This window comes from Streptomyces sp. NPDC088732 (assembly GCF_044751205.1).
Lineage (GTDB): Bacteria > Actinomycetota > Actinomycetes > Streptomycetales > Streptomycetaceae > Actinacidiphila.
This window is the reverse complement of record NZ_JBIVLI010000004.1, coordinates 223733-280790: the sequence shown is the minus strand read 5'-3', so window position 1 is coordinate 280790 and position 57058 is coordinate 223733. Positions and strand designations below refer to the sequence as shown.

The 57058-nt window shown below is 72.9% G+C and carries 48 protein-coding genes (2 of these 48 cut by a window edge); 21 read left to right on the top strand and 27 right to left on the bottom strand.

Translation table 11 applies throughout. From position 1 onward, the window contains the following. The 6 genes from ACIP9H_RS09175 to ACIP9H_RS09150 all read right to left on the bottom strand — a co-directional run. Window positions 1–827, bottom strand: the 5' portion of a protein-coding gene (locus ACIP9H_RS09175; RefSeq protein ID WP_401580845.1) for a polysaccharide lyase. Its footprint begins 40 nt before the window's first position; only the first 827 of its 867 coding nucleotides appear in the window; the start codon lies at window positions 825–827; the stop codon falls past the left edge of the window. Between the two features lie 79 nt (window positions 828–906). Then, entirely contained in the window at window positions 907–2922 is a 2016-nt protein-coding gene (locus ACIP9H_RS09170) for a right-handed parallel beta-helix repeat-containing protein (RefSeq protein ID WP_401958439.1), read from the bottom strand. 93 nt (window positions 2923–3015) lie between these two features. Then, window positions 3016–4818 carry a right-handed parallel beta-helix repeat-containing protein gene (locus ACIP9H_RS09165; RefSeq protein ID WP_401580848.1) on the bottom strand — a complete coding sequence of 601 codons (1803 nt, stop codon included), beginning with the start codon at window positions 4816–4818 and terminating at the stop codon, window positions 3016–3018. Continuing rightward, entirely contained in the window at window positions 4815–6062 is a 1248-nt protein-coding gene (locus ACIP9H_RS09160; protein WP_401580850.1) for a glycosyltransferase, read from the bottom strand. Before ACIP9H_RS09160 ends, ACIP9H_RS09165 begins: the two co-directional genes overlap by 4 nt. A 184-nt stretch (window positions 6063–6246) precedes the next feature. Further along, on the bottom strand, window positions 6247–7143 hold the full coding sequence (locus tag ACIP9H_RS09155) for a 2-dehydropantoate 2-reductase N-terminal domain-containing protein (protein WP_401580851.1): 897 nt from the start codon (window positions 7141–7143) through the stop codon (window positions 6247–6249). Window positions 7144–8540: 1397 nt separating this feature from the next. Continuing rightward, window positions 8541–10580, bottom strand: a complete 2040-nt coding sequence (locus ACIP9H_RS09150; protein ID WP_401580853.1) for a thioredoxin domain-containing protein — start codon at window positions 10578–10580, stop codon at window positions 8541–8543. A gap of 151 nt (window positions 10581–10731) precedes the next feature. Here ACIP9H_RS09150 and ACIP9H_RS09145 point away from each other — a divergent pair, with 151 nt between their 5' ends. The 3 genes from ACIP9H_RS09145 (at window position 10732) to ACIP9H_RS09135 (ending at window position 12572) form a co-directional block, all read left to right on the top strand. Next, window positions 10732–11007, top strand: a complete 276-nt coding sequence (locus tag ACIP9H_RS09145; protein WP_401580855.1) for a hypothetical protein — start codon at window positions 10732–10734, stop codon at window positions 11005–11007. Then, window positions 11004–11411: a PIN domain-containing protein gene (locus tag ACIP9H_RS09140; RefSeq protein ID WP_401580857.1), complete on the top strand. Its 408-nt coding sequence runs from the start codon at window positions 11004–11006 to the stop codon at window positions 11409–11411. The genes ACIP9H_RS09145 and ACIP9H_RS09140 overlap by 4 nt, the downstream gene beginning before the upstream one ends. 162 nt (window positions 11412–11573) lie before the next feature. Then, window positions 11574–12572, top strand: coding sequence for a helix-turn-helix domain-containing protein (locus ACIP9H_RS09135; RefSeq protein WP_401580859.1), 999 nt, complete (start codon window positions 11574–11576; stop codon window positions 12570–12572). Window positions 12573–12629: 57 nt separating this feature from the next. Here ACIP9H_RS09135 and ACIP9H_RS09130 read toward each other — a convergent pair whose 3' ends face one another. After that, window positions 12630–16037 carry a S8 family peptidase gene (locus tag ACIP9H_RS09130; protein ID WP_401580861.1) on the bottom strand — a complete coding sequence of 1136 codons (3408 nt, stop codon included), beginning with the start codon at window positions 16035–16037 and terminating at the stop codon, window positions 12630–12632. 276 nt (window positions 16038–16313) lie between these two features. On the opposite strand from ACIP9H_RS09130, the gene ACIP9H_RS09125 reads away from it, so the two are divergent. Next, the gene (locus tag ACIP9H_RS09125) at window positions 16314–19454 is read left to right on the top strand and encodes a tetratricopeptide repeat protein (RefSeq protein WP_401958630.1); all 3141 of its coding nucleotides are present in this window, start codon (window positions 16314–16316) and stop codon (window positions 19452–19454) included. Window positions 19455–19559: 105 nt separating this feature from the next. On the opposite strand, the gene ACIP9H_RS09120 is transcribed toward ACIP9H_RS09125, so the two are convergent. Beyond that, entirely contained in the window at window positions 19560–19802 is a 243-nt protein-coding gene (locus ACIP9H_RS09120) for a hypothetical protein (RefSeq protein ID WP_401580862.1), read from the bottom strand. Between the two features lie 4 nt (window positions 19803–19806). Next, window positions 19807–20679, bottom strand: coding sequence for a mycothiol conjugate amidase Mca (gene mca / locus ACIP9H_RS09115; protein WP_401580864.1), 873 nt, complete (start codon window positions 20677–20679; stop codon window positions 19807–19809). Between the two features lie 105 nt (window positions 20680–20784). Here mca and ACIP9H_RS09110 point away from each other — a divergent pair, with 105 nt between their 5' ends. Beyond that, window positions 20785–21195: a DUF4307 domain-containing protein gene (locus tag ACIP9H_RS09110; protein WP_401580865.1), complete on the top strand. Its 411-nt coding sequence runs from the start codon at window positions 20785–20787 to the stop codon at window positions 21193–21195. A 174-nt stretch (window positions 21196–21369) separates the two neighbouring features. Then, window positions 21370–21867, top strand: a complete 498-nt coding sequence (gene greA, locus ACIP9H_RS09105) for a transcription elongation factor GreA (RefSeq protein ID WP_401580866.1) — start codon at window positions 21370–21372, stop codon at window positions 21865–21867. Window positions 21868–21960: 93 nt separating this feature from the next. Here greA and ACIP9H_RS09100 read toward each other — a convergent pair whose 3' ends face one another. From ACIP9H_RS09100 to ilvA, 3 genes are all read right to left on the bottom strand, one after another. Next, window positions 21961–22821 (bottom strand): ABC transporter permease, encoded by an 861-nt coding sequence (locus ACIP9H_RS09100; protein ID WP_401580868.1) that lies wholly within the window; start codon window positions 22819–22821, stop codon window positions 21961–21963. After that, entirely contained in the window at window positions 22818–23780 is a 963-nt protein-coding gene (locus ACIP9H_RS09095; protein ID WP_401580870.1) for an ATP-binding cassette domain-containing protein, read from the bottom strand. The genes ACIP9H_RS09100 and ACIP9H_RS09095 overlap by 4 nt, the downstream gene beginning before the upstream one ends. Before the next feature lie 224 nt (window positions 23781–24004). Continuing rightward, window positions 24005–25165: a threonine ammonia-lyase gene (gene ilvA, locus ACIP9H_RS09090; RefSeq protein ID WP_401581159.1), complete on the bottom strand. Its 1161-nt coding sequence runs from the start codon at window positions 25163–25165 to the stop codon at window positions 24005–24007. 232 nt (window positions 25166–25397) lie between these two features. Between ilvA and ACIP9H_RS09085 the strand changes: the two genes are divergently transcribed. Genes ACIP9H_RS09085 through ACIP9H_RS09075 form a run of 3 tightly spaced genes read left to right on the top strand, consistent with a single transcriptional unit; the run spans window position 25398 to window position 26625 of the window. After that, window positions 25398–25889: a MarR family transcriptional regulator gene (locus ACIP9H_RS09085; RefSeq protein ID WP_360901843.1), complete on the top strand. Its 492-nt coding sequence runs from the start codon at window positions 25398–25400 to the stop codon at window positions 25887–25889. Between the two features lie 32 nt (window positions 25890–25921). Then, entirely contained in the window at window positions 25922–26386 is a 465-nt protein-coding gene (locus ACIP9H_RS09080; protein ID WP_401580873.1) for an RNA polymerase, read from the top strand. Beyond that, window positions 26383–26625 carry a hypothetical protein gene (locus ACIP9H_RS09075; protein WP_401580874.1) on the top strand — a complete coding sequence of 81 codons (243 nt, stop codon included), beginning with the start codon at window positions 26383–26385 and terminating at the stop codon, window positions 26623–26625. Before ACIP9H_RS09080 ends, ACIP9H_RS09075 begins: the two co-directional genes overlap by 4 nt. 36 nt (window positions 26626–26661) lie before the next feature. Here the strand turns inward: ACIP9H_RS09075 and ACIP9H_RS09070 are convergent, their stop codons facing one another. Then, on the bottom strand, window positions 26662–27813 hold the full coding sequence (locus tag ACIP9H_RS09070) for a cystathionine gamma-synthase (protein WP_401958429.1): 1152 nt from the start codon (window positions 27811–27813) through the stop codon (window positions 26662–26664). Between the two features lie 67 nt (window positions 27814–27880). On the opposite strand from ACIP9H_RS09070, the gene ACIP9H_RS09065 reads away from it, so the two are divergent. From ACIP9H_RS09065 to ACIP9H_RS09055, 3 genes are read left to right on the top strand one after another with little or no spacing between them, the layout of a single operon-like run. Continuing rightward, complete coding sequence (locus ACIP9H_RS09065; RefSeq protein ID WP_401958426.1) at window positions 27881–28921, top strand: hypothetical protein; 1041 nt, start codon at window positions 27881–27883, stop codon at window positions 28919–28921. Next, complete coding sequence (gene msrA, locus ACIP9H_RS09060) at window positions 28918–29577, top strand: peptide-methionine (S)-S-oxide reductase MsrA (RefSeq protein ID WP_401958423.1); 660 nt, start codon at window positions 28918–28920, stop codon at window positions 29575–29577. Before ACIP9H_RS09065 ends, msrA begins: the two co-directional genes overlap by 4 nt. After that, window positions 29574–29924 (top strand): hypothetical protein, encoded by a 351-nt coding sequence (locus ACIP9H_RS09055; RefSeq protein WP_401958421.1) that lies wholly within the window; start codon window positions 29574–29576, stop codon window positions 29922–29924. Before msrA ends, ACIP9H_RS09055 begins: the two co-directional genes overlap by 4 nt. A 33-nt stretch (window positions 29925–29957) precedes the next feature. Here ACIP9H_RS09055 and ACIP9H_RS09050 read toward each other — a convergent pair whose 3' ends face one another. The 3 genes from ACIP9H_RS09050 to ACIP9H_RS09040 all read right to left on the bottom strand — a co-directional run bounded on the left by ACIP9H_RS09050 (window position 29958) and on the right by ACIP9H_RS09040 (window position 31799). Further along, complete coding sequence (locus ACIP9H_RS09050; protein WP_401958419.1) at window positions 29958–30359, bottom strand: DNA-binding protein; 402 nt, start codon at window positions 30357–30359, stop codon at window positions 29958–29960. Continuing rightward, on the bottom strand, window positions 30356–30604 hold the full coding sequence (locus tag ACIP9H_RS09045; protein WP_401958416.1) for a hypothetical protein: 249 nt from the start codon (window positions 30602–30604) through the stop codon (window positions 30356–30358). The genes ACIP9H_RS09050 and ACIP9H_RS09045 overlap by 4 nt, the downstream gene beginning before the upstream one ends. A gap of 172 nt (window positions 30605–30776) precedes the next feature. Beyond that, window positions 30777–31799, bottom strand: a complete 1023-nt coding sequence (locus ACIP9H_RS09040) for a LacI family DNA-binding transcriptional regulator (protein WP_401958414.1) — start codon at window positions 31797–31799, stop codon at window positions 30777–30779. Window positions 31800–32117: 318 nt separating this feature from the next. Between ACIP9H_RS09040 and ACIP9H_RS09035 the strand changes: the two genes are divergently transcribed. Beyond that, a complete protein-coding gene (locus ACIP9H_RS09035) occupies window positions 32118–35495 on the top strand; it encodes a S8 family peptidase (RefSeq protein ID WP_401958408.1) in 3378 nt (1125 codons plus the stop codon). A 191-nt stretch (window positions 35496–35686) separates the two neighbouring features. After that, on the top strand, window positions 35687–36631 hold the full coding sequence (locus tag ACIP9H_RS09030) for a D-alanyl-D-alanine carboxypeptidase family protein (RefSeq protein WP_401580889.1): 945 nt from the start codon (window positions 35687–35689) through the stop codon (window positions 36629–36631). 56 nt (window positions 36632–36687) lie between these two features. Here the strand turns inward: ACIP9H_RS09030 and ACIP9H_RS09025 are convergent, their stop codons facing one another. Together ACIP9H_RS09025 and ACIP9H_RS09020 are read right to left on the bottom strand one after the other, a co-directional pair. Further along, window positions 36688–37374, bottom strand: coding sequence for an ABC transporter ATP-binding protein (locus ACIP9H_RS09025; RefSeq protein ID WP_401580891.1), 687 nt, complete (start codon window positions 37372–37374; stop codon window positions 36688–36690). Window positions 37375–37473: 99 nt separating this feature from the next. After that, window positions 37474–38943 carry an ABC transporter permease gene (locus tag ACIP9H_RS09020; protein ID WP_401958404.1) on the bottom strand — a complete coding sequence of 490 codons (1470 nt, stop codon included), beginning with the start codon at window positions 38941–38943 and terminating at the stop codon, window positions 37474–37476. 555 nt (window positions 38944–39498) lie between these two features. Between ACIP9H_RS09020 and ACIP9H_RS09015 the strand changes: the two genes are divergently transcribed. Together ACIP9H_RS09015 and ACIP9H_RS09010 are read left to right on the top strand one after the other, a co-directional pair. Then, entirely contained in the window at window positions 39499–40692 is a 1194-nt protein-coding gene (locus ACIP9H_RS09015; RefSeq protein ID WP_401580895.1) for a hypothetical protein, read from the top strand. Between the two features lie 463 nt (window positions 40693–41155). Then, window positions 41156–42166: an aldo/keto reductase gene (locus ACIP9H_RS09010; protein WP_401580897.1), complete on the top strand. Its 1011-nt coding sequence runs from the start codon at window positions 41156–41158 to the stop codon at window positions 42164–42166. A gap of 6 nt (window positions 42167–42172) precedes the next feature. Here ACIP9H_RS09010 and ACIP9H_RS09005 read toward each other — a convergent pair whose 3' ends face one another. Both ACIP9H_RS09005 and xylA read right to left on the bottom strand, forming a co-directional pair. Next, the gene (locus ACIP9H_RS09005; protein ID WP_401580899.1) at window positions 42173–42670 is read right to left on the bottom strand and encodes a GNAT family N-acetyltransferase; all 498 of its coding nucleotides are present in this window, start codon (window positions 42668–42670) and stop codon (window positions 42173–42175) included. Between the two features lie 71 nt (window positions 42671–42741). Beyond that, window positions 42742–43911: a xylose isomerase gene (xylA, locus tag ACIP9H_RS09000; RefSeq protein WP_401958400.1), complete on the bottom strand. Its 1170-nt coding sequence runs from the start codon at window positions 43909–43911 to the stop codon at window positions 42742–42744. A gap of 73 nt (window positions 43912–43984) precedes the next feature. Here xylA and xylB point away from each other — a divergent pair, with 73 nt between their 5' ends. The 4 genes from xylB (at window position 43985) to ACIP9H_RS08980 (ending at window position 48366) form a co-directional block, all read left to right on the top strand. Further along, window positions 43985–45409 (top strand): xylulokinase, encoded by a 1425-nt coding sequence (gene xylB / locus ACIP9H_RS08995; RefSeq protein WP_401958397.1) that lies wholly within the window; start codon window positions 43985–43987, stop codon window positions 45407–45409. Between the two features lie 137 nt (window positions 45410–45546). Then, entirely contained in the window at window positions 45547–46137 is a 591-nt protein-coding gene (locus ACIP9H_RS08990; protein ID WP_401580904.1) for a helix-turn-helix domain-containing protein, read from the top strand. A gap of 132 nt (window positions 46138–46269) precedes the next feature. Then, the gene (locus ACIP9H_RS08985) at window positions 46270–47403 is read left to right on the top strand and encodes an ROK family protein (RefSeq protein WP_401580906.1); all 1134 of its coding nucleotides are present in this window, start codon (window positions 46270–46272) and stop codon (window positions 47401–47403) included. Between the two features lie 78 nt (window positions 47404–47481). Then, window positions 47482–48366, top strand: coding sequence for a prohibitin family protein (locus tag ACIP9H_RS08980; protein WP_401958393.1), 885 nt, complete (start codon window positions 47482–47484; stop codon window positions 48364–48366). A gap of 223 nt (window positions 48367–48589) precedes the next feature. Here the strand turns inward: ACIP9H_RS08980 and ACIP9H_RS08975 are convergent, their stop codons facing one another. Then, window positions 48590–49876 carry an Ig-like domain-containing protein gene (locus tag ACIP9H_RS08975; RefSeq protein WP_401580910.1) on the bottom strand — a complete coding sequence of 429 codons (1287 nt, stop codon included), beginning with the start codon at window positions 49874–49876 and terminating at the stop codon, window positions 48590–48592. A 231-nt stretch (window positions 49877–50107) separates the two neighbouring features. After that, window positions 50108–50515 carry a hypothetical protein gene (locus ACIP9H_RS08970; protein ID WP_401580912.1) on the bottom strand — a complete coding sequence of 136 codons (408 nt, stop codon included), beginning with the start codon at window positions 50513–50515 and terminating at the stop codon, window positions 50108–50110. A gap of 186 nt (window positions 50516–50701) precedes the next feature. On the opposite strand from ACIP9H_RS08970, the gene ACIP9H_RS08965 reads away from it, so the two are divergent. Continuing rightward, the gene (locus ACIP9H_RS08965) at window positions 50702–50986 is read left to right on the top strand and encodes a hypothetical protein (protein WP_401580914.1); all 285 of its coding nucleotides are present in this window, start codon (window positions 50702–50704) and stop codon (window positions 50984–50986) included. Window positions 50987–50996: 10 nt separating this feature from the next. On the opposite strand, the gene hutH is transcribed toward ACIP9H_RS08965, so the two are convergent. The 5 genes from hutH to ACIP9H_RS08940 all read right to left on the bottom strand — a co-directional run. Next, a complete protein-coding gene (gene hutH / locus ACIP9H_RS08960; RefSeq protein WP_401958627.1) occupies window positions 50997–52562 on the bottom strand; it encodes a histidine ammonia-lyase in 1566 nt (521 codons plus the stop codon). 787 nt (window positions 52563–53349) lie between these two features. Next, a complete protein-coding gene (locus tag ACIP9H_RS08955; RefSeq protein WP_401580915.1) occupies window positions 53350–54504 on the bottom strand; it encodes a GGDEF domain-containing protein in 1155 nt (384 codons plus the stop codon). Between the two features lie 99 nt (window positions 54505–54603). Further along, entirely contained in the window at window positions 54604–55407 is an 804-nt protein-coding gene (locus tag ACIP9H_RS08950) for an enoyl-CoA hydratase/isomerase family protein (RefSeq protein WP_401580917.1), read from the bottom strand. Between the two features lie 96 nt (window positions 55408–55503). Further along, entirely contained in the window at window positions 55504–56664 is a 1161-nt protein-coding gene (locus ACIP9H_RS08945; protein ID WP_401580919.1) for an adenylate/guanylate cyclase domain-containing protein, read from the bottom strand. Between the two features lie 94 nt (window positions 56665–56758). Then, window positions 56759–57058, bottom strand: partial view of a biotin--[acetyl-CoA-carboxylase] ligase gene (locus tag ACIP9H_RS08940; RefSeq protein ID WP_360901917.1) — the 3' end only. 543 nt of this gene lie beyond the right edge of the window; only the last 300 of its 843 coding nucleotides appear in the window; its start codon lies off the right edge, out of view; it ends in the stop codon at window positions 56759–56761.

Here is a 57058-nt window from a genome sequence, read left to right as displayed (position 1 = left end):
GCGAAGGCGGCGAACTCGGCGTGCTGGGTGCGCGGCGTCGCCCAGCTCGGGTCCCCGCCGCCGAAGAAGGTCGAGAAGAACACTCCCCCGATGCCGAGCCGGCCGGTCGTCCGGAACTCCAGCCCCCGGCTGAGCAGGACCTGGGCGCCGTCGAGGAACACGGTGACCGAACCGTCCTTGCGCCCCGGGGTGTTGAGGCGCACGGCCTGCTCCACGCAGGCCCACCGGCCGAGCGGCCATCGCCAGTCGCCGCTGCCGAGCGAGGTGCCGTGCTCGACGGAGGTCGGCAGGTACGCGTACACCTCCGCGGTGCCGCCCCGGCGCCACATGTAGCGCGTGGACAGGCCGTCCGAGCCGTCCGGGATGTGCTTGCCGCTGGTGACGGACCCGCCGTACAGGCCGGGCAGCTTGCCGCCCTTGACGAAGTCGAAGTCCGCGGGGAAGCGCACGTAGTACCGCAGGCTGAGCGCGTCGACGGGCCCCGAGCGCAGCGCGAGGTACAGCTGCGCCCCGCCCTCGGGGCTGCCGAAGTCCCGGGCGACGGTCGGACTCGCCGAGCCCGCCGGGTACCGCACCTGGAGCAGCCGGCCCAGCACCGGGTGCGCCTGGGCCGGCAGCCTGACACGGGACAGCCCGAACGAACCGGCGGCGCGGGGCTCCAGCCGCGGCCCGAACACCCGGGCCGCGGAGGCCATGTCCAACGTGGTGTCCCGGCCGGCGGACGGGCCGGCGCCGCGGGCGGAGCGGTCGCTCCCGTACGCGGAGCACGACGCGAGGGCCGCCGCGGCGCAGGCGCCGCCCCCCGCGATGAACAGCCGTCTGTGCATGGTGCCGCTCCTTTCCTGGGCCCGCTCCGCCCGGTGTCCCGCGTGTGCCGTCGTTATCTGCGCTTGTGCTGATGTGACGTCAGGACGTGCTGACGATGCGGTAGTCCACCTCCGCGGTGCCGGACGGCGCGGTGTGCAGCGTCAGCGTGCCGTCGCTGCCCGCACTGCCGGTCGCCACGGTGGCGCCGCCGGCGGTGAGGGCGTACCGGGCCCCGGGGGTGAGTCCGCCGGCCCGGAAGGCCAGGTCCGTCCCGGCCGTCCCCACCGCCACGAGGGCCTGGTACGGCGCCGCGCCGTTCGGCACCCGCGCGGTGGCGGTGCCGCGGCCGGGCAGCACGGCCAGCGGCAGCGGGGTGACGTTCACCGACGAGGTGCCGACCGCTGCGGAGGTCAGGGTCGCGGTACCGCCGGCCGGGGTGAGCGCGGTGGCCATCCCCGGGAAGCCCGCGACCCGGTGGACCGTGCCCCTGCCGCTGGTGAAGGACGCCGAACTGACCTGGTCCAGCTGGACCTTGGTGGTCTGGGCGGCGTTCTTGAAGACCATGCCGCCGGGTGTGACGGCGTCGCCCTTGACGGTGTAGCCGAGCGAGCCGGGCACGGTGTTGCCGTCGAACACGGTGCCGGTGGTGTACTGCGTGAGCACGCCGGAGTCGAAGTCGCCGGTGAAGGTGTTGCCGGTGAAGACCGTGCCGTCGGCCTGGTTGAGCTTGACCGCGTTGCTGCCGGTGGTGTCGAAGACGTTCCCGGTGAAGGTCAGGTCCGTCGGCCGGCCGGTGGCATTGGTGTACGCCGGGAGGTCCGAGCCCTGGTAGGTGAAGACCGCGTACTGCACGCTGTCGGTGACGGTGTTGCCGTACGTGCTGATGTCCTTCGCGCCGACGCTGTAGCGCAGTCCGTACTCGGCCCCGCTCACGGTGTTGTTCCGGATGATGTCGTCGCTGCTGTCGAAGACGGCGATGCCCGCGCCGTTGGGCTGGTCGTGGACGTTGTTGTCCTCGATCACGGTGTCGGTGACCCCGCGGTGGATCATGATGCCGTGCACCTGGTTGTCCGAGGCGTCGGTGTCGCCCGGGGGCAGGTACGGCGGGATGCCGTTGTGGTCGACCTCGTTGCGGGCGATCAGCAGGTGGTCGCAGCGCTGGGAGCAGATGATCCCGTGGTTGCCGTTGTGATGCGAGTGGTTGTCGGTGATGGTCAGGTTGTCGGAGTCGTCGTGCGGGTCCAGTCCGTACGACTTGTTGTGGTCGTACTCGTTCCCGTCGAAGACCATGCCCTGGGCGTTGAACGTGTAGGTGCCCATGTAGTTGTGGTGGAACCGGCTGCGGATCTCCGAGCCGTGGACGTCGAGGGCCGCGCAGGCGTCGAGATGGGCGGCGTCGCAGCCGCGGCCCTTGTACGCCACCCCGTAGCTCTCGGCCGCGTAGTAGCCGAGGTAGCCGAGGTCGCTGTCGACGATGTCCATCCGGGACTCCCGGGGGACCCCGTCGGCGTCGAGGAACGACAGCGCCCGGATGAAGGAGCGGCCGCGCGCGACGGGCGGCGCGTCGTCGGGCACGCTCGGGTCGGTGTCCGGGCCGCCCGCCGCGTCGTCCCAGGAGGTGATGGCGACCGAGTCGATGTCGATCGTGCCGTACTGGGCCGTGATCGAGTTGACGTTGGTCGCCGCGCTGTCGGCCAGGCTGCGCAGCCGCAGCGTGTCCACGTCACCGCCGCCGGCGGCCGACGAGCCGTGCAGGAGGAGGGTCGCGCCGTTCTGCACGACCAGGTCCGCGCTCAGCTCCCAGGTGCGGCTGGCCGCGTCGACCAGCCGCAGCGGCGCCGACGCGCACAGCGAGGCGATGTCCGACAGGCTCGCGGTGCCGGACTGGAGGTAGATCGTGTTGGTGCTCGACGCGTACCGGATCTGCCCCGCGCAGGTCGCCGCCGACACCGGCCCGGCGGACAGCGTGAGCGCGCCGCCGACCAGCACGGTCGTGGTCAGCGTGGCGGTGAGCGCCCGCAGCCGGCGCGGGGCGGTGACGGCAGTGACGGTGGCGGTGGCGGTGGTCGAAGGTCCGCAGCAGGCGGACGTCGTGGGGCGACGGCGGTCTCTCATGGTGCGGCTCCTGTGGTGACCGCCGGGACGGAGCGGCGGCGGGTGGTGGCGGGTGGTGGGACGCGCGGGGCCGCCGTCCGGCGGCCCCGCGGATCAGGCGGTGTTGCGTACGTGCGAGGCGACCTGCGGGGCCGGCGTCCTGCGATGCCTGACCTGGTGGACGGTCTGCATCCCGGCGGCCAGGGTCAGGGCGAGCAGGGCGGCGAATCCGAGCCAGGGGAACGGCGGGAGGGTGACCTGGGTGCGGCCGCTGCGGTGCACGGCGCCGGGCCCGAACAGCGCGATGGGGGCGCGGACCCGGGAGTCGGTGAGATCCATGCGGCCGTCGCGGCCGACCTCGATCCCCTTGCGTTCGGCCAGTACGTCCAGCGCGGTGCCGCTCGCGTGCACACCGGCCGCGAGGTGCAGCCCCCGTCGGGCGCCGCTGATCGTCAGATGGTCGAGCCGGGCCGACGCGCCCAGGTCGACGGCGGTGGTCGCGCCGGACACCGAGCCGCCGGTCACCCGCAGTCCGGGTGACGCGGAGGACAGGCCCTTCCTGGTGGTGCCGCTGACCCGCACGTCGGTGAGTGCCACACCGGAGGTGGTGTCGGAGGCGGTGACCCCGACCCGTCCGCCGCGCACGGTGACGCCCCGCAGCGCCACCTGGCGGGCCTGCCCGTAGACCGTGATCCCCGTGGGGGAATCACTGACAGCTGTCTGACGGATCGTCACATCGGAGCCGGAGACGGCGATACCGCGCTCGAAGCCCTGGACCGTGCCCCCGGTGACGGTGGCGCCGCTGATGCCCGCCGCGAGGCTGATCCCGGTCGCCCCCGTGCTGAAGTGCGGCTCGTCGACGGACACGTCGCTGCCCGCGCCCGAGACGGCCAGGGCGACCGGGGCCCCGTGCACGGTGGCGGTGTCCACGGCGCACTTGGCGCAGGACACCAACCGGATGCCGCCGCCCTGGTCGCCCTGCGAGGTGACGCCGGTGAGCCGCAGGCCGCTCTGGGCCGTGGCCTTGATGCCGCTGCCGCGGTTGCCCGACGTGGCGACGCCGGTCAGGGCGCGGCCGTCGGTGCCTCCGGCGGTCAGGCCGTTGCGGCCGTTGTCCTGCGAGGTCAGGTTCTCGATGACGGTGCCGGCGTCCCTGTTCAGCACCACGCCGTCCTCGAGGGAGCCCTTGACCGTGACGTCCGACAGCTTCACGCCGGTGGATCCGGCCAGCCGCAGGCCCGTGCGGTTGCCCACGAAGGAGGAGCCCGCGGCGGAACCGGTGCTGCCCTTGCCCCAGGTGACGCCGGAGAACCCGCTGAGACCGGGGCCGGAGCCGGGAAGGCCGAACCCGGTGACCGTGCTGTGGCTGAGGTCGAGGCGTCCGCCCGCCCCCATGAGGAGGTACGGGCGGCCGGCGGCGTCCTCGGGCGCGGGCTCCTTGCCGTCCTCGCCGACCGACGCGAGGGTGGCGTCCCGCACCTCCAGCGTGGCCCTGCTGCCGCGGATCCACGTGCCCGAGGCGGCCGTCGAACCCGCGGCGAACAGCACCTTCCCGGTGTCCGGCCCGATCCGCAGGGTGGTGCCGGGCGTGAGCAGCACCGCGGTCCGCACTTCGACGGCGGAGTCCCCGCCGGTCTGCCGGGCGACCCAGTCGTGCCCGGTGTTGGCCGCGAGCCAGCTCAGGGGAACGGCGCCCGCCTGCGGATACAGCCGGCGGACCACGGTGCCCCGGCTGACCAGGGCGACGGTGCCGGGCCTGATCACCATCAGCCGCTCGGGGCGGCCGGTCCGCTCCCAGGCCGCGGCGTCCGGGTCGCCGGCGGCGACCGCGACGGCGGACGGCAGCACGGCGGTCAGCACCGCGGAGGACAGGGCCGTCACCACGGCCACGGCGAGAGTGCGCAGCGCGGTGCTCACGCGACCACCTCCGACTGGGCGGACCGGTCCTGCGCGGGGACCGAGGCCGTACGGACCACGACGCCGTTCTCCACCGAGACCTGGCGGGTGAGCCAGCGCTGCTTGCGGATCGTGGCCAGCGCGCACAGCTTGACCACGGCCATCACGAACGACACCACCACGAAGCCGGGCACCAGGAAGAACGAAGAGGGCTTGCGGACCAAGTGCGGCAGGATCTTCATGGACCGGCTGATCCACCACCAGCCGGCCAGGCACGCCACGAAGAACCAGTCCTCGCGGACGATCGCCAGCGTCATGAAGATCGGCGAGAAGAGCAGCGTGAAGCTGCTGACCCCCTTGTCGACCATGGTGAAGGCCAGGAACGGGTGCCGCCAGACCCAGCGGCGCGACAGGGCCCGCAGGTCCGAGCGCCAGGTGTTGCGGGCCCAGCGCAGCCGCTGCTTGAGGAAGATCCGCACCGTCCCGGGGAAGGTGGACCACACCCGGGCCGAGCGCTGCATGAAGGCCAGGTGGCCGCGCTCCAGGATGAGCGTGGTCAGCCGTTTGTCGTCGCCCGACATGCAGGGCACGCCCATGAACGTCTCGGCCATGAAGTCCTCGGATATCTCCAGCAGCAGCTTCCGCCGGTAGACCGCGGTGCGGCCGGACAGGCAGGAGACCGCGCGGCCCATCCGGGACTGGGCGGCGTTCTCGTCGAAGTACCGGTAGTCCAGGAACATGTCGTTCACGCGCTGGAGGAAGCCCTTGGGGTTGTAGACGTTCTGCCGGGTGCCCACGCCGCCCACCTTCGGGTCGGCGAAGGGCTTGCACGCCTCGGCCGCCACGTCGTCCGCCCAGATCGTGTCGGAGTCGACGAGCGCCACGAGTTCGGTCCGGCACGCCTCCCAGCCGCGCACCAGCGCGTCCCGTTTGCCCGGGACGTCGGTGATGACGACGGTGACGGGATACCGGGCGGCGATGTCCTGGCAGGCCTGGTCGGTGACGTCGATGACCAGGACCACCTCCTCGACGTCGTTCGCCAGCCAGGACTCGATCGCCAGGGCGAAGATCTCGGGGTCCTCTTGATAGACGGGGACGACGATGCTCATGGGCAGCCTGAAGTCGCCCGCCACGGGCCGGTAGAGGGACGCCGGGGCCCGGCGGACCAGCCAGCACGTCCAGCGCACCAGGCCCAGGATGCCGAGCGGGAGGTAGACGAGGTAGTACCGGAAGTCGAGCACGGTGGTGTCGAAGAATCCGCTCATGTGCCTGTTCTCGTGATGGGCGGTGCGACAGCTTGCTTGAGGTGGGGCGAGCGGGGCCGGGGCCCGGGAGGGGAGTGTCCTCGGTCCTGGGGGGTCGGCCGGGACCGGGACGCCCGGGCCCCGGCGGCTTCCGGGGCCGGGCCCGCCGGGGCGTGCGCCACGCCGCGGGGCGTGGCCGGCCGCCCTACGCGACGTCGGCCGTGAGGGCGTCCGCCTCCTGGTCGACCTTCTCGGCGAGGGTGTCGTTGACGGCGACGACGGCACGCAGCAGCGGCATGTCCAGGCCGATCGTGTCGGCCAGGCCGAGGAAGCCCTGCGTGTCCTTGGGCAGGCACACCCCGCCGTAGGGGGCGCCGCCGCGGATGCCGTACAGCGGGTTGTAGGAACCCTCGGCGGAGCGGGCCACGGTCTGCGCGATGGGATCGAGGTCCAGGCCGAGCGACTGGCTGACCAGCCACATCTCGTTCCAGAAGCTGATCTTCGTCGCGTTGTAGATGTTGTGCGCGCACTTGACGAACTCGGCCTCCGCCGGGTCCGAGAAGAAGCGCATCTCCCCGCCGAAGGGCAGCAGCAGTTCGGCCAGCCGCTCCCGGGTCCGCGCGCTGCGCGAGGCGATCACGGTCATCCAGGGGTAGCGGAAGTCCTCGACGGCGGAGGCCGCCCGCAGGAACTCCGGGTTGCTGGCGAGCATGAAGTCCTCGCCCAGGCGGCCGCCCGAGTACTTCTCCAGCAGCGGCTGGACGAGCCCCTCGGCGGTGCCCGGCGGCACGGTGGAGCGGACCACGACGATGTGCTTCTCCGCCGCGTCCGCCAGCGCCTCGCCCACCGAGGTGGAACCCGCCTCGAACGCGGACAGGTCGTAGCGGTGCCCGACGTTGGGCGTCGGGAGGGTGAGGAAGAGGAAAGCGCCGGGTTCGGCGCGCAGGTCCAGGGTGTCGCGTGCGTCGAGTCCTTCCGAACGCAACTGGTCTATCCGCTGCGGCAGGACATCGATGAATGTCACCTCGTGACCGGCATGGAGAAAACCCTTGCCGGTGGCGGTGCCGACAACTCCGGAACCGACGATGAAGATTCTGGCCATGGGACTGCCTCCTGATGGGACCTTGACGGGAAACGCGTGGCGCCGACATCAGCGTGGAATACATGTGAAGCGCGGGTGAACGAACAGCCGGGACGAATGGATCCGCCGTTCCCGGCCCACCGCCCCCGGTCCACCGGTCACGGCGGAAGGGGGGCACGACGGAGCGGGAGCCGCCCCGCCGCCCGGGGACACGGAGCGACGCGCGGTGAGGTGACGGCCGGTTGCTTCCGGTCGGGTCCGACGGGCCCGCGGCACGCCGGGCACCCGTACGGGCAGCCGGGAGACATCGCCGAGGCGTCGGCCGGTGCGGCGTACCAGCCCGCACCACCCCGCCTGCCAGTGGTTTTCCCCCGCCGCACGGGACGCCGGACGCGGATACGGAACGCCGGACGCGACCCGGCCGGCTCACCGCGCCGGTGTCGCCCCCCGGCCCGGCGGGGACCACTGACAGCGGCCGGTACGGCCGCGCTTGCGGAGCCGGCAGCTGTTCGCCGCCTTCGGCACCGTGCATTCCGGACCACGCGGCGCCGCACCCCAAGCGGCCCCGCACCCGTGAATCGTGAGTGCCATCGAGCACTCACCCCCCCTCCGAGTCGGAGTAAGAAAGTTATACAGGGGCCCCGGAAGCCCGCGGGTAAAAGAGTTTGTTACGGGCACATGTTGTCCAGATGACGCGCCGGACTCCCCCGTTTTCTGACACTCCGCCAGAAGTGCTTCTGCGTAAGCGACTTCAAGATCGCCGGCGCGGCCCCGTTCGGGACTCCCCGGAAAAGGCGGCGCCCCGAGGAAATCGACGGCCGGACAGGGCCGCAAAACAAAAAGAGAACTCCCGTGCATTGCGGACCCTTTACGGAATACACGCCCGGCACTCCGCGCGCCTTTACATTTCCCCGTCGCGCGCATCGGGCCGGCCGCGCGTGCGGCACCGCGCGGCCGGCGGCCGGACGCAGGGCCGCCCGACCTGCGGTCGGCCTCCGGTGCGGCGGCGGCCCGCCGTCCGCGGCGCGGGGCGGCCGGCACCGCCGCGAATGAGGGCGTCCGCGCCCGGCCACAGGGTGCCGAATACCAACGGGAAGCAGACACTCCGCCGGAACCCGGACATGGCGCCCGTTCGGTACGTAGGGCACCAGTTCGGCGGGCGAAAACCCGCACTCAATTCCCGGCGGACCCCCGGGGACGCAGGGGCCGCGCCCCACAGCGCGTCACCGACAGTGAGCACTGCGCAGTTGCCGCCCGGTTACCGGCACCGCCCCACGCGTCATGATCACCCACTCCCGCCGGCCATGTCCGGAACCGGACACTTTCCGCCGGATGCCCCGCAACCGCATCACATATCGACTGATAACCCATCAAATCACCCGACGAAAGGGGCACATGACGTCGTGACGCGGTCCCGTTCAGCGCGCGCCGAGCTGCTCCGCCAGCGCCCCGGGGTCGGCGGTCGGCGCCGCGCACACGAAGTGCCTGCAGACATAGGCGGCCGGGCGGTCACCGAGCAAGGGGCGGTCGGCCAGCAGGGCGTACTCGTCGCCCCCGGGCGACCCGACGGCGACCACCGCGCCCGGGGCGGTGCCCAGCAGCGCCACGCGGTGCAGCGCCGCCGTTCCGGCATCGCCCGCCGGACCCACCACGGCGACCTCGCGGGGACCGTCGAGGGCCGCCTCGGCGACCGCCAGACCCCAGCCGATGAACCGCGGCACCCGGCCCGCGAGGGCACCCACGACCCCGAGCGCCCGCTCGGCGGCCTCGCGGTGCCGGTCGGACCCGGTGTACGCGGCGTACGACAGCAGGGCCCCGGCCGCGGCCGTCCAGCCCGAGGGCGCGGCGTTGTCGGTCGGGTCCTGGGGCCGGCGGATCAGCGCCTCCGCGTCGTCCGCGGTGTCGTAGAGCGCCCCGGCCTCGCCGGTGAAGTGCCGCAGCACGGAGTCGAGCAGCAGCCCGGCGAAGTCCAGCCACACGCCCTCGCCGGTCACCGCGGTGAGCGCCAGGAAGCCCTCCGCGACGTCCGCGTAGTCCTCCAGCACACCGGCGTTGACACCCACCACGCCGTCCCGCGAGGTACGGGCCAGCCGGCCGTGCTCGTCCATGTGCACCCGCACCAGCAGGTCGGCGGCCGCCACGGCCGCCGCGACCAGGTCCGGCCGCCCGAAGTACGCACCGGTCTCGGCCAGCGCAGCGATCGCCAGCCCGTTCCACGCGGCGACGACCTTGTCGTCACGGCCGGGGCGCGGACGGGCCTCGCGCGCGGTGAAGAGCCGTTCGCGCACCGAGGCGATGCGCTCGGTGCTGTGGCTGTCCGCCGGCCCGGCGTCGGCGGGCAGCCGCAGCACGGACGCGCCCTCCTCGAAGGTGCCCTCCTCCGTCACCCCGAAGTGCGCGGCGGCGAGCGCCGCGTCCGCCGGGCCGAGCACGTCCGCCAGCTCCTCGGGCGTCCAGACGTAGAACGCCCCCTCGCCGTGGCCGCCGCCCGGCTTGTCGCTGTCGGCGTCGAGCGCGGAGGCGAACCCTCCCTCGTGGGTGCGCAGTTCGCGGACGAGGAAGTCGGCGGTCTCCAGGGCGACCCGGCGTGCCAGGCCGGAGCCGGTGGCGCGCCACAGGTGGGCGTAGACCCGGCACAGCAGGGCGTTGTCATAGAGCATCTTCTCGAAGTGCGGCGTCACCCACTCCCGGTCCACGGAGTAGCGCGCGAAACCGCCGCCGAGCTGGTCGTAGATGCCGCCGCGGGCCATCGCCTCGCAGGTGTCCGCGGCCATCTGGAGCGCGCCCTCGGAGCCGGTGCGCGCGTGGTGCCGCAGCAGGAACTCCAGGGCCATCGACGGCGGGAACTTGGGCGCGCCGCCGAACCCGCCGTGCGTGGCGTCGTAGTCCCGGGTCAGCCCGAGCAGCGCCGCGGCGAGTTCCTGCTCCCCCGGCGCGGTCGTCCCGGCGAAGGCCGCGGAACGCGCGCCCAGGTCCTTCACGATGCTCGCCGCGACCTCGCCGACCTCGTCGCGGCGCTCCCGCCAGGCCGCCTCGACGCCCTCCAGCACCTGCCGGAACGAGGGCATGCCGTGCCGCGGGGCCGGCGGGAAGTAGGTGCCGAAGTAGAACGGCTCGCCCTGCGGGGTCAGGAACACCGTCATCGGCCAGCCGCCCTGCCCGGTGGCGGCCTGCACGGCCTCCATGTAGACGGCGTCGACGTCGGGCCGCTCCTCGCGGTCGACCTTCACCGACACGAAGTGCTCGTTGAGGTACGCGGCGGTCTCCTCGTCCTCGAAGGACTCGCCGGCCATGACGTGGCACCAGTGGCAACTGCTGTACCCCACGCTGAGCAGCACCGGCACGCCGCGCTCCCGCGCCTGCGCGAAGGCCTCCTCGCCCCAGGGCCACCAGTGAACGGGGTTGTCGGCGTGCTGGAGCAGATACGGCGAGGTCGCGTCGGCGAGACGGTTCGGCATGCCCCCATCCTTGCCCATCACGACGGCGCGGACCCACTGCATCCTCGCCGCGCCCCGCTTCACGTGGCGGAACCCCACGGTATGCGGGGGTGTATCCGGGTGTAGGCCGCCGCCCCGGAACTGTAATAGTTCTTGTCGTACACTTGGTCCCGTGAAGACGAACCGAACCGGATCGACCGAGAACATCTCCGTGTCCTTGCCGTCGGAACTGGTCGGAGCATTGCGCGCGCGTGCCGGCCGACGTGGCGTGTCCGCCTACATCACCGAGGCGGTCCGGCACCAGCTCGCCATGGACGGTCTGGCCGAGATCGTCGCCGACCACGAGGCCGAGCACGGCGCGCTCACCGATCAGGAGATCGAGGCGGCGCACCGTGAACTCTTCGGCGAAGAACAGCAGTCCCGCGAAACCGGACCGAACGCCGCGTGAAGGAGCCCGCAGCGCGATCGCTGGTCCTCGACTCCCAGGCGCTGTCCCTTCTGCTCGGCAATGACCGGCGGACGGTCACCCGCATCGAGGCATCCCGCCGGGCGGGTGTGCCGGTCCTCGTCTCCGTTCTCACCGTGGTCGAGGCCGTCCACGCCAAAACGGATGTCGCGCGGCTCGACTGGATCCTCTCCCGGCTCCAGGTCGAGCAGGTCAGCCAAGCAGACTCGATGACCGCCGTACGCCTGCTGCTGGATGCGGGCGGCCTGCACGGGCACAAGTACGCGATCGACGCCCTCGTCGCCGCGCTGGCCCTGCGCTCCCCGGCCCCTGTTCTGGTCCTCACCTCTGACCGTGACGACTGGTCGCAGTTGTGCGGGAGCCGCGTGGGTACCGTCGACGTCTGACGGGCCCGAGCTGCCGCGCCCCCGGGCCGACGCGAACGCCTCCCCTCTCCCGGCCCACCCGGCACCGTCGGGCGGTTGCCCGCGGCAACGGACGTTGTCCCCGGGCGGATGTGCTGATGAAATCGACCGCCGGACGACACCCGCGGTGAAGGGAGGGGCGAGATGCTGGAGACGGTGGGCCTCACGGCAGCCGAGGGCGATGTGTACCGCCTGCTGCTCGTCGCCGAGTCGGCGTCGGCCGAGGCGCTCTCCGGCCGCTGCGGCCTCGACGCCGCCGCGGTCCGGCGGCTGCTGCTCACGCTGGAGGCCAAGGGACTGGCGTACCCGGTGGAGGACAGTCCCGGCTGGTTCGCGGCCATCCCGCCGGAGGTCGCCCTCGTGCCGCGGCTGCAGCGCCACTCCGAGGCCCTGGACCGCACGCGGGCGGCCGTCGTCGAGATGGTGCAGACGTACCAGCGCGCCGCGCGGACCCGGGTCGGGGGCGAGGCGGTCGAGATCATCAGCGGTGCGGCCGCCCTGCGCCAGCGGCTGCGGCAGCTCCAGGACGGCAGCCGCCACGAGATGACATGGTTCTGCAAGGCCGGTTATGTGGCCATGTCCCCGGAGAGCAACCAGGAGCAGTTCGCGGCGCACGCGCGGGGCGTGCTCTACCGGGTCCTGTACGAGCAGGCGTACTTCGACGACCCCGGTTCGGTCGACAACGTCGTCACCGGGGTGCGCGCCGGCGAGACCGCGCGTGCCGTGCCCCGGCTGCCGCTGCGGATGGCGATCGCCGACCGGTCGGTGGCCGTCCTGCCGCTGGCCTCCTCCGCCGGACCCGGCAACCCCAAGGAGCTCACGGCGGCGCTGGTGCGGGAGAGCAGCCTGCTGGAGGCGCTGATCGACCTGTTCGAGCGCTACTGGGAGGTCGGCGCCCCGCTCCGGGTGACGGAGGAGGGGCGGATCGGCGGCGCGGGCCCCGAGGAACCGGCGCCGCTGGCCGCCGAGGACCGGCACCTGCTGTCGCTGATGGTCGCCGGCCTGACCGACGAGGCGATCGCCGGGCAGCTCCGCGTGAGCAAGCGCACCGTCCAGCGCCGCGTCCAGGGGCTGATGGGCCTCGCGGGCGTCGCCACCCGCATGCAGCTGGGCTGGCACGCGGCACGCCGCGACTGGCTCTGAGAGACCGGGCGGACGGCGGACGGGCCCGCCGGAACGTCTCCGGCGGGCCCGCGCCCACTACTTGAGCAGGTACGCCCTGATCACCGTCTGCCGGAAGGAGTTGCCCGCGGCGTCCTTGACGTACGTGCGCAGGCTGACCGATCCGCCCGCGGCACGGCGCGGGCTGTCCACGGTCACGGTGCGGTGCGTGCCCGAGCCCTTGACCGCGGCCGGCTGCCAGGTCCTGCCCTCGTCGTAGGAGACCTCGGCCGTGAAGGTGCGGACGGGCGACTCCGCGGCGCCCACCGCACGCTGGACCAGGACCGGGATGTCGAGCCGCTTGCCCGCAACGGCCCGGTTCCACTCGTCCAGTTCCGGCGCCATGCGCACCGCGTACAGCGGCAGCGCCTGCCGTGCCGACGGGGTCTGCGACCGGAAGCCCCACTCGGCCCGCAGATGTGTGGAGACGGCGCTGAGCGGGGCCAGGTCGCGGTCCTGGTCGAGCGTCAGCCGGTAGTCGGCGGGCGTGGTGTCGGTGGGCACCGCCGCGTAGCCGTAGAAGTACGGGACGGTCTCACCGTTCCGCCGCAGCTCCCACTTCGGCTCGTTGACGGAGGACGTCGCGGCCACCAGGTCGAGGTTCCCGTTGGCGGCGTCCTGGATCGCGAACACCATGTCGTCGCCCTCGCGGTAGGTGTTCACCTCCTCGGGGGAGAAGCCGGCGGCCTGCACTCCCTGGTTCCAGTGCTCCTCGACCCGGGAGCCGGCCTTGTAGCCGTGGATGGTGCTGAGGTAGCTCTGCCCGCGCGGGCTGTCGGGGTCGAAGAAGTTCCACTGGTCGAAGGCGGCCGACCAGCGCAGCCCGTCGGCCGCGGAGAACCAGTCGACCCGCCGCTCGGGGACCGTCAGTCCCTGCATCCGGTGCGAGGTGAACCGGACGTTGTCGACGTACATGTAGATGAAGCGGGCCGCGGTGGTCCCCGGGGCGGTGGCGGCGAAGGTGCTGGTCACCCGGGCCAGTTCCGACCGGTGGGGGCGGTAGCCGGGGTCCGCGGGGATCTGGCCGTGCACCGGCCGGGTCAGGTAGTAGGCGGACGAGGGGTTGCCGTCGTCGGCCGCGGGCTCGCCCCAGATGGAGCTGACCAGGTAGGTGAACGCCGAGTGCCTGGCGCGCGCTGTCGGCGTCGCGTACAGGCCCGCGATGTGGTCGTCGCCGATGGCGTTGTTCACGGTGACGGAGAGCAGTTCGTCGTGCAGGCCGATGGTGCCGACCTCGGTGGAGATGATGCGCGCCGACCGGCTGGGGGCCGAGATCGTGACGGGCTTCGCCTTCCGGGCGTCGATGGTGACGGCGCGGTCGGCGGTGGCCACTACCTCGGGGTCGCCGACCACGACGCACTCGGTGAAGTCGGCGTTGAAGAAGAAGCCGGTCACGGAGTAGGTGTCGTTCGGCAGCCGGAACGTGGTGCTGCCCTTGCCGAGCAGTTCCTGCTCGTAGGCCTTGCCGTCGGCCGATTCGACGAGCAGGTAGGCGTTGTCGGGGGCAGCGCCCGCGCGGTTCTTCAGGGTGATGCGCAGGTCGTGGGACGGCTGCTCCAGGTCCATGCCGAACGGGACGCGGACGGAGACCCCGCCGTCCGCGGAGACCGCGCTCACCACGCCGCTGTAGGCGGCGTAGAGCGTGGTGGCCTCCGGGGTCACGGTGAGGGTGGCCTCCGCGGTCCCGTGCGCGGGCACGGTGACCGTGTCGGTGCTGAGCCGGAAGAGGCCGGCGGGCGCGGGCTGGTCGAGCCTGCCGGTGCTCGCGTTCTGCCGGAGCCGGAGGGTGACGGGCGCGGCGCCCGGGTTGCGGTAGGTGATCTTCCGGCTCACCGGCGGCCGCTGGGCGTCGGTCCAGCGGACCAGCCCGAAGTCCAGCGCGGCGGCATCCGCGCCGACCTCCTGGTCGACGGCGCGTGCGACGTCCACGCGCCCGGCGCCCTGGTAGTAGGCGCCGTGCTCCTTGGCACCGGTCGCCGACTGCATCAGCTGCCGCTTGACCTGCTCCGCGGTCCAGTCCGGGTGCTGCTGGAAGAGGACGGCGGCGGCTCCCGCCACGTGCGGCGTGGCCATGGACGTGCCGTCCATCGTGATGTAGCCGTCCTCGGCGGTGGTTCCGCCGGCCCGGGCGGCCACGATGCCGACGCCGGGGGCGATGACGTCCGGCTTGAGGCCGGAGTCGCCGGTCCGCGGGCCGACCGAGCTGAAGACGGCGCGGTCGTCGTCGGTCTCGGCGGCGCCGACGGCCAGCGCGCGGTCCGCGGAGGCGGGCGAGGAGACCTTGCTGCCGGAGCCGTTGTTGCCGGCCGCGGCCACCACCAGGACGCCGTAGTCACGGCTGACGGTGTCGACCATCGCCTCGACGGCGTCGGTCTCCGCGGTGTCCGTGTCGCCCAGGCTGAGGTTGATCACCTTGGCGCCGTGCTGGGCGGCCCAGGCCAGTCCCTCGATGATGGCGGAGTTGTCGCAGTTGCCGTCCGCGGTGCACACCTTGCCGGACAGGATGCGCACGCCGGGGGCCACGCCCTTCCAGCGGCCCGCGGAGAGCGCGCCGGAACCGGCGATGGTCGAGGTCACGTGGGTGCCGTGGCCCATCAGGTCGTCGGTGTTCGGCTCGCCGGTGAAGTTCGCCGACTCGGTGACCACGCCCGCCAGGTCCGGGTGGTTCGGGTCGTAACCGGTGTCGAGCACCGCGACCTTGACGCCGTTGCCCGTCCAGCCCTTCTCCCAGGCGTGGGGGGCGCCGATGCGCGGCACGGAATCCTCGGCCTGGACCCTGGACCGGCCGTCGAGCCACACCCGGCGCACGCCCGCGCCCAGGGACGTGACGTCCGCCCGGCCGGGGGCGATGCCCCGCCAGAACCGCGCGGCGTCCTCGGGGCGTTCGGCCAGCGTCGCGAAGGAGGTCCCGTTGACGGCGTCGACGCGCTCGGCCCCGGCCGTGGCGAGCCGGCGTTCGGCGGTGCCCGCGTCGCCCGCGTACTGGACGATCAGCGGCAGGGCCGGGCGCTCCGCGTACTTGCCCCTGACCAGGGCCGAGACGTTGAACAGCGCCGTGTCGAGGCGGCCGGTGGCCAGCAGGGGGAGGGCGTCGGCGGGTATCACCGTCCAGTCGCGGCCCTGCTGCCGCTTGACGAACGTGATGTGCTCGCGCCCCGCGGCGGGCTCGGCGCTGACGCTCTGCCGGCCCGCGGGGTCCGTCTCCAGCGTGACCCGGTCACCGGTGATCAGGGTGACCTGGTGCCGGGTGACCCCGGCCGCCGGCCCGGCGGCCCGGTCCTGTGCGCCGGGCTGTCCCGCGGCCGGCGCGGCGCCCCGGCCGGTGTCCTGGGCCGCGCCGGGCGTCGCCGTCAGACCCGCCAGCAGCGCCGTGAGGGCGGCGGCCGCCATGTAGCGCGGTCGCGGGCTCCGGACCCTCGGCCGCCACCTGCTGTTCATGTGTCTCATGGCGAGTCAGCATGTCGCCGCGGACGGCGGGGGTCAGCACCCCGCCGCTGTCCAGCAGGTGCCAAGTCACCTTTGCGCCAGGGCACCGGGGGTACGAAGCAGCACAAGCGGGGAGGAAATCGCGGAACGGGCCGGTGGCCGGCGCCTGCCCGGCCCGCTCCGCGCTTCCGCAGCCCCGGCCGCACCGATGGTGTCGCGATACGGCGGGTTCGGCAGGACACTTGGGGCCTGGCTCGGCGACCGAGGGGGACCGCGTTGACGAAGCGGACTGCGGAACTGCACCCGTCCGACCGGGCGGAGGTGTTACGGCTGCTGGAGCGGGCCGTCGCGGGAGAACGACGGCGCAGGCACCCCGAGGACGGCGACGAACTGCTGCGCAGGGGGCGCGCGGCACTGGAGACGATCGCGGACGAGGCCGCGGGCGAGTACACCGCCTACGCGGCGGCCCGGGACGCCGAACGCGCCGGGCGGCGCGCCGCGTTCGGCACCCCCGCCCTGGTGACCGCCGTGGCCGCGGTCGCCACGTGCGTCGCCGACCTCGGCTGGGGCACCGGCGCCGGTACGGCCCTGGGCGCCGCCGCGGTCGTCGCGGTGGCGGGGGCGGCCACGACGGCGGCCTGCTCGGCGGGCGGCTCCGGTGCGGGCGGCGGGCGCCCCGGCGAACTGCGCCGCGCCTGGCTGGAGGCGGTGGACCGGCGCGGCGTCCGCCCGTTCCTGGAGCGGCAGCTCACCGCGACCGCCCCGGCACCCGCGCCGGGTCCGGCCCTGCCCGCGCAACGGCGCACCGACCGCAGCGCCGCCGCGCGCGGCCGCAGCGTCCTGGAGCAGTCCTTCGCGCAACTCCCGTCCACCGACGGGCCGTTCGCCGGTCGCCGGGACCATCTGCGGTTGATCGCCCAGTGGGTGCGCCAGGCGCGCGTCTCCCCCGACAGCGGGCCCGTGGTCGTCGTGCTGCACGGTCCGGCGGGCTCGGGGCGCACCACGCTGGCCCTGCGCGCCGCCCGGCAGCTCAAGGACCAGTTCCGCGGCGCCTGCGTGGTCGATCTGCGGGGCGCGGCCCCCGGCGAGCGGCCGCTGCCCACCCGTGACGCGCTGCTGCACCTGCTGAACCGGCTGGGCGCGCCCCGCGAGCAGTTGCTCTTCCGCGAGCGCACCTCCCAGGAGCAGAATCTGCGGCGCCTGGCCGACGAGTACCAGAAGCGGCTGACGGGGGTGCCGGTCGTCGTCGTCCTGGACGACGCGGCCGACGCCGCTCAGGTCAGGGCCCTGGTCCCCGAACGCTCCGACAGCCTCGTCCTGGTGACCGCGGCCGGGCCGCTGGCCCTGGACGTGCCGGCCGCGCGCGTCCACGACCTGCCGGTGGAGCCCCTGGCGGCGGGCGCCTCGCGGGAGTTGCTGACCGAGCTCGGCGGGGACGCCGGGGCGGCCGGGGCCGGCGCGGAGGAGATCCGGCGGTTGTGCGGCGGGCTCCCGCTGGCGCTGCGCGTCGCCGGCAGTTCGCTGCCCCTGCGCGGCGCGGCGGCCCTCGCGGCGGAACTCGGCGCCTACGGGCCGCTCGACCCGGTCGACCGGGCCCTGTCCCTGCGCTACCAGGACCAGCCGGAACCCGCCCGCAGGCTGCTGCGGCGCCTGGCGCTGGCCGGGCGCACCAGTCTCGGGGCGGCGGCGGCCGCGGCGCTGCTGGCGGCCGACGAGCAGGAGACGGCACGGCGGCTGGGCGAACTGGCCGCGGCCGGGCTGATCGAGCACGTCCGCGGCAGTCGCTACCGGCTGCACGATCTGGTGCGCCGCTTCGCGCACGCCCGCCTGCTCGACGAGGAGGACCCGGACGAGCGGGCCGCCGCCCAGGAGCGGCTGATCCGCAGCTACGCCGAACTCGCGGACTCCGTGATCCGCCTGGTGGACGGCCGTACCTCCACCCGGGCGGACCGTTTCGGGCCGCAGGGCTTCGCGTCGCTGGACCTCGCACTGCGCTGGCTGGACGAGGAGTCCAGTTTCATCACCGCCGCGCTGCGGCAGGCCGACGGCGTCGACCAGCGGGTCGTGCAGCACCTGCTGGGCGCGCTGTGCGACTACTGCCTGCTGCGCGGCGACCTGTACCGGCTGGGCGAGATCAGCGAACTGGCGCAGCGGCACCAGCGCGAGGCCGACCAGAACGTGCTGGTGCGCTCCGTGCAGTGGCGCACGGGGATCGCCGCCCGGCAGCTCGGCGAACTCGACAAGGCCCGTTCCACGCTGACGTCCGTGGTCGACCTGTACTTCGAGGCGCAGCACCCGGCGGGCGCCGCCCGCGCGTTGTGCAGTCTCGGCATCACGCTCCAGCAGCAGGGCAGCCTGCACGAGGCGGAGGCCAGGCTCCGCGAGGCCCTGGAGCTCCAGGCGGCGGAGGAACTGCGCGCCGACCGGGCGTGGACGCAGCACGCGCTGGCGGCGGTGCTGCGCGACGCGGGCCGGCTGGCGGAGGCCGGCGAGCTGCTGGCCGAGTCGCTGGCCCTGCACCGCGAGAGCGAGAGCGTGCACGGCCAGGCGTGGGCCCATCTGCAACTCGGGCAGTGGCAGCTGGCGGTCGGCGACGCGGACCGCGGCGAGGCCGAACTCCGGGCCGCCGGCGAGGCCTACGCGGCCACCCGTGATCCGCGCGGCACCGCCTGGACGGCCACCCAGCTCGCCCGCGCCCGCCTCCTGCGCGGCGACGCCCCCGCCGCGCAGCGCATCCTGGGCGACGCCCTGGTGCGCCACCGGGCCAACGAGGACGCCCGGGGTGAGGCGTGGTCGCTGTACTACCTCGGCCAGGCGCTGGAGGAGGCCGGGGAGCTCGATCCGGCGCTGCGGGCCCTGGAGCGTTCCCGCACGATGTTCAGCCGCATGCGGGACGTCTACGGGCTGGCCTGCGCCCGGCACCACTCGGCGCGGGTCACCCGCGACCAGCGGGCCGCCCTGACCGGCAGCCTCCGCAACAGCGGCTTCGCCCGCCAGTTGCTCCAGGACGCCCGCGCCGACTTCCGCCGGATCGGCGTACCGCACGGCGAGGCCTGGTCCTGCGTCGAACTGGCCGTGATAGACGCGGGCAACGGCCGCGTCCCGGAGGCACTGGAGCTGCTGCGCGACGCCGAGCGCCTCTTCACCGCGCTGCCCGACCGCCGGGGCGCGGACTGGTCGCGTTTCCTGCAGTGCACGCTGCTGCCGCTGCTGACCGAGGACGGCGCCGCCGAGGCGCGCGAGGGGCTGTCCACGTTGCTGCGGGACACCTACGAGGGACGCGACCTGGACCTGGAGGAGTACGCGGAGGCGTACGCGCTGCTGCTGGAGCGCGGCGTCGAACCCGGCACCCCGTGGGAGGCCTGGCGGCTGGGCATGGTGCCGTCGCGCGGGGCGCGCATGGCGATGACGCCGCCGCCGGCGGACCGGGCGGGCTGATCCTGCCGCACCGCGGACCCCGGGCCGAGCGCCGCGGGGCGTCTCAGGGCATGCCGCGACCCCGGGCGGGCTCCGCCCGGGGTCCCGCGGCGCGGTGCGGCTGGATCAGCCGGCGCGGCCGGCGCCCTTGCCGGGGGCCGGCTCCGCCTCGGCGGCGGGGTCGGGCTCCTCGACAAAACTGATCTTGTGCATCTGCTTGTTCATGTTCTTCATCAGCCACCACAGGGCGAGGCCGATGAGGGCGAAGATGACGAAGCCCAGGAGTCCGGGCGTCACCTTGTTCTCGTCGAGGTCCTTGACGGCGAGAGGAACGAGCTGGGCTGCGGCCGTGCCGAATGTCGCGTTCACGCGCTCAATTCTCCCGGATGCCCGCGAAGAGGTCGTCCTCGGGGAGGGTGGTGTCCACGCGGGACTTCGCGAGCTCGTAGTCCTCGTTCGGCCAGACCTCCTTCTGGATCTCCATCGGCACCTGGAACCAGGCGCCGTCGGGGTCGATCTGGGTGGCGTGCGCGAGCAGCGCCTTGTCCCGGATCTCGAAGAACTCGGCGCACGGCACGTGGGTGGTGATGGAGCGCTCGGGCCGGTCGAAGGTCTTCCACCGCTCCAGCCACTCGCCGTACGGGGACTCCAGGCCGCGGGAGAGCAGGGCCTCGTGCAGGGCGACCGTGCGCTGCCGGTTGAAGCCCTGGTTGTAGTAGAGCTTCAGCGGCGTCCAGGGCTCGCCGGCCTCGGGGTAGCGCTCCGGGTCGCCGGCGGCCTCGAAGGCGATCATCGAGATCTTGTGGGTCATGATGTGGTCGGGGTGCGGGTACCCGCCGTTCTCGTCGTACGTGGTGATCACGTGCGGACGGAACTCGCGGATGAGCTTCACCAGCGTCCCGGCGGCCTCGTCCACGTCCTGCAGGGCGAAGCAGCCCTCGGGCAGCGGCGGCAGCGGGTCGCCCTCGGGGAGGCCGGAGTCGACGTAGCCGAGCCAGGACTGCTTGACGCCCAGGATCTCGCGGGCCTCGTCCATCTCCTTGGCACGGACCTCGTGGATGTGCTCCTCGATGTACGAGTCGCCCTGGAGCTTGGGATTGAGTACGGAACCGCGCTCGCCTCCCGTGCAGGTGGCGACCAGGACGTCGACGCCCTCGGAGACGTACTTGGCCATCGTGGCCGCGCCCTTGCTCGACTCGTCGTCGGGGTGGGCGTGCACGGCCATCAGTCGCAGCTGATCGGTCAAGGTTGGATCCTCAGTCAAGGGTCGGAGTAGCGACTTCTATAGTGACCGAAGCAAGGGGCTGTTTAATTCCAGGGCCGGACTCCCGGCCCCCGGGAGGACTGATCGATGAGCGCGGCGACGTCGCAACTGCCCGAGGGCCGGTACGGCCGGAGTGCGGACGCGGACGCCCGCACCGACCGCAGACTCAAGGTCATCGGGGCCGTACTGGGCGCGTTGACGCTGGTCCTGCTCGTGTGGATCGGCTGGGACAAGATCGCCGGCACCGAGGTGAGCGGCCAGGTGATCACGTTCCAGGTGGTCTCCGACCACGAGGTCCAGGTCCATCTGGAAGTGCGCAAGAACACGGACACCGAAGCGGTCTGCACGCTGCGCTCGGTCGCCGAGGACCACTCCGAGGTGGGCCGCCGCGACGTCCGGCTGAATCAGCACAGCGATCGCATCGACACCGTGGCCACCATTCGCACCACCAGTCGCGGGACTTCCGCGGAGCTGATCGGCTGCCAGCCGACACACTGATCGGGCCGGTTCCATCGACACCCGCCTGACCTGCGCTGATGCCCTTTTGATGCTTTTCCTCTCGCCGATTGTCGGGGGGAATTGTTAGGCTCGTGGTTTCGCCCTCCCGCGAAGACGCATCTTTCTGGGTAGGGCGTTCATTTGTAAGCAAGCGAGTACCGACGAGGAGCACCTGTGACCCAGACCAGTGAGAACGTCACCTGGCTGACCCAGGAGGCGTACGACCAGCTCAAGGCCGAGCTGGAGCATCTGTCTGGTCCGGCGCGCGCCGAGATCGTCGCCAAGATCGAGGAAGCCCGCCAGGAAGGCGATCTCAAGGAGAACGCCGGCTACCACGCGGCGCGTGAGGACCAGGGCAAGCTGGAGCTCCGGATCCGCCAGCTGACGCAGCTGCTGCAGCACGCCAAGGTGGGCGAGGCCCCGGCGGACAACGGTGTGGTCGCGCCCGGCATGGTCGTCACCATCGCCTTCGACGGCGACCCGGACGACACGCTGACCTTCCTGCTCGGCTCGCGCGAGTACGTGTCGTCGGACCTGGAGACCTACTCGCCGCAGTCGCCGCTCGGCTCGGGTGTGAACGGCAAGAAGGTCGGCGAGGACGCGAGCTACGAGCTCCCCAACGGCAAGAAGGCCTCGGTGAAGATCATCGAGGCGAGGCCGTACAGCGGCTGACCGACGCGGGCGCCGGCACCCCGGCATCCCCGCCCACGGACATGACGGAGCCCCCGGCCGCGAAGGCCGGGGGCTCCTTCGGTGTCCGCACGTTCACGCCGTGGCGGAGCGGTACTTGCGCACGGCCAGGGTCCGGAAGACCACGATGATCACGACCGACCAGATCACCGAGGCGAGCACCGGGTGCTGCATGGGCCAGGCGTCCGCCTCCCGGTAGTTGGGCGGCAGGTTGCCGAACAGCTCCCGGCAGGCGAGCACGGTGGCGCTGAAGGGGTTCCACTCGGCGATGTGGCGCAGCCACGGGGTCATCAGGTTGGAGTCCACGAAGGCGTTCGAGATGAACGTCAGCGGGAACAGCCAGATCAGGCCGCCGGAGGTGGCCGCCTCCGGGGTGCGCACCGACAGGCCGATCAGGGCGCCGATCCAGGAGAAGGCGTAGCCGAGCAGGAGGAGCAGCGCGAACGCCGCGACCGCCTTGGCCAGGCCCTCGTGAATGCGCCAGCCGACGAGTACCGCGACGATCGCCAGCACGACGACGGTCAGCGCCGTCTGCACCAGGTCAGCCAGGGTGCGGCCGGTGAGCACCGCGCCGCGGGCCATCGGCAGCGACCGGAAGCGGTCGATGAGGCCCTTGTGCATGTCGTCGGCGATGCCCGCGCCCGCGCCGGCGGTCGCGAAGGTGACGGTCTGGGCGAAGATGCCCGCCATCAGGAACTCGCGGTAGACGGTCGGGCTCGTGGAGCCGCCGACGTTCATGGAGCCGCCGAAGACGTAGCTGAACAGCACCACGAACATGATCGGCTGGACGAGGCCGAAGATGACGACCTCGGGGATCCGCATCATGCGGATCAGGTTGCGCTGGGCGACCACCAGCGAGTCCCGGACGGACTGCACGAACGGGTTGGTGGTCGGGCGCGGCTTGGCGGTGGCTACCGCGTCGGTCGCCGTGGTCACTGGGACTCCTCTTCCTTCTCCTCGGCGGCGTGGCCGGTGAGCGACATGAAGACATCGTCGAGCGTCGGGCGGCGCAGACCGATGTCGTCGATCTCGATGCCGCGGGTGTCGAGTTCGCGGATGACCTCCGCGAGCAGCTTCGCGCCGCCGGTGACCGGCACGGTGATCCGGCGGGTGTGGTTGTCGAGCGAGGTGTCGCCCTTGCCGAAGCCCTGGAGAACCTCGGTGGCCGCGGACAGGTGCTCGCGGTCGTGCACCACGACCTCGACGCGCTCGCCGCCGGTGCGCGCCTTGAGCTCGTCGGAGGTGCCGCGCGCGATGACCTTGCCGTGGTCGATCACGCAGATGTCGTGGGCGAGGTGGTCGGCCTCCTCCAGGTACTGCGTGGTGAGCAGCAGGGTGGTGCCGCCGGCCACGAGGTCCTGGATGACCTCCCACAGGGCGAGCCGGTTGCGCGGGTCGAGCCCGGTCGTCGGCTCGTCCATGAACATCACCGGCGGCCGGACGACCAGCGCCGCCGCCAGGTCGAGGCGGCGGCGCATGCCGCCGGAGTACGTCTTGGCCGTGCGGTCGGCGGCCTCGGCGAGGTTGAAGCGCTCCAGCAATTCGGTGGCGCGCGCCTTCGCGTCGCGCGCGGACATCTGGTAGAGCCGCCCCACCATCTGCAGGTTCTCGCGGCCGGTCAGGTACTCGTCGACGGCGGCGAACTGACCGGACAGACCGATCTGCCGGCGCACCTCGTTGGGGTGCTTGAGCACGTCGACACCGGCGACGACGGCCTTGCCGCTGTCCGGCTGCAGCAAGGTGGTCAGGACGCGGACGGCTGTGGTCTTCCCGGCTCCGTTCGGGCCGAGCAGACCCAGGACGGTGCCTTCGGGGACGTCGAGGTCCACTCCGTCCAGTGCCCTTACGTCGCCGAAGGTCTTCACCAGACCTTCGGCGTGGATGGCGCCTGGCATGCGTTGTCTCCCCTTCAGGGCGTGAGATGTGAGATGTGGGGATGTACGGGCGCGCGGCCGGAGCGGCGGCACACGCCGATACATCGCGAGCATCCCAGACGCGATATATCGCGTCAACCGGTTTTTCCGCGGCTCCCTCTCCCGTGTCCCACCGCGTCCGCAACACCCTCGTCCAGCCTGCCGCACGCCACTGACAATCGGGCCCGCAGCCGAGCACGCAGCGGTCAGAGCAGCGCGTACCCCGAGTCCCGCAGCGCGGAGACCACCGCCTCGCGGTGCTCCGGCCCGCGCGTCTCCACCCGCAGCTCCACCTCGGCCTCGGTCAGCCCGAGCCGGGCGTCGGTACGCACGTGCGCGATGTCCAGCACATTGGCGTCGCTCGCCGACAGGATGCCGAGCAACGCCGCCAGGGCGCCCGGCCGGTCCGTCAGCCGCAGCCGGAACGACAGATAACGGCCCGCCGCGGACATACCGTGCCGAAGAATACGCTCCATCAGCAGCGGGTCCACATTGCCGCCGGACAGCACGGCCACCACCGGCCCCTCGAACGCCTCCGGCCGGGCCAGCAGCGCCGCCACCGGGCTCGCCCCCGCCGGCTCGACGACCTGCTTGGCCCGCTCCAGGCACAGCAGCAGCGCCCTGGACAACTCGTCCTCGCTGACCGTGTGCACGTCGTCCAGCAGATCCCGGATGATGCCGAACGGGACGTCCCCGGGACTGCCCACCTTGATGCCGTCCGCCATGGTGGCCACCGTGTCCAGCACCACGGGCCGGCCGGCCCGCAGCGACGGCGGGTAGGCCGCCGCGCCCTCCGCCTGCACCCCGATGACACGGACGTCGGAGCGCACCGACTTCACCGCCAGCGCCACACCCGCGGCGAGCCCGCCGCCGCCGACGCCCACCACGATCGTGCGCACCTCGGGACACTGCTCCAGGATCTCCAGCCCCACGGTGCCCTGGCCCGCGATGATGTCGGGGTGGTCGAAGGGATGGATGAAGACGGCACCGGTCTCCTCCGCGTACACGCGGGCGGCGTGCAGCGTCTCGTCCACCACCTGCCCGCGCATCCGCACCTCGGCGCCGTACTCCCGGGTCGCCGCGATCTTCGGCAGCGGGGCCCCGACGGGCATGAAGACGGTCGAACGCACCCCCAGCAGCGAGGCGGCCAGCGCCACGCCCTGCGCGTGGTTGCCCGCGCTCGCCGCGACGACCCCGGCGGCCCGCTCCTCCGGCCGCAGACCCGCGATCCGCACATAGGCGCCGCGCACCTTGAAGGAACCGGTGCGCTGGAGGTTCTCGCACTTGAGGTGCACGGGCGCGGACACCAGCCCGGAGAGGTAGCGGCTGCCCTCCATCGGAGTCGTCCGCGCGACCCCCGAGAGCATCTTGTGCGCACCGCGGACGTCGTCGATCGTGACCGGGTGCGAAGGGGGCGGGCCCGCCGGACGGCGGACGGGACGTACTGGACTTGCCGGGCTTTCCATGAACCCCAGTCTTGCAGCCGGGCGCAGGGGGAGCCGGGACCGAACAGTTTTCCCCGGCAGGGTCCCGGGGTGTCGCTCTCCGCGTACTCTTCTCCCAACCTTCGCAGGACCGACAGAACGCGAGCTTCCGGCCATGCCCATTCCCTCGGAGACAACGACCGACCTCCTGGAGCGGCTCCAGCACCAGGTGGCACTCTTCGCCCGGCGCGCGGAGCAGACCCGTCTGGGTGGCGTCGGCAAGGCCCGCAACTCCATGGACCGGGCCGCATACCTGCTGCTCAACCGGCTGGACAACGAGGGGCCGATGGGCGTCAAGGCGCTCGCCGAGGGCATGGGCATCGACTCCTCGACCGTCACCCGGCAGGTCGCGCCGCTCGTCGACAGCGGTCTGGTCAAGCGCACCTCGCACCCCGAGGACGGGCGCGCGGTGGTCCTCGCGCTCTCCCCCCGGGGGCGCACGCGCCTCGAAGAGGTGCGCACCTCGCGCCGTGAGCTCATGTCGGTCGTCACCGAGGACTGGACCGAGCAGGAGCGGGAGATCTTCACCGACCTCCTCGGCCGCTTCAACTCCGCGTTGGCGGACTATCACACGGCCATGACATCCGGGGACGAGCAGAGCTCTTGACCTGAGGTCGCCGTCTGCCGTCCCATGGCGCTGTGGGAGAGCGCCGGGCGGCAGCGGAACGCCTGCGCGACGCCGAGTTCGCGGCGTTCGCGGCGGGCGCGGCAGGGCGTCTGCTGCATGCCGCCACCCTGCTCACCGGCGACCGCGAGGAGGCCGCCGAGCTGCTGTGCGCCGCCCTGTCGCGGACGTACGCGGACTGGTTCCGGCTCCGCGGCGAGGACCCGTACGTCCACACCCGGGGCGAGATCGTCCGCCGCTTCGCGCTCCGCCCCCGGTGGCGGCGGCCGCGCGGCGGACTGCTCGTGCCGCTGACCGTCCACGAGCGGCTGGTGGTCGTCCTGCGGCTGTACGAGGGGATCGCCGAGGAGCAGACCGCCGCCCAGCTCGGCATGCCGGTCGACCGGGTGCGCGCGGTGTGCCTGCGGGCCACGACCGCCCTGCACGGCCCGCGGCCGGCCGCCGAGCCCGCGCCCCGGGTCCGGGAGGCCGCCTCGTGACCTGGAGCCGCAAGGAGGACCAGGTCCGCCGGCTGCTCGACGGACCGCACCCCGTCGTGCCCGCGGGTCTCGCCCTCTCGGCCGCCGAACGCGGCAGGCGCCTGATCGCGCGCCGCCGCGTCCTGCGTCTCGTCCTGTGGGTGCTGCTGCTGGCCGCCCTGACCGCCGCCCTGGTGGCGGCCGCCCTGTGGTGGCCGGAGCCGCAGCCGCTCCGGACGACACCCCTGGTGTACTGGTAGCGGGCGCCGCGGGATTTCCGGCGCCCGCCGTGCCCGTCAGCCGAGGGCGTGCCGCAGGTCCTCCAGCAGGTCGTCGACGGACTCGATGCCCACCGACAGGCGCACCAGGTCGGCCGGCACCTCCAGCGCGGAACCGGCCGCCGAGGCGTGCGTCATCCGCCCCGGGTGCTCGATCAGCGACTCGACGCCGCCCAGCGACTCGCCGAGGGTGAACAGCCGGGCCCGGTTGCAGACCTCGACCGCCGCCTCCTCGCCGCCGGCGACCCGGAAGGAGACCATCCCGCCGAAGCGCTTCATCTGCTTCGCGGCGACGTTGTGCCCCGCGTGCTCGGCCAGGCCCGGGTAGAAGACCTGGGTGACCTTCGGGTGGGTGGACAGCAGGTCCGCGACCTTCTCCGCGTTGTCGCTGTGCCGGTCCATGCGCACCGCGAGGGTCTTGATGCCGCGCATGACCAGCCAGGCGTCGAAGGGGCCGGCGACCGCGCCCATCGCGTTCTGGTGGTAGGCCAGTTCCTCGCCGAGGCCCGCCTCGGCCGCGATCAGCGCGCCGCCGACCACATCGGAGTGGCCGCCCATGTACTTGGTCGTGGAGTGCACGACCACGTCCGCGCCGAGCGCCAGCGGCTGCTGGAGGTAGGGGCTGGCGAAGGTGTTGTCGACCACGAGCCGGGCGTCCGCGCCGCGCGCGATGTCCGCCAGCACGGCGATGTCGGTGATGCCGAGCAGCGGGTTGCTGGGCGTCTCGACCCAGATGACCCGGGTGTTGGGGCGGATCTCGGCCCGCACCGCCGCCGGGTCCGAGGTGTCGGCGACCGACCACTGCACGCCCCAGCGCTCCATGACCTTCGCGAAGAGCCGGAAGGTGCCGCCGTAGGCGTCGTTCGGGATGACGACGTGGTCGCCGGGCTTCAGGACCGTACGCAGCAGGCAGTCCTCGGCCGCCAGCCCCGACGCGAAGGCCAGACCCCGCCGGCCGCCCTCCAGCGCCGCGAGGTTCTCCTCCAGCGCCGTGCGGGTGGGGTTGGCGCTGCGGCTGTACTCGTAACCGCCGCGCAGACCGCCGACACCGTCCTGCTTGTACGTGGAGACCTGGTAGATCGGCGTCACGACGGCCCCGGTCCGGGCATCGGCCGCCTGACCCGCGTGGATCGCCAGGGTCTCGAAGTTCTGGTGCTGCTGCTCGCTCATAGCGCCGAGCGTAGTGCCGCCGACGGGACGGGGGCGTGCCCGCCGGGCGCGCGTACGCTTGCTCACCATGGAATTCCTCTGGGTGCTGTACGGAGTGCTCCTGATCGCCGCCGTCGTGATGTGGCCCCGCCTGCAGCGCGGCCGCGCCGAGTGGGCCAGGGCCGCGGCCGACCCCGGCCTGTACGGGTTCGTGTCGCAGGACATGATCGACATCCGGCTGCCGGGACCCGACCCCGAACTCACCCAGGCCCTCACCGCGACCCAGCGCACCCAGGACTGGCGCGCGGTGGCCGCCCTGCTCAAGGGCACCCCGGTGGAGGGCGAGGCCCGCTGGCAGCGGGTCCAGACGCTGGCCGGTGCCGCCGCAGTGGAACTGGCGCGCGCCCCCGGCAAGGGCGGGACCTGGCTGCGCACCTGGCGGGTGGAGGAGCCGGAGGACCCGGGCGGCGCGGCAGTCCAGGCCGCGTTCCTGGTGCAGCGGGCGCGGCGCGCCGCGGCGGGCTCGCCCGACGTGCCGATGATCCTGGAGGAGGCCCGCACGGTCGCCTCGGAGGCCGCGCTGCTGGCGCCGCGCGACCCGGTCCCGTACATCGTCGACCTCGCCGCGGACGGCGACTTCACGACCGCCTGGGAGAAGATCACCGCCCGCGCCCCGCACCACATGGGCGCGCACCTCGCCGCCCTGTCCCGGCTGCCCGAGGACGCCGCCCGCGACTTCGCCGAGCGCGCCGCCGCCTCGGGGCCCGAGGGCAGCCTGCTGCCCGCACTGCCGCTCTTCCAGGTCTTCGCGCACCTGCCGGAACTCGTCCTGACCAGCAGCTTCTACCAGAGCGAGGTCATCTCCCGGGCCGTCGGCGGCGCCCTGTACGCCACCGAGCACGCCTCCCCCAACGACCCGGTGGTGCCCCTGGTGCGGCACCTGCTGATCTCCTTCCTGGTGCGGGCCGAGCGCTACCCCGAGGCCGTCGAGCAGTTCCACCACGTCGACGGCTTCGCGGGCGCGGCCCCCTGGTCGTACGCCGACGACCCCGCCGCCGCGTACGCCCTCTACCGCGCCCAGGCCATCGCCGGACTCCAGCGCAACTCCGCGCCGGGACCGGCCCGTTGACGACCGCCCCGTTCCCCCACCACGGCCTGCGCCTGCCCTCCGCCGAGGAGGCCCTGCCCGGCCGCGCCGCGCCGCCGCACGTGCTGCCCGCACGGCACCTGCTGCTCGGCACCCCGCTCGCGGGCCCTTGTCCCGCGGGCCTGGAGGTCGCCGACCTCGCCCTCGGCTGCTTCTGGGGCGCCGAACGCACCTTCTGGCGCCTGGACGGTGTGTGGACGACCCTCGTCGGCTACCAGGGCGGCCACACCGCGCACCCCGTCCACGAGGAGGTGTGCAGCGGCCTCACCGGCCACGCGGAGACGGTGCGGGTGGTCTTCGACCCCGCCGCCCTGCCCTACGACCGGCTGCTGCGCGTCTTCTGGGAGGCCCACGACCCCACCCAGGGCTACCGCCAGGGCCACGACCACGGCACCCAGTACCGCTCCGCCCTGCGCACCCACTCCCCCGCGCAGCACGCCACCGCCCTCGCCTCCCGCGCGCTCTACGGATCCGCGCTGGCCGCCGCCGGCCACGGCCCCGTCACCACCGGGATCGCCCCCGCGGGCCCCTTCTACCCCGCCGAGGCCCGCCACCAGCAGTACCTCGCACAGAACCCCGCGGGCTACTGCGGCATCGGCGGCACGGGCGTGACGTGCCCGGCGGGAGCTGCCTTGTGACAGTGCCGCAGGACCACGTCCTCGCGGGCGGCTGGGTGTACACGGAGAACCTCCGGCCGCTCTGCGAGGTCGTCTCCGGCCTCGCCGGCCACGCCTTCGACGACAGCGACTGGCAGGCGGTCGAGTACGGCCTGTCCACCACCGACGACGACCGCCCCACCGCCGACTGGTTCCGATACCCGCTCGTCGGCCGGCGGCGCGTGGACCTCTGCCTGGCCCGATCGACCGGCGGCTCGGTCGTCTCGCTCCGGCTCCTCGGCGACGCCGACGAGGCACTTGCGGCCCGGGCCGACGCCGTGATCGGCGTCCTCGCGCAGTACTGGGTGTACGACAGACCGCCGCAATGACCGGTGCCGATGCGGAGCCGGCGCAACGGTGCCCTACACGGCGACCAGCCGCACCCGGTCACCGCACAGCCTGGCCATGCCGTCGACGTCGGAGGTCAGTATCGCCACGGGCCCCGGCCGGCGCAGGGCCGTCTCGGCCACGGTGGCGTCGATCGCGTACGTGTGCCCGTGCAGTCCCGCCGCCTTGAGCAGACCTGCCGCCGCTCTGGCCGAGGACTCGGTCACCGGCTCGACCTTGACCCGTGACAGGGCCCAGTCCAAGCGCGGCAGGTCCACGCGCGCGTGGCCGACCTCCACGATCGTGTTGGCGCCGACCACGAGATCGGCCCCCATCCCGTGGAACACCTGCAGCATCGCGAGTACCTTCCGGTCCTGCGCGATCCAGGCCGACAGCCCCTGTGCGTCCAGAACGACGGTCTCGAAGCGGTCGCTCACGCGGCGTCCGTGTGTCCCACCGGTGCGGCGTCGCCAAGGATCCAGGCACGCGCCTCGGCCAGTTCCCCGTCCGTGAAAGCGCCGCTCTCCTCCTGGTGCCGCCGCAGGTCGTCACCGAGGAGCTGATGCCGTATCCGGCGGGACACCGCCTCGGCCACGTAGCCGGAGACGTTGTCGGTGAGCTTCCTCAGCTCGGCCACCTGCTCGGTGGGCAGGGTGACGGTGATGCGCGTCGTGGCGGACATACAGCGAGCATGCTGCGGTATGCGCCATGACGGCCTACCTTCGTATGCCCTGCGACAGCATGGAATCACCGTGCCGGGCACACCGCGCGACCCCTCAACCGTGCCGGTTTTGTCCATGCCGACGGACTTCCGCGCGCAGGCCCGCCGGACAGGGCTTCGAATCACCCGGTCCCTACCGGGCCGGCACCGGCCCGCTGCTGTCGCGGACCGTCAGGCGGGGCTCGATGAGGTGCACCCCGGCCGAGGGGGCGGCGGTCGGGGTGCCGCCGAGTTTGGCCATGACGAGTTCGACGGCGCGGCGGCCCATCTCCTCCGCCGGGATGGACACCGAGGTCAGCCGGGGTGCCGACTGGACGGCGACCTGGTCGGGGCTGATCGCGACGACGGAGACGTCCTCGGGGACGGCGCGGCCCTGCTGGCGCAGGCGCGACAGGAGGGGGCCGATGGCGGCCTCGTTCTGGACGACGAGGGCGGTGGTGTCGGGCCGTTCCTCGAAGATGCGGGCGAGCGTGCCCGCCGTCGACTCCCAACTCCCCTCGCAGGGCCGGTGGATGAGCCGCATGCCGCGTGCGGCCGCGCGGGAGCGCAGGCCCTGGAGGGTGCGCTCGGCGAAGCCGGTGTGCCGCTGGTAGACCGCGGCGGCCTCGCCGACGACGGCGACGTCGCGGTGGCCCAGACCGGCGAGGTGGTCGACGCAGAGCGCGCCGGTGGCCTCGAAGTCGAGGTCGACGCAGGTCAGTCCCGCGGGTTCGGCGGGCAGGCCGATGAGGACCGCGGGCCGGCCGCCCTCGCGGAGCAACGGGATGCGTTCGTCGTGGAGTTCGACGTCCATGAGGATCATCGCGTCGGCCAGCCCGCTCGCGGCGACCCGGCGCACCGCGGTCGGCCCCTCCTCGCCGGTGAGCAGCAGCACGTCGTGGCCGTGCTGCCGCGCGGTGGTGGCGACGGCGATGGCGATCTCCATCATGACGGGCACGTACATGTCTGTACGCAACGGCACCATCAGGGCGATGATGTTGGACCGGCTGCTGGCCAGTGCGCGGGCACCGGCGTGGGGGTGGTAGCCGAGTTCCTGGATGCTGCGCTCGACCCTGTGCCGCGTGGCCTCGGAGATGGACCGCTTGCCGCTCAGGACGTACGACACGGTGCTGGCGGAGACCCCGGCGTGCCGGGCGACCTCGGCGAGCGTGACCATCCGGCGACTCCCTCGGGTGGACGGGCGGCATGCGCGGTGCGCCACCTCGATGGTGAAGCGCTTCGACGAATGACCGTATCCAGTGCCCGCTTTCCTGTCCAGAGAAGTGTCGAAGCGCTTCAACTCACCCCGCATGGAGCTTGTACGGACGCACGGAGGACACTTGGCCGGAATCCATCGCGACGGTTGCCTGCGGGGCTCTGGAGACCTCAGGTGCGCGGGGTGGATACTGCAACGCGAGGCGGGGGGCCTCGCCGGGGGATCGCCGCGGGGGGAACATCGCGTGCGCGCGTCCGGGAATGAGGGCTCCCGCGTGTCATGACTCGGACACCAGGGGAGAAGTTGCACGCACACTGGAGCAAGGCGCGCGCGTCGGCGCTCGCAGCGGGGGTCGTCGCGGTGCTGACCGCGGGCGTGGCGCTGCCGGCCACCGCGGCGGGAACGCCGGGATCGCCGGGAACGCCGGAGATACAGACACCGGCCGGCGCGGTCGCCGCCCGGCAGGGCGGCGGGCAGGAGTGGATCACCCTGATCACGGGTGACCAGGTCGCCGTGAACGCCAAGGGCGCGCCCGTCGCCCTGAAGCGCGCGAAGGGGCGCGAGGGCATACCCGTCCAGACGCGCCGTCAGAACGGCCATGTCTACGTCGTCCCGCAGGACGCGGCGCAGCTCGTCGCACAGGGCCGGGTCGACCGCCGGCTCTTCGACGTGACCACCCTCAGCCGCGCGGAGTACCGCAGGGCGGCCCAGCGGCACGGCCTCGGGCTGATCGTCACGTACCGGGGCGGCGCGGCGGACGCCAGGTCCGAACTGCACGCGGCCGAGGGCACGAAGGTGACGCACACCTTCACGCGGCTCAACGGCGAGTCCGTCACCGCCCCGGAGAAGGACGCGGCCGACGTCTGGGCAGCGCTGACCAACAACAGAAACGATTCTCCGTACGCCACCGCGGAGTCCGGCCTGGGCACGGTCTGGCTGAACGCGATCCAGCGGGCCGCGCTCGACAAGAGCGTGCCGCAGATCGGCGCGCCGACCGCCTGGAAGGCCGGCTACGACGGCACCGGCATCAGGATCGCCGTACTGGACACCGGCGTCGACACCCGCCACCCGGACCTGCCCACGGGCACCAAGGTGGTGAAGACCGCCAACTTCTCGGAGTCCGCCGACACCGTCGACCACGTCGGCCACGGCACCCACGTCGCCTCCATCGCGGCCGGCACCGGCGCGAAGTCGGGCGGGAAGTACAAGGGCGTCGCCCCGGGCGCGCAGATCATCAGCGGCAAGGTGCTGGACGACGAAGGCTTCGGGGACGACGCCGGCATCATCAAGGGCCTGGAGTGGGCCACCGCGCAGGGCGCCAGGATCGTCAACCTGAGCCTCGGCGGCACCGACACCCCGGGCGTCGACCCGATCGAGGCGGCCGTCAACAGGCTGTCCGCCGGCGCCGGGGCCCCGCTGTTCGTCATCGCCGCGGGCAACGAGGGCGACAAGGCCTCCACCGTCGGCTCGCCCGGCAGCGCCGACGCCGCGCTGACCGTCGGGGCCGTCGACAAGACCGACCGGCTCGCCGACTTCTCCTCGCGCGGCCCGCGGGTGGGCGACGGCGCGATCAAGCCCGATGTCACCGCCCCCGGCGTGGACATCACGGCGGCCGCGGCCAAGGGCAGCGCCATCGACACCGACCCGGAGGTCCCGCACCCCGCGGACGGCTACCTGACCATCTCCGGCACCTCCATGGCGACCCCGCACGTCACGGGCGCCGCGGCGATCCTCGCCCAGGAGCACCCGGACTGGACGGGCCAGCAGATCAAGGCCGTTCTCGTCGGCTCCGCGGAGGACGGCGGCTACACCCCCTTCCAGCAGGGTTCCGGCCGGATCGACGTGGCCCGCGCGATCGGGCAGACGGTCGTCGCCGAACCGGCGTCGCTGAACTTCGGCACGGCGCTGTGGCCGCACAACGACGACCCCACGACGACGAGGACCGTCACCTACCGGAACTCCGGTCAGCAGGACATCACGCTCGACCTGTCGCTCACCGGCCAGGGACCGCGCGGGGGCGCCGCCCCCGCGGGCTTCTTCCGCCTCGACAAGCAGCAGGTGACCGTGCCCGCGGGCGGCACCGCCGAGGCGACCGTGACCGTCGACTCCACCCTCGGCGGAACCGTCGACGGCGCCTACAGCGCCTACGTGGTGGCCACCGGCGGCGGCCAGAACGTCCGCACCGCCGCGGCCGTGATCCGCGAGAGCGAGTCGTACAACCTCACGATCACGAACCTGGACCGCACCGGCCACGCGGCCCCGGCCTTCGACACGATCGTCACCGGCCTGGACGGCCTCGGCGCCCCCTGGGAACTGACCGCCGGCACCACCACGGTGCGGGTGCCCAAGGGCACCTACAGCGTGGACAGCCTGATCATGAAGATGAAGGCCGACGGCAAGACGCCGCAGAGCGTCGACTGGCTGACCCGGCCGCTGGTGAAGATCACCGGCGACACCGCGCTGACCTTCGACGCGCGCACCGCGAAGCCCTTCGTCTTCAAGCTGCCGGACAGCGCGGCCCGCCAGGCGGATCTGTCCGTCGGCTACGTCCTGTCCAACGGCACCGACGGCAGCGGGCTGAGCTACGACGCCGGTACCCTGACCGACTTCCGTACCGCGCACGTCGGTCCCGAGCTCACCTCATCGCAGTTCCAGGCGGCGGTGAAGGGCACCTTCGAGCACGGCGCGAACGTCTTCAACGTGGCCTACGGGCGCAGCAAGTCCTTCTTCACGGGCTACACCCGGACCGTGGCGAGCGGCGACCTGGCGAGGATCGCCACCACGGCCGGCGCCCCGGCGGCGAACAAGCTCGGCCTGCTGTTCACCGAACCGACGGTCAACGACGCCTTCCTCATGACGAGCGGCGTCGCCGTCAGGCTGCCGTACACCAGGAGCGTCTGGATCAACGCCGCGGGCGTCGCCTGGGCCCAGCGGTTCCTGCAGCTCGACACCACGGGCAACCCCGACGCGGCCTGGTTCGCCGACGAGCAGTTCTTCACCAAGGGCCGGAGCTACAACCGCACCTGGAACGTCGGCGTCTTCGGCCCGAAGCTCGACTCCATGTCGGGGCTCTTCCGCTCGGGGGACGAGATCTTCGGCTACGTGGGCACCTTCGACGACGGATCCGGCCACGACGGCGGCTCCCTCTACGACAAGGCCAGCACGACCCTCTACCGGAACGGGACGAGGATCGGCACCGTCGCCGGCATGCTCGACGACGGCGTCTCCTTCACCGTCCCGGCCGGCAAGGCCGCCTACCGGCTCTCCACCACGGTGAACCGCAGCAAGCCCGCCACCGTCAGCACCCGGATCACCACGACCTGGACGTTCACCTCCCAGCGCGCCGAGGCCAGGCTCCCCGTCTCCGTGGTCCGCTTCACCCCGGCGCTGAGCGCGACGAGCAGCTCCACGGCCGGCGCCACCAGGACCGTCCCGGTCACGGTCCAGGGCGCGGCCGCGGGCACCAACCTCAAGTCGCTGAAGGTGTACTGGTCCACCGACGGCGGCGCCCACTGGAAGCCGCTCACCGTCAAGAGCGGCAAGGTGACGCTGAAGAACCCCAGGGCCGGCACGGGCGTCTCGCTCAGGGCCCAGGTGACCGACAAGAAGGGCAACACGCTCGACGAGGCGATCTTCAACGCCTACCGCACGAAGTAGTCCCCTCGGGCCGACCGCGCCCGGAGGAACGCGCCTTGTGACGGCCCGCCCGGAACGGAAACCACCGTTCCGGGCGGGCCGTCCGCGTTTTGTCCGCGTCCGGTCACAATCCCCGCTCCCCGTACGGGTGTTCGTCGGTCGGGTGTCAGGATGTGCTGCCCGATCCCCTCCCATCGACCCATGGAGCTTCTTTGAGACTCGGCATCACGAGGACGCACCGGCTCGGCGCCGCGCTCCTGGCCTCCAGTGCCCTCGTCGTGGCGGCCCCGGTGGCGGCTCCCGCCCAGGCGGCCACGGTCAAGGCCCCCTCGGTGACCGCCACGGGCGCCTTCCTGCTCGACAGCACGGCCAACAAGACGCTGTGGAGCAAGGCCGCCGACACCAAGCGGCAGATGGCCAGTACCACCAAGGTGATGACGGCCGCCGTCGTCCTCGGCACCCCGAAGCTGGACCTGAACAAGAAGATCACGATCAAGCAGGCGTACCGGGACTACGTCGTCCGCAACGGCGCCAGCACCGCCGACCTGAAGACGGGCGACACGGTCACCGTCAAGCAGCTGCTCTACGCACTGATGCTGCCCTCGGGCTGCGACGCCGCCATGGCGCTCGCCGACACCTACGGCACCGGCACCACCGTCTCGGCCCGCACCGCGTCGTTCATCAAGAAGATGAACAGCACGGCCGCCGCGCTGAAGATGAAGAACACCAAGTACGACTCGTTCGACGGCATATCCTCGGCCGGCAGCAACTACACGACCCCGCGCGACGCGGCGGTCCTGGCCCGCAAGGCCATGTCGTACGTCAACTTCCGCGATGTCGTGAAGTCCGCCAAGTCGGTGCAGAAGGCCACCAACGGCCGCACCTACACCTGGTACAACACCAACAAGCTCCTCGGCTCGTACAACGGCGCCGTGGGCGTGAAGACCGGCACCGGCACCTCGGCCGGCCCCTGCCTGATCTTCGCCGCCACGCGCAACGGCCGCACGGTCGTCGGTGTGCTGCTCCACAGCTCCAGCGGTGACAACCGCTTCACCGACGCCACCAAGATGCTCAACTACGCCTTCGGCACCAGCAGCACGTCCGCTGCCGGCACGCTGAAGCTGCGTTCGCTCCCGGCCGGCGCGCAGCGCGACTGACCCGGGCGGCACCCCGCCGCCGCCCGGCAGGAGCCGGGCGGCGGGACGGGCGGCCGTCAGGCCGCGGGCGTGCGGTCGGAGACGGTGATCTGCCCCCGCTTGATCGTGGCGACCCGGGTCGCCCGGCGGGCGATGTGGGAGTCGTGGGTGACCAGGACGAAGGTCAGCCCGTACTCCTTCCACAGTCCCTCCAGGAGCGCCAGGATCTCGTCGCGGGTGCCCTCGTCCAGGGCGCCGGTCGGCTCGTCGGCGAGCAGCACCTTCGGCTTCTTCACCAGCGCCCGGGCGATGGCCACGCGCTGCTGCTGACCGCCGGAGAGCTCGCTCGGCAGGTGGTGGAGGCGGTCGCCGAGGCCCACCGAGTCGAGCGCCTCGGCGGCGCGGGCGCGGCGCTCGGCGGCCTTGACGGCGAGCGGCACCAGCGCGGTCTCGACGTTCTCCTGCGCGGTGAGCGTCGGGATCAGGTTGAAGCTCTGGAAGATGATGCCGATGCTCTCGGAGCGGACCTTGGTCAGCCGGGTCTCGCTCAGCCGGGCGAGGTCGACGCCGTCGAGCTCGACCGAGCCGGAGGTCGGCTTGTCCAGGCCGCCCAGCATCTGCAGCAGGGTGGACTTGCCGCCGCCGGTGGGTCCCTGGACGACGAGCTGTTCGCCGTCCTCGATGACCAGGTCCACGCTGCGCAGCGCGTCCACGACGTCCTTGCCGCGCGAGTAGCGCTTGGTCACGCCGCTCAGCTTGTACATGAGATGACTCCTGAAGCCTGGGAGGAGAAGGGGGTGGGTGCCGCACCCCGCCAGGGGGATGGTGCGGGGCGCGGCACCCGTCTCGGGGAGGGGTTGCGGCTACTCGACGCGGCGCAGGGCGTCCGCGGGGCGCAGCCGGGAGGCGCGCCAGCCGCCGAAGGTGCCCGCGATCAGGCCGCTGGCGATCGCCAGCACCACGGCGACGACGATGGTGTTGACGCTGACCGGCGCCTCAAGGGCGATCTTGAGCACGTCGGACGCCGCCTGCCGGCCCTGTCCGCCCTGCCCGCCGCCGAAGGCGCCGCCGCCGAAGCCGCCGCCCCGGCCCCCGAAGCCGCCCCCGCCGCCGCGGGCGACGGACGCGTCCAGGGTCGGGCTGATGGCGGTGATGAGGTAGGCGCAGCCGAGGCCGAGGGCGATGCCGAGCACGCCGCCGATGAGGCCGTTGACCAGGGCCTCGCCCATGACCTGGCGGGTGACGCGGCCGCTCTTCCAGCCGAGTGCCTTGAGCGTGCCGAACTCGCGGACCCGGCGGCTGACCGCGGAGGAGGTGAGCAGCCCCGCGACCAGGAACGCGGCGATGAGCACGGCGATGGACAGCCACTTGCCCACGTTCGTGGCGAGGTTGGACGCCGTGGACAGCGAACCCGACACCGTGGACGCCAGGTCCGAGGAGGTCGTGACCGTCGTGCCGGCGATGTTCTTCTGGATGGCCTGCTTCACGGCGCCGATCTTCTGGGAGTCGGCGGCCTGGACGTAGACGGTGGTGACCTTGTCCTTGGAGTCCGACAGCGTCTGCGCCTGCTGGAGCGGGATGTAGACGTTCGCGGTGGACGAGCCGCTGTCGGCGGTCGCGATGCCGATCACGGAGAACGTGGTGCCCGAGACGGTGAGCGTCTTGCCCACCGACAGCTTCTTCTGCTTGGCGTACGCGCTGTCCAGGACGGCGACCTTGGCATCGGCCTGCGCGGCCGTGAAGGTCTTCCCGGAGGTGATCTTCGAGGAGGTCAGCGGGCCGAGCTCCATGTGCGCCACGTCGGTGCCGTAGAGCGTGAAGTTGTCGATGCCGAAGTTGGCACCGCCGCCGCGCACGGTGCCCTGCGGCCGGTTGCCGCCGAACCCGCCGCCCTGCCGGCCGCTGTTCGGGGACTGCTGGTACTGCCCGCGCTGGAACTGGCCGTTGATCTTGATGACGACCAGGCTGAGACCGCCGACGGCCTGCTTGACCCCGGTCTGCCCCGCGACGTCGCCGACGACGGAGGACTTCAGGGTGGTGAAGCCCTGGACCATGACACGGTCGCTGCTCTGCTCCTTGTCGTCGCCGCGCGCGTTGAACTGGAACCGCGGGCGCTCCGCGCCCGTCGAGGACGGGTCGGCGGCCTTGGTGACGGTCATGTCCGTCCCCAGGCCGTAGAGCGACTGGAGCACCTTGCCCTGCGCCTGTGTCATGCCCGCCGACACCGAGTTGACGGTGATGACCAGCGCGATGCCGAGTGCGAGGCCCATCGCGATGACGAGCGCCGCTTTCCTGCGGCGACGGAGTTCGCGCCGGAGATACGTGAAGAACATCGATTCCTCGCCGAGTTCGGAAGCCGGGGGGCGGGAGGGAGGACGGACTCGGCCTCCGTCCCGCTGCCGTGACGCTAGGAATCGGCCCTGATGAGAGTGTGAGGCCGGGATGAGAGGGCGATGAGAAACCCGGCGTCCCCGGAACCGGGACGGCCGCCGCCCGCGACAGCCGCCCGCGACGGCCGTCTCGGTTCCGGGGACGTGCGGGGGCTGCAGTACCTTGTCCTGTGCCTGCCCCGTCCCTGCCGGCCCGCCCTCGCGGGGCCGTCGCGACAGGCCGCGGGAGGGGATTCACGGAAGGCGGAGGCGCACATGTGGATCGGATGAGAAGGTCGGCGCCGGGACGGAAAGCGCTTCGACGACGGTGCACGGGACCAGCCGCGCGCCCACGCACGAGGGGGAGAGCCGGAGTTGACGGACGGAACGCCGTGGGACGGGGAGGGTCACGGCCGTCGCCGGGGGTTCGGCGACGGCTCCGGACCGGGACGCGAGCCGGGGTACGGACCTGACCCCGGCAGCGGTTTCGGCCCCCCTCCCCCGCCTCCGTACCCGGCGATGCCCGCCCACGCGCCGGCGCCGCCGCCCGCCCGGCCGCGGCGCTCCGCGCTGCTCCTGGCCCTCGTCGGCGTCGCCACCGCCGTGCTGGTGGCCGGCCTGCTGATCGCGAGGCCCTGGAACGACGGTCCCGAAGGGGCGGGCTCCGGCTCGCCCGCGGCCGGCAGGGGCACCGCCGTCGACGCCGCGCGGATGCTGCGCGAGGCCGCGGACACCCTGGAGAAGGCCCATGTGCTGTCCTACCGGGGTGAGTTCGCCCGCGATCCGGGCACGGCCACAGGCTTCGACCTGCAGACCACCCCGGGCGGATGGGGCCGCGGCTCCCTCGGCGACGGGGGCCGGACGGTCCGGTTGCTCACCGCGGGCGACCACCGGATGGCCAAGGCGGACCAGGCGTACTGGAAGGGCCGCGGCTACTCCGGCGCCCTGCTGGACCGGATCTCCGACCACTGGCTCGACGCGTCCTCCGACCTCCCGGAGATCGACGACGTGACGGCCCCGCTGGCGCCCGCCAACGTCGCCGGCCTGCTCCGCGACGCGGCCGGCAGCGCGTCCTCGGCCACCGCCTCCCCGACCCGGGTGGCCGGCCGGGCCGCCACCGTGCTGTCCACGCCCGGCGGCACCTTCTCCATCAGCGACTCCGCGCCCCACACCCTGCTCCACCTGGCCTCAGGGTCCTCCCCCGCCGCGACCGGGCCGCTGCCGCTGGCCGACGGCACGGACGTCTCCGTCGCCGCGCTCACCGGTGTCGACCGTGCGGCGTTCACCACCGGCTTCGAACGGGACCTGGCGGAGCTGAGCACCGCGGTCGACCCCACGGTCACCTTCACCACGGTCGGCAAGGCGCGCTTCTCCCCCTGCGGCAGCACGACGTGCACGGCCCGCTTCACGCTCCAGAACTCCGCTTACGGTTCGGCGGCCGCGGAGGCGAGCACCGACGACGCGGTCCACGCGGAGATCACCATCGACATCACGCTCGACGGCAGGAGCATCAAGCGCTGCTCCTACCAGCGCACGATGGAGCCCTCCGGCTCGGTCGCCCTGACCTGCACGGCCGCCTACAGCGCCGCCACGACCAGCGACCACACCGTCAAGGGCCAGCCCGACGCCTGGGCACGGGCCGTCCCGGACGACGAACTGGCCAGGCTGCGCGCGGACTTCGCCAAGGGCGCGGCGGACGGCCAGGCCGCCTGACCCCGCGCGCGGCGGCCAGGCGGCCCCGCCCGGGAAACGAGCCCCGGTCACGGTGAGCGTCACCCGGGCGTCCATCACCCGGGGAAGTAACGCCACCACTCGTTCCGGCCCCCGCCGAGTTCGAGCCCCGTCCGCACGCCGTCGCCGAGGACCTGCTGACGTCCCCGGTCCGGGAACCCGCGGCGGCCTGCCCGGACGGCGTGAACGTCGAGTCCGAGGCGAGCCGGACCCCGCGCACGCCGCCGTGCGCCTCCACGAGCGCCGCTCCGGCAAGACCCGCTCCCGCGGCACGGAAGCCCGCGCCGTCAGGGTCGCCGCCGCCCGCCGCGACGGGGTCGACCCGGCGGGCACCCCCGGGGTGCCGCCGACACCCCGACACGCCCTGCCCGCACGGGACTTGAGGTGGCGCCGGTCCCCGGCGCCCCTTGCCGTGAGTCCACTCGAAGGCGTTGGCTGGTCTCCCATGGAGTACACGCAGCTGGGCCGCACCGGCCTGAAGGTCGGCCGCATCGTGCTGGGCACGATGAACTTCGGCGGGCAGACGGACGAGCAGGACAGCCACCGGATCATGGACGCCGCGCTGGACGCGGGCGTCAACTTCTTCGACACGGCGGACATCTACGGCACGGCCGAGGAGAAGGGCCTGACGGAGAAGGTCATCGGCAGGTGGTTCGCGGGCGGCGCCGGACGGCGCGACAAGGTCGTGCTCGCGACGAAGGTGTACGGCAACATGTCGGACGACGGCAAGGCCTGGCACGAGCAGTCCTGGCCCAACCACGACCGGCTCTCCGCGCTGAACATCCGGCGGGCGGCGGAGGCGAGCCTGCGCCGCCTCGGCACCGACCACATCGACATCTACCAGTTCCACCACATCGACCGCGCGACGCCGTTCGAGGAGATCTGGCAGGCGGTCGACGTGCTCGTCCGCCAGGGCAAGATCCTCTACGCCGCCTCCTCGAACTTCCCCGGCTACAAGATCGCTCAGGCCAACGAGACCGCCGCGAACCGCGGCATGGTGGGCCTGGTCAGCGAGCAGTGCCTGTACAACCTGGCGGAGCGCCGGGCCGAGGCGGACGTGATCCCGGCCGCCCAGGCGTACGGCCTCGGGGTGATCCCGTGGTCGCCGCTGCACCAGGGGCTGCTGGGCGGCGCCCTGCGCAAGGAGCGCGAGAACAGCGGCTCGCGCACCAAGGCGGGCCGTTCGGCCGCGGGGCTGGCGGATCCGGCCGTGCGGGCCCGGGTCCAGGCCTACGAGGACCTGCTGGACAAGCACGGACTGGAGCCGGGCGAAGTGGCCCTGGCGTGGCTGCTGACCCGGCCGGGGGTCACGGGGCCGATCGTCGGGCCGCGCACCATGGAGCAGTTCGCCTCGGCGCTGCGCGCGGCGGAACTGGAGCTGGACGCGGAACTGCTGGCCGGGCTGGACGAGATCTTCCCGGGGCCGGGTCCGGCCCCGGAGGCGTTCGCCTGGTGATTCCCGTCACACCGGTGCCGCCTGGAGCCGCTTCGCCATGAGGCGCTCCGGGCGGCCGTCGGGCATCCGCCCGAGGGGATCGGCGGTGAACTCGAAGCCGTTGCGGCGGTAGAGCGCGGCGGCCGGCTCGTTGCCGTCCGCGACGGCGAGGGTGAGCAGCGCGGCGCCGGTCCCCGCGGCCCAGGTCTCGACGGCCCGGATCAGCAGGTCGCCGACGCCGAGGCCGCGTGCGTCACGGGCCACCCACATCGAGATCAGTTCGGTGGTGCCGGGGTGCTCGCCGCGGATACCGCTCGCCATGCCGCAGGGCACTCCGTCGTGCACGGCGGCCAGGTGGGTGCCGGGCAGGGCGAGCCGGTCGCGCCAGCGCTCCTCGCGGTCCCCGGTGCCCTGCCAGTCGGCGAGCCGGGAGCCGAAGGCGTACGGGGCGTCGGCGAGGGCGGCCAGGCGCAGGCCGCGCCACAGCCGCCAGTCCTGCGGGGTGAGCGTGCGCAGTTCGGTCATGCGGGCAGGTTGCCGCCGGGCGGGACCCGACGGCAACCCGTTTACGGCCCGGGGGCCGCGCTTCGGCCTGCTCAGCGGGTGCCGAGCAGGTGGTCCATGGCGAGCTGGTCCAGCTGCTCGAAGGCGGACCCGCGGGTGGCGACGGCGTCGGCGTCGAACTCCTCGTAGGCGCCGCGGTCGGCGAGCAGGTCGGCCAGGCTCTCGCCCGCACCGAGGGTCGGCTGCGCCAGCTGGTCCAGGCGGGAGGCCTTCAGCGCCTCCTGCACGGCCGAGTCGGCGCGGAACGCGGCGGCGCGCTCCTTGAGGATGAGGTAGTTGCGCATGCCGCCGGCGGCGGACGCCCACACACCGTCCATGTCCTCGGTCCGCGGGGGCTTGAAGTCGAAGTGGCGCGGGCCCTCGTAACCGGCCGTCTCCAGCAGGTCGACCAGCCAGAACGCGGAGCGCAGGTCGCCGGCGCCGAAGCGCAGGTCCTGGTCGTACTTGATGCCGGTCTGGCCGTTGAGGTCGATGTGGAAGAGCTTGCCGTGCCACAGCGCCTGGGCGATGCCGTGCGGGAAGTTCAGCCCGGCCATCTGCTCGTGGCCGACCTCGGGGTTGAGGCCGACGAGCTCGGGGTGGGCCAGCTCGTTGATGAACGCCAGCGCGTGGCCGATGGTCGGCAGCAGGATGTCGCCGCGCGGCTCGTTCGGCTTGGGCTCGATGGCGAAGCGGATGTCGTAGCCCTGCTCGATGACGTACTCGCCGAGGAGGTCGAACGCCTCCTTGAAGCGGTCGAGGGCGACCCGCACGTCCTTGGCGGCACCGGACTCGGCGCCCTCGCGGCCGCCCCAGGCGACATAGACCTTGGCGCCGAGCTCGGCGGCGAGGTCGATGTTGCGGATGGTCTTGCGGAGTGCGAAGCGCCGCACCTCGCGGTCGTTCGCGGTGAAGCCGCCGTCCTTGAAGACCGGGTGCGTGAAGAGGTTGGTGGTGGCCATCGGCACCTTCAGGCCGGTGGCGTCCAGGGCCTGGCGGAAGCGCTTGATGTGGCCCTCACGCGCGGTGTCGTCCGAGCCGAAGGGGATCAGGTCGTCGTCGTGGAAGGTGACGCCGTACGCACCGAGCTCGGCCAGCTTGTTGACGCTCTCGACGGGGTCGAGGGCGGGGCGGGTCGCCTCGCCGAAGGGGTCGCGACCCTGCCAGCCGACGGTCCAGAGACCGAAGGTGAACTTGTCGTCGGGGGTGGGGGTGAAACTCATCGCGGCGGCTCCTATTCGTAAGACCGTTGAACAAATTAATATGCGAACGCCGCTTTGTGAAGGGAGCCGCAGCATGAGCCGCGACATGGCGCACGGAACGATCGCACTGGGTGTGGACAGCTCCACGCAGTCCACCAAGGTGCTGGCAGTCGAGGTGGAGACCGGAAAAGTGCTGGCCAGGGGCCAGGCACGGCATGTGGTGAGCGAGGGCGAGGGACGCGAGACCGACCCCGAGGTGTGGTGGACGGCACTCGGCGAGGCACTGGCCCAGCTGGGCCCGTACGCCGCCGAGGCCGGCGCGATCTCCGTCGGCGGGCAGCAGCACGGCCTGGTCGTGCTGGACGCGGACGGGAAGCCGGTGCGGCCCGCGCTGCTCTGGAACGACGTGCGCTCCGCGCCCCAGGCCGCCGCCCTGGTCGAGAAGCACGGCGCCGCCTGGTGGGCGGAGCGCTTCGGCAGCGTGCCCGGCACGAGCTTCACCGTCACCAAGTGGGCGTGGCTGGCCGAGCACGAGCCGGAGGCCGCCAAGGCCGCGGCGGCGGTGCGGCTGCCCCACGACTTCCTCACCGAGCGGCTGAGCGGCGCCGCCGTCACCGACCGGGGCGACGCCTCCGGCACCGGCTGGTGGGCCACCGACACCGAGGCGTACGACGAGGCGATGCTCGCCTCGATCGGCCTGGACCCGGCCCTGCTGCCCCGCGTCCTGGGCCCCGGCGAGCGGGCCGGCGCCGTCCTGCCGGGCCTGCCGCTGCGCGAGGGCGCCCTGGTCGCCGCGGGTACCGGCGACAACGCCGGCGCCGCCCTCGGCCTCGGCCTCGCCCCGGGGCAGCCGGCGCTCAGCCTCGGCACCTCCGGCACCGTCTACACGCCCTCGGCGGCCCGTCCCGCCGACCCGACGGGCATCGTGGCCGGCTTCGCCGGCGGCCACGGCGGCTGGCTGCCGCTGGCCTGCACCCTGAACTGCACGCTCGCGGTCGACAAGGTCGCGGCGCTGCTCTCCCTGGACCGGGAGGCCGTCGCCCCGGGCGGTTCCCCCGTGCTGCTGCCGTTCCTCGACGGCGAGCGCACGCCCAACCTGCCGTACGCCTCCGGCTTGCTGACCGGACTGCGGCACGACACCACGCCGGGGCAGATCCTCCAGGCCGCCTACGACGGCGCCGCGTACGCCCTGCTCAGCGCGCTCGACCAGGTGCTCGCGGTCGACGGCACCGCCTCCGACGCGCCCCTGCTGCTGATCGGCGGCGGCGCGCGCGGCACCGCCTGGCGGGAGACGGTGCGGCGGCTGTCCGGCCGCGCGGTGCGCGTCCCGGTGGCCGACGAGCTCGTCGCCCTCGGCGCGGCGGCCCAGGCGGCGGCCCTGCTGACGGGCGAGACCCCGCAGGAGATCGCCCGCCGCTGGAACACCGCCGAGGGCCCGTCGTACGACCCGGTCCCGCGCGACGAGGAGACCCTCGGCCGCATCGGGGCGGAGCTGTCGCGGGCCTTCGGCGTGAAATAGGCGCTCCCCGGCGGCGGCGCGGCCGCCGGGTGCGGCCCGCGCGGAATGCCGTCCGCGCGGGCCGCACCGGGGCGGGAGACCGCCCGCCACCCGGTACGGTCTTGACAACCGTGCTTGCCGGAACGGCAAATGGAGTCATGACGGACGACGACATACCCGGCGTGCTGTCCGGCGTCGGACCGCGGCTGCGGGCGCTGCGGCGCGAACGGGGCGCCACCCTGGCGCAGATCGGCGAGCGGACCGGCATCTCGTCGAGCACGCTGTCGCGGCTGGAGTCCGGGCAGCGCAAACCGACGCTGGAGCTGCTGCTGCCGCTGGCGAAGACGTACGGCGTGCCGCTGGACGAGCTGGTGGGAGCGCCGCCGACCGGGGACCCGCGCGTCCATCCGCGCCCCGTCACCCGGCACGGGAAGACCTTCGTGCCGCTCACCCGCTATCTGGGCGGGCTGCACGCGTACAAGATGATCATCCAGGCGCCCCAGGACCCGGCGGTCCGGCCCGAGCAGGGGCAGCACGAGGGGTACGAGTGGGTCTACGTGCTGTCCGGACGGCTGCGGCTGACCCTCGGCGACCACGATCTCGTGCTCACCGCGGGTGAGGCCGCCGAGTTCGACACCCGCACCCCGCACGGCTTCGCCAACGCGGGACCGCAGCCCGTGGAGTTCCTGAGCCTCTTCGGGGCCCAGGGCGAGCGGATGCACCTGCGGGCCCGGCCGACGGGCGGTTGACCCGGCCGCAGGGCGTGCGAGGGTAGGACAGAACACCACCAATCAGACAGCAGGCATCGGACGAGAGGGGATCGGCACGTGGCGGAAGGCCCGGGATCGCAGGCGGGCGTGCGGAGGCGGAATCTGGCCCTCGTGGCCCATGCCGTGGCCGAGCACGGCGAGATGTCGCGCGCCGCGGTGGCCGCGGAGGTCGGCCTGACCCGCGCGACGGTCTCGACGCTCGTGGACGAGCTGCTGGCGACCGGGCTGCTGGTGGAGCTCGGCACGCAGCGCCCCGGCACGGTCGGCCGGCCCGGCACCGCGCTCGCCCTCAGCGACAGCGGCCCGGTGGGCCTGGGCGCCGAGGTCGGGGTCGACCACCTGGCGGTCTGCGCGATCGACCTGCGCGGCACGGTCCGCGCCCGGGCCCGCGTCGAGGCCGCCAACCGCGGCCGTCCGGCCCTCGAAGTGCTGCGCGAACTGGCCACGCTCGTCCGGGAGGTGACAGCCGAGGTCCACGACAGCGGGCTGTTCCCCGCCGGGCTCACGGTCGCCGTCCCCGGGCTGGTCGGGCGCGACCGGCGGGAGGTCACCCGCGCCCCCAACCTCGACTGGGAGGACGTGCCGGCCGCACAGTACTTCGACGCGCTCACCCCCACCCCGACCCTGATCGACAACGAGGCCAACCTCGGCGCCCTGGCCGAGCTGTGGCTCGGCGGCCACGAGGGCGTCACGGACTTCGTGCACGTCTCGGCGGAGATCGGCATCGGCGCCGCGCTCGTGATCGACGGCCGGCTCTTCCGCGGCGCCCGCGGCTTCGCCGGTGAGCTGGGTCACGTACCGGTGTTCCCCAACGGCCCCCACTGCTCCTGCGGCTCCCGGGGCTGCCTGGAGCAGTACGCGGGCGAGGAGGCGGTGCTGCGGGCCGCCGGGATCGGCCCCGACCGGCTGGACGCCCTCAAGGCCCTGCACACCGCCGCCGCCGGCAACGACGCCGCGGCGCTCAAGGCGCTGGCCGCCGCCGGCCAGGCGTTCGGCATCGCCCTCAGCGGCGCGGTGAACCTGCTGGACCCGCAGGCCGTCGTGCTGGGCGGCACCCTGGCCGCGCTCGCCCCCTGGCTGCGCGGGGCGCTGGTGCGGGAGCTGGACCGGCGCGTGACGGACCGCCAATGGCCCGCGGACGCGGTCCTGGTGTCCCGGCTGGGGCGCGAGGGCGTCCTGCTGGGCGCGGCGTACAGCGTCGTGCGCGACCTCCTCGACGACCCTCAGCAATTGCGAACCCCCTAGACACCGCTGGCCGTTACGATGCGCATCCGCGCCGCACGGGGAGGCGGCGCGGATCGTTTCCGTCCCGGGGGGATTCCCGTGCTCGTGCTGTGCATCCTGTTGCTGATCGCGGCCGTCGTGCTGTTCTTCGTCGGCCGCGGCCGCACCGGGGGCTGGAAACTGGGCGCCGCCCTCAGCGCGCTCGCCGGCGTACTGGCCGGCGTCTTCGCCTGCGTCCACGTCGTCAGCGCCTACGAGGTCGGCGTGCCCGTGACCTTCGGCAAAGTCGGCTCGCCGCTGACCTCCGGCGTCCACTTCACGTCGCCGTTCACCGACATCACCGCCTTCTCCACCCGCCCCGCGGACCTCAACCTCTACGACAAGGACGTCGTCGAGGTCCGTTCCTCGCAGGGCGGTGTGCTGTACGCGGACGTCACCGTGAAGTGGGCCGTGGTGCCCGCCAAGGCCGTCGGCCTCTACCGGCTGGCGGGCAACGAGGAGGCCATCCAGGAGCGCCTGGTGGTGCCGGACAGCCGCGAGATCATCCGCAACGTCTTCGCCAAGCACACCAGCGAGGAGGGCTACGCCTCCGCCCGCGAGGAGATCGGCGGGGAGATCGACGCCCTGATCAAGGAGCGCCTCGCGCCGCGCGGCATCGACATCACCGCCGTCAACCTGCGCAATGTGCGGCCGTCCGACCAGCTGCAGACGCAGATCGACAAGAAGATCCAGCAGGAGCAGGACACCGAGCGCGCGGTCGAGGCGGCCCGCACGGCCAAGGCCGAGGCCGAGCGCAAGCGGATCGAGGCGGAGGGCATCGCCCGCGCCAACCGGATCATCGCGGGCTCGCTCAGCGACAAGGTGCTCTACAACCAGTGCCTGGACGCCTACAAGGAGGCCGCCAAGGCCCACCCCGTCTACGCGGTCCCCTGCGGCACGAACAGCAGCGGCACCCCGGTCATCGTGGACGGCTCCAAGGACTGACCGACCCGGCATGCACAGGGGCCCGGAACCGTCTGGTTCCGGGCCCCTGTGGCGCCCTGGCGAGTGAGCCAAAGGGGCGCGCGCCTGTCGAAAGGGAGTGGGGGCACCTCCCAGCGGTAGCTGGGGGCGCGGAGGTCCCGAGGAACGAGGGACCGAGCACGATCGACCGTCGACAGGCGCAACAGGCGCCCCGGAGGCGAACCGAGCCCTTAAGACGAAAAAATCAGACCGCGCTGCCGGCCTTCCAGTCGGCCCAGCTCAGGTTCCAGCCGTTGAGGCCGTTCGCCGGGTCGACCGTCTTGTCCTTGGAGTTCTTCACGATCACCACGTCGCCGATGATCGAGTGGGTGAAGAACCAGTACGCGTCGGTGCTGGTGTCCTTCGCGCCCTTGGTGTCGTTCAGGCCCACGCAGCCGTGGCTGGTGTTGACGTGGCCGAAGACCCCGTCCGAGCCCCAGTAGTTGCCGTGGATGAAGGTGCCGGACGTGGTCAGGCGGATGGCGTGCGGCACGTCCTTGATGTCGTACTCGCCCTTGCCGTCGTCGTCGGTGAAGCCGACGGTCGCCCCGTTCATCCGGGTCTCGGTGAACTTCTCGGACATCACCATCTGGCCGTTGTAGGTGGTGTGCTCGTCCGAGCCCGCCGAGATCGGGATGTTCTTGATGACCTGGCCGTCGCGGACGACCTTCATCTGGTGGGTCGAGGCGTCGACCGTGGAGACCTGGCTGCGACCGATCTTGAACGAGACGGTCTTCTGCTGGACGCCGTAGACACCGCTGGCGCCCTGGACGCCGTCCAGGTTCAGCTTGACCGTGACCGTGGAGCCGGCGGTCCAGTAGTTCTGGGGGCGGAAGTCCAGGCGGGTGGAGTTGAACCAGTGGCCGACGACCTGCTGGCCGCTGCTGGAGGTGACCGTGATCCCGGTCTGGACGGCCTTCTTGTCGGTGATGGCCTTGTTGAAGTTGATCGACACCGGCATGCCCACGCCGACGGTCTGGCCGTTCTCGGGGGTGTAGTACCCGATGAAGCTGTGCGCGGCGGAGACGGTGGTGAAGGTCGAGTTCTCCGTGGCCTTGCGGCCCTTCGTGTCCTCCGCCTTCGCGACGATCGAGTACTTGGTGGCGCGCTCCAGCGGCGCGTTCGGCGCCCAGCTCGTGCCGTCGGCGGAGATCGTTCCCTCGACCTCCTTGCCGTCGGCGACCGAGGTCATCGTCACGGCGCTGAGCTTGCCCTCGGTGACGGCGACCTTGGAGCCGGAGTTGATGCTGACGTTGTCGGCACCGGCCTTGGGGGTGATGGCTATTCGGGCGTCGGAGGCGTCCTTGGCCGCCGCGTCGTCCACCGACGCCTGGGACTTGACGGTGTTGTCGGTGCCGGCGTCCGCCTTGTCTCCCCCGCAGGCGGTCAGCGTGATCGCGCCGACGGCCAGCAGAGCAATCGCTGCCAGCTCAGCCCCCCGCTTGCGGGTGGGGCGCGGGTCGTTGGCTGTGCCGGTCTCGGCGCGCTTCACACGAATCTCCAATGTCTTCGGTACGCGATCCCCCAGCCCGCGGCTACGCAAGCCGCGGACCTCATTCGAGCGTCGGTCGTACTCTCGGGAACTGCCAGGGTCTTAGGTCCGTTCCTCCATGCCGCAGAGTGTGGGGAACAACACGATCGCGTTGTCCGCAGCAGCTCATACGGAACCCCGGACCCAATGATGGGCCCGGGGCCTGTGAGTCACGTACAGGGGATGACGCGTTCAGCGGCCGCCCGGTTCCTTCCCTTCCGCAACTCGGTCACCGTCTGCCTCCTCGGCGTCGTCGGCGTCGTCGGCGGATGTCTCGTCGTCGTAGAGGTCCCACTCATCGGAGTCGGGGTCGTACTCCGTGTGAGCGCAGGACCAGGACGCCTGGACCATATCGACTCCCGGCACGCCCGTGACCAGGTCGAACGGATCGACCAGGTACGCCAGCGCCTCGGACTCGTCCTGGCGGACCGAGGACTCCGCGTGCTGCCGCTCGTCCTCCGGCATGTACTCGTCGCCGCCGAGCTGGTCGAGCGCGGCATCCGTCAGCTCGTCGGGCCCCGTGATCTCCAGGACCAGCTCGACCTGGAGCCGCACGTAACGCGGCCCGCTCTCCCCGATGGGGATGTCAGTAGTGCTCATGTGACGGAGCGTATGCTCGCGCGGCCCGCCGCGGGGGGAGGCACCCGGATCCGGCCGGGAGGATACCCGCCGGAGCGGCACGGAGGTTGCGGAAGGGTGTGTTCCAGGTTCGAACTTCCCTCCGCACCCCTTGTCTCACTAACATCGGGCTCCACGGTCAAGTCACCGCATCCGCTGGGGGATCCATTGACCTCGTACCGCTCTCCCGCTTACGTCGCCGTCGCCTCGGCGGCCGTGCTCGGCGCGCTCTACTTCGTGCCGAACGCGTCCGCCAATCCGGAGCACACGACGACGACGGCTGCCGAGGTGTCCACGGCGACCTCCACCACCGCGTCCGGCGGTGACGGGGAACAGCAGCTCGCGGACACCGGCAGTGTCGACACCACGCCGTACCTGATCGGCGGCACCGCGTTCCTCGGCATGGGCGCGGCGCTCGTCCTCAATGCGAGCCGCCGCGCCCGCGCCTACTGACCGGCAGGTCTCAGGCCAGCGGCCCGGTCGCCGACTCGGCCGCCGCCACCAGGGCGCCGCTGCGGACGAACTCGTACGCGGCCGCCAGGTCCGGGGCCAGGAAGCGGTCCGGGCCCGGGCCGGTCACATCCGCCTCACGCGCGGCCTTCAGCACCGCCTGTGACGCGGGCGCCGGCACCAGGACCTCGCTGCCCTGCACGCGCATCTCGATCGCCCGGGACGCGGCGACCAGTTCGATCGCCACGATGCGGGTCAGGTTGTCCACCGCCTGCCGCAGCTTCCGCGCGGCCGACCAGCCCATCGAGACGTGGTCCTCCTGCATCGCCGAGGAGGGGATGGAGTCCACCGAGGCGGGCACCGCGAGCCGCTTGTTCTCGCTGACGAGCGCGGCCTGCGTGTACTGAGCGATCATCAGGCCCGAGTCCACACCCGGGTCGTCGGCCAGGAAGGCGGGCAGGCCGTGCGAACGGCTCTTGTCCAGCAGCCGGTCGGTGCGCCGTTCCGCTATCGAGCCGAGGTCCGCGGCGGCGATGGCCAGGAAGTCCAGCACGTAGGCCACGGGAGCGCCGTGGAAGTTGCCGTTGGACTCCAGCCGCCCCTCGGAGCCCTCGTCCCCGAACAGCACCACGGGGTTGTCGACGGCCGAGGCCAGCTCGCGCTCGGCGACGGTCAGCGCGTGCGCCACGGTGTCGCGGCCCGCGCCGGCCACCTGCGGGGCGCAGCGGATCGAGTACGCGTCCTGCACGCGCGGCGCGTCGTCCTGGTGGTGCCCGGTGAGCCCGGAACCGGCCAGCACACGGCGCATGTTGGAGGCGCTGGCGGCCTGGCCCGGGTGCGGACGGATGGCGTGCAGTTCGGGGGCGAGCACCTTGTCGGTGCCGAGCAGCGCCTCCAGGGACAGCGCGGCGGTGACGTCGGCGGAGGTGAACAGCAGACGCAGGTCGTCGAGGGCCATCACGAGCATGCCGAGCATGCCGTCGGTGCCGTTGATGAGGGCCAGGCCCTCCTTCTCGCGCAGTTCGACGGGCTCGATGCCGTGCGCGGCCAGCAGCTCGGGAACCGGGCGCACGACGCCGTCGGGGCCCTCCGCCTCGCCCTCGCCCATGAGCACCAGCGCGCAGTGCGCGAGCGGGGCCAGGTCGCCGGAGCAGCCCAGCGAGCCGAACTCGTGGACGACGGGGGTGATGCCCGCGTTGAGCAGGGCGGCCATCGTCTCGGCGACGACGGGGCGCACACCGGTCCGGCCGGAGGCGAGCGTCTTCAGCCGCAGGAACATCAGCGCGCGGACGACCTCGCGCTCCACGCGCGGGCCCATGCCGGCCGCATGCGAGCGCACCAGGCTGCGCTGGAGCTGGGCGCGCAGCTCAGGGCTGATGTGCCGCACGGCCAGCGCGCCGAAGCCGGTGGACACGCCGTAGACCGGCTCCGGCTTCGCCGCCAGCGCGTCCACGACGTCGCGCGCCGCGGCGATCCCGGCCAGCGCCTCCGCCGACAGCTCCACGCGCGCGCCACCGCGGGCGACAGCCAGCACATCCTCCACCGCGGCCCCGTGGGCCCCGATCACCACGTTATGCATACCCATATTCACGCACCCTACGGACTGAATCCCAACCTGTCACGCGTCCGGTTTCCGACCCTACGCGGGGGGCCGCGGGCCCCCACGACCCGGCCTGCGGCACCGCACCCGCACAGGCCCACCCCCGGGCGGGAACGACCTGCCCGTCCGAGCCCACGAGCACCCCGCACGGCGCCGACGACCACAGCAGCCGCGAGAGGCACCGACCCGTCCGCGCAAGCCGAAGCTGCCGGCCACGGCTGCGCACCCCGCACGACGGCGACCGCGGAACAACCCCCATCGCAGCCGGGACGGCACGGGCACGCCGCCCACCACAGACCACGCGCACCGCGCGCACCGCGGCGACCAACCGGCCAAGCCCTCGCGCCCGCGCAAGCCCCTCAACGCACTCCGCACGACGGCGACCAACACCCGCAGCGTCGGAACAACCCCCGCCGCAACCGGGACCGCGACCCCCCTGCGCGACCCCGCGGCCACCCCGCACACCGGCGACGAACCGCCCGAGCCGCCGCCCCGCGCGGGCCCCGGACACACCGCACCAACAGCCGGAACAGCGCAAGGCTCCAACCCGCCCGCACGAGCCCGGCTTCCGCCGCCCACCACAGACCACGCACACCGCCGCGGCACCCCGCACGCCGGCAACCAACGCACCGCAGCGCGGGAAGAACCCCGCCGCAGCCGGGACGGCCCAGGTACCGGCCCGCGCGCGCGAGCCCGGCTTCCGGCGCAAGCCGTAACCGCCGACGGCCGACGCAGCGCAGTCGGGACCCCGCGGGCCGCGGCCCGCCTAGTCCCGGCCGCGGAAGCGGCGGCGTTCCACGTCGTGGCCCGCGGGCTGGTCGGCGAGGCGGACGACCGGGTCCTCCGGTGCGCCGCGGCCCGCGACGACCGGCTCAATGGAGTGCAGGGCCTTCGCCCGGTACTGGGCGGCGTCCGCCAGCCGGAACAGCCGCCGGGCCGAGGTGACCGGCCCGATCTCGGCGTCCGTCGAGGCCACCCCCACGGCGACCCCGTCGCCCAGTCCCAGCCATTTGGTCCGCACGCACAGCTCCTCGGCGACCCGGACCACGTCCTCGGCCCCGTGCCCCACCGACAGCAGGCAGAACTCGTCGCCTCCCAGCCGGGCCACCAGGCTCTCCTCCAGCGCCGCGCCGCACAGCGAGAGCACCGAGCCGAAGCCGACCAGCAGGCGGTCGCCGACCGCGTGCCCGAGCTGGTCGTTGACCCGTTTGAGGCCGTTGAGGTCGCAGACCACGAGGCTGACGGGGGTCCCGTCGGCGCGGTGCCGCTCCAGGGCCTCCTCGAGGCGCTGGTCCACCGCGCGCCGGTTGGCCAGTCCGGTCAGCGGGTCGGTGAAGGCCAGCCGCCGCACCTCCGCCAGCCGCTCGGTCTGCGCGATCCCGGCGGCGGTGAGCGCCGCCAGGACGGTGGCGAACTCGGTGTCGTCCCGGTCGAAGACCGGCCGACCGGCCGCCCGGGCGACGTAGAGCTCGCCCCAGGCGAGCCCGTGCAGCAGGATCGGCGCGATCACGCACGAGGAGCGGCCGCGCCGGCGCAGCATGGCGACCCGCTGGTGGCAGTAGGCGCCGGTACGGTCGCCCGCGGGGCCGTCCGCGGTCTCGACCCAGGCGTGCGGCTCGCCGCCCTCGGTCCACCGGCCGTGCAGGAACTCCACGATCTCGGGGAAGTCGGCGACCGAGTAGACCTCCTCGTCGGGCTGCGCCTCCTCGTCGGGCGCGAGGTCGCCGTCGTTGACCAGGACCCGCAGCCGTCCGCGGTCGCGTTCCCAGCGGGAGACCGCCGCCATGGTGCCGCCGAGGGCGACCCGGGCGGCGGTGGCGGCGGCGACGACCGCTTCCATCGGCGACTTCGCCGCGGCCACTGCCCGCGCCAGCTCGGCGACGGCGCGCAGTCGCACGTCCCCGCCGCCGGTGCCGTTCATGCGCCCGTCTCCTGTCGCCGCACACTTTTTACCAGTTTGCGACGTTTACCGGATCATGCGCGCTCCGGGCCCGCCCGGCACGGCCGTTTCCCGCGCCAATCACTCCCCCGGCCACACCGGGTCGCGCTTCTCGTTGAACGCCGCCACGCCCTCCGCCCGGTCCCCGGAGAAGGCGACCGTGCGCCAGGCCGCGTCCTCCACGTCCAGGCCGGTGCGCAGGTCCGTGCCCTGGCCGAGGCGCAGCGCCCGCTTGGCGGCCCACAGCCCGACCGGGGAGTTCCTGGCCATCCGGGCGGCCAACGCCAGCGCCTCCGTACCGTCCTGGCCCTCCTCGGCGAGGACGTCGATCAGGCCCAGCCCGAGCGCCTCCGCCGCGGGCACCCGCCGCCCCGTGAAGATCAGCTGCGCCGCACGGGCGGCGCCCACCCGGCGCGGGAGCAGCTGCGTGCCGCCGCCTCCGGGGATCACGCCGACCGAGACCTCGGGCAGCCCGACGACGGCCGTCGGGTCCGCCACGATCACGTCGCAGGCCAGCGCCAGTTCGTAGCCGCCGCCGAGTGCGAAGCCGTGCACCGCGGCCACCGAGGGCATCGGCAGCTCCAGTACGGCGGTGTAGGCGGCCCGGGTGTGCGGGCGCTGCTTCATCAGGTCGGCGTCGGAGAAGGAGTTGCGCTCCTTGAGGTCGGCGCCGACGCAGAAGGCCCGCTCATGGGTGGAGCTCAGCACGGCGACGCTCACCGAACGGTCGGCCGCCAGGGCCGCGCACGCCTCGGCGATCCCTCGCGCCATGTCCGTGGAGACGGCGTTCATCGCCTTCGGCCGGTCGAGCACCAGCTCGGCGACCCGACCCGCGTCACCGTGCCGGCGGACCGCCACCCACTCACCAAACCGCTGCTCGGACATTGCCCACGCACCCCTTCGGGTCGGCCGTTAACGATCGTGAACCAACCCGAGCAGGGTAGGGCGCCGGACCCGCGGGCGAAAGCGTCCCCGGCCCGCTCAGCCGCCGCGGCGGCTCAGCAGCCAGGGCTCCACGACGCCCAGACCGCGCACCGGCCGCCGCCACATCGGCTGCAGCGCGAAGCGGTACTTCTCGTCCGACCCGGGCTCGATCTCCGCCTCCGACTCGGGCGCCTCGCCGCCGGCGACCAGCGCCTGCGCGAGCTCCCCGTCGACGAGCACCGCGTCGCGGGGCGCTATCGAGGTCAGCCGGCTCGCCAGGTTCACCGTGGTGCCGAAGACGTCGCCCATCCGCGTGGTGACCGTGCCGAAGGCGATGCCCACGCGGAGCGCGGGCATCGTCTCGTCGCCGTTCATCGTCTCGATCAGCCGCATGCCGATCTCGGCGGCGGTGCCCGGGTCGTCGGCGATGAACAGCACTTCGTCGCCGAGGGTCTTGACCAGCCGCCCGCCGTGGGCGGCGACCTGGTCGGCGGCCGTGGTCTCGAAGGCCTCGACCAGTTCGCCGAGTTCCTCCTCCTCCAGCCGCCGGGTCAGCCGGGTGAAGCCGACGAGGTCGGCGAAGCCGACGGCGAGCCGGCGGTCCACGGCCTCCTCGTCGTCGGAGCGCACGACCCGGCTGGTGGCGGCGGCCAGCTGGCGCCGCCAGACGTACGTCAGGAACTCCTCCAGCTCCGGCAGCAGCAGTTCGACCAGCGGGTAGGCGACCTCGGCCCGGGTCAGGCCGGGCTCGGGCGGCTCGGTCAGCTCCTCCAGGAAGGAGTCGGTCTGCCACTCGGCGAGCCGCGCGGTGGTCTGGCCCGTGGAGCGGGCCACTTGGATGGCGGTGTTCTCGCTGATCAGGCCGGCCTCCACCAGGCCCGCCAGGCGGCGCAGCGCGAGCACGTCGGCCTCGGTCAGGGCCCGTGCCTGGCCGATGTCGGCGAAGCCCATGGCGCGCCAGAAGCGCGCCGCGAGGTCCATGGAGACACCGGCGCTGCGGGCCGCCTGGAACGGCGTGTAGAGCCGTTCCGCGCCCATGATCAGCGCCTCCAGGCGGAGCGCGATGGGGTCCTCGTCCGGACCGGGGGTCCCGGCCCCGGGATCGTCCTGCGGCTCGGCGTCCGGCTCGTCCTCGGGTGCGGTGCCCTCGGGCCCGCTGCCCGGCTCCCGGTCCGGTCCGTCGTGCGACGGGAGGTCGCTCGCGTCGTCCACGCTCACCGCCCGCCCCCTCCAGGGTCCCTGCGCTCCGGCCCCTCCGCACACCTGTTGTATGGCGGCTGCCGCACCAACCATACGACAGGTGTGGCCTGGCTCACTCTCCCGCCGGCCGCACATGGACGACGTCGCCCGCGGCCACCGCCTGCTCGCCCGTACCGGTGGCGACGACCAGGCGTCCGTCCTCGTCCACGGCGACCGCGCGGCCGGTCACCTCGGCCCCGCCGGGGAGCATCGCGCGCACCGTGCGGCCCAGGGTCGTGCAGCCGGCCGCGTACGCCTGCTGGAGCCGCGAGGCGGCCGGATCGCCCTCCGCGGCCAGCCACTCGCCGTACCAGTCGGCCAGCGAGCGCAGCACGGCGCGCAGCAGCGGATCGCGGTCGGCGACCTTGGCCCC

What these genes read in the sequence shown, in the direction of transcription:
- ACIP9H_RS09170 (WP_401958439.1), bottom strand. Translation starts at nt 2,922, where the DNA reads ATGAGAGACCGCCGTCGCCCCACGACGTCCGCCTGCTGCGGACCTTCG.
- ACIP9H_RS09160 (WP_401580850.1), bottom strand. Translation starts at nt 6,062, where the DNA reads ATGAGCGGATTCTTCGACACCACCGTGCTCGACTTCCGGTACTACCTC.
- ACIP9H_RS09155 (WP_401580851.1), bottom strand. Translation starts at nt 7,143, where the DNA reads ATGGCCAGAATCTTCATCGTCGGTTCCGGAGTTGTCGGCACCGCCACC.
- ACIP9H_RS09150 (WP_401580853.1), bottom strand. Translation starts at nt 10,580, where the DNA reads ATGCCGAACCGTCTCGCCGACGCGACCTCGCCGTATCTGCTCCAGCAC.
- ACIP9H_RS09135 (WP_401580859.1), top strand. Translation starts at nt 11,574, where the DNA reads ATGCTGGAGACGGTGGGCCTCACGGCAGCCGAGGGCGATGTGTACCGC.
- ACIP9H_RS09130 (WP_401580861.1), bottom strand. Translation starts at nt 16,037, where the DNA reads ATGAGACACATGAACAGCAGGTGGCGGCCGAGGGTCCGGAGCCCGCGA.
- ACIP9H_RS09110 (WP_401580865.1), top strand. Translation starts at nt 20,785, where the DNA reads ATGAGCGCGGCGACGTCGCAACTGCCCGAGGGCCGGTACGGCCGGAGT.
- ACIP9H_RS09095 (WP_401580870.1), bottom strand. Translation starts at nt 23,780, where the DNA reads ATGCCAGGCGCCATCCACGCCGAAGGTCTGGTGAAGACCTTCGGCGAC.
- ilvA (WP_401581159.1), bottom strand. Translation starts at nt 25,165, where the DNA reads ATGCTCTCGGGGGTCGCGCGGACGACTCCGATGGAGGGCAGCCGCTAC.
- ACIP9H_RS09085 (WP_360901843.1), top strand. Translation starts at nt 25,398, where the DNA reads ATGCCCATTCCCTCGGAGACAACGACCGACCTCCTGGAGCGGCTCCAG.
- ACIP9H_RS09070 (WP_401958429.1), bottom strand. Translation starts at nt 27,813, where the DNA reads ATGAGCGAGCAGCAGCACCAGAACTTCGAGACCCTGGCGATCCACGCG.
- ACIP9H_RS09065 (WP_401958426.1), top strand. Translation starts at nt 27,881, where the DNA reads ATGGAATTCCTCTGGGTGCTGTACGGAGTGCTCCTGATCGCCGCCGTC.
- ACIP9H_RS09045 (WP_401958416.1), bottom strand. Translation starts at nt 30,604, where the DNA reads ATGTCCGCCACGACGCGCATCACCGTCACCCTGCCCACCGAGCAGGTG.
- ACIP9H_RS09040 (WP_401958414.1), bottom strand. Translation starts at nt 31,799, where the DNA reads ATGGTCACGCTCGCCGAGGTCGCCCGGCACGCCGGGGTCTCCGCCAGC.
- ACIP9H_RS09035 (WP_401958408.1), top strand. Translation starts at nt 32,118, where the DNA reads ATGACTCGGACACCAGGGGAGAAGTTGCACGCACACTGGAGCAAGGCG.
- ACIP9H_RS09025 (WP_401580891.1), bottom strand. Translation starts at nt 37,374, where the DNA reads ATGTACAAGCTGAGCGGCGTGACCAAGCGCTACTCGCGCGGCAAGGAC.
- ACIP9H_RS09020 (WP_401958404.1), bottom strand. Translation starts at nt 38,943, where the DNA reads ATGTTCTTCACGTATCTCCGGCGCGAACTCCGTCGCCGCAGGAAAGCG.
- ACIP9H_RS09015 (WP_401580895.1), top strand. Translation starts at nt 39,499, where the DNA reads ATGCCCGCCCACGCGCCGGCGCCGCCGCCCGCCCGGCCGCGGCGCTCC.
- ACIP9H_RS09010 (WP_401580897.1), top strand. Translation starts at nt 41,156, where the DNA reads ATGGAGTACACGCAGCTGGGCCGCACCGGCCTGAAGGTCGGCCGCATC.
- ACIP9H_RS09005 (WP_401580899.1), bottom strand. Translation starts at nt 42,670, where the DNA reads ATGACCGAACTGCGCACGCTCACCCCGCAGGACTGGCGGCTGTGGCGC.
- xylA (WP_401958400.1), bottom strand. Translation starts at nt 43,911, where the DNA reads ATGAGTTTCACCCCCACCCCCGACGACAAGTTCACCTTCGGTCTCTGG.
- xylB (WP_401958397.1), top strand. Translation starts at nt 43,985, where the DNA reads ATGAGCCGCGACATGGCGCACGGAACGATCGCACTGGGTGTGGACAGC.
- ACIP9H_RS08990 (WP_401580904.1), top strand. Translation starts at nt 45,547, where the DNA reads ATGACGGACGACGACATACCCGGCGTGCTGTCCGGCGTCGGACCGCGG.
- ACIP9H_RS08970 (WP_401580912.1), bottom strand. Translation starts at nt 50,515, where the DNA reads ATGAGCACTACTGACATCCCCATCGGGGAGAGCGGGCCGCGTTACGTG.
- hutH (WP_401958627.1), bottom strand. Translation starts at nt 52,562, where the DNA reads ATGCATAACGTGGTGATCGGGGCCCACGGGGCCGCGGTGGAGGATGTG.
- ACIP9H_RS08955 (WP_401580915.1), bottom strand. Translation starts at nt 54,504, where the DNA reads ATGAACGGCACCGGCGGCGGGGACGTGCGACTGCGCGCCGTCGCCGAG.
- ACIP9H_RS08950 (WP_401580917.1), bottom strand. Translation starts at nt 55,407, where the DNA reads ATGTCCGAGCAGCGGTTTGGTGAGTGGGTGGCGGTCCGCCGGCACGGT.